Source organism: Mumia spirodelae, from assembly GCF_050632745.1.
Lineage (GTDB): Bacteria > Actinomycetota > Actinomycetes > Propionibacteriales > Nocardioidaceae > Mumia.
In genome coordinates this window covers 277,765-331,577 of record NZ_JBODSD010000005.1, presented here as the reverse complement: position 1 = coordinate 331,577, position 53,813 = coordinate 277,765, and the positions used below count along the sequence as shown (strand labels likewise).

Annotated in this window: 59 protein-coding genes (1 of these 59 running past the window's edge); 25 read left to right on the top strand and 34 right to left on the bottom strand. The window is 72.6% G+C overall.

Annotation, left to right across the window (positions count from 1 at the left end; all coding sequences use genetic code 11):
* Nucleotides 1-39: 39 nt before the first annotated feature.
* Together ACQSSQ_RS21715 and ACQSSQ_RS21710 are read right to left on the bottom strand one after the other, a co-directional pair.
* Nucleotides 40-1,023: a zinc-binding alcohol dehydrogenase family protein gene (locus ACQSSQ_RS21715; RefSeq protein WP_431329229.1), complete on the bottom strand. Its 984-nt coding sequence runs from the start codon at nt 1,021-1,023 to the stop codon at nt 40-42.
* Between the two features lie 11 nt (nt 1,024-1,034).
* Complete coding sequence (locus ACQSSQ_RS21710) at nt 1,035-1,853, bottom strand: alpha/beta fold hydrolase (protein ID WP_431329228.1); 819 nt, start codon at nt 1,851-1,853, stop codon at nt 1,035-1,037.
* A 59-nt stretch (nt 1,854-1,912) separates the two neighbouring features.
* On the opposite strand from ACQSSQ_RS21710, the gene ACQSSQ_RS21705 reads away from it, so the two are divergent.
* On the top strand, nt 1,913-3,499 hold the full coding sequence (locus tag ACQSSQ_RS21705; protein WP_431329227.1) for a Na+/H+ antiporter: 1,587 nt from the start codon (nt 1,913-1,915) through the stop codon (nt 3,497-3,499).
* Nucleotides 3,500-3,504: 5 nt separating this feature from the next.
* Nucleotides 3,505-5,157: an amidohydrolase gene (locus ACQSSQ_RS21700; RefSeq protein WP_431329226.1), complete on the top strand. Its 1,653-nt coding sequence runs from the start codon at nt 3,505-3,507 to the stop codon at nt 5,155-5,157.
* Between the two features lie 12 nt (nt 5,158-5,169).
* Here the strand turns inward: ACQSSQ_RS21700 and ACQSSQ_RS21695 are convergent, their stop codons facing one another.
* From ACQSSQ_RS21695 to ACQSSQ_RS21675, 5 genes are read right to left on the bottom strand one after another with little or no spacing between them, the layout of a single operon-like run.
* Complete coding sequence (locus tag ACQSSQ_RS21695) at nt 5,170-5,685, bottom strand: hypothetical protein (protein ID WP_431329225.1); 516 nt, start codon at nt 5,683-5,685, stop codon at nt 5,170-5,172.
* A gap of 36 nt (nt 5,686-5,721) precedes the next feature.
* A complete protein-coding gene (locus tag ACQSSQ_RS21690) occupies nt 5,722-6,120 on the bottom strand; it encodes a universal stress protein (protein WP_431329224.1) in 399 nt (132 codons plus the stop codon).
* Complete coding sequence (locus tag ACQSSQ_RS21685) at nt 6,117-7,790, bottom strand: tripartite tricarboxylate transporter permease (protein ID WP_431329223.1); 1,674 nt, start codon at nt 7,788-7,790, stop codon at nt 6,117-6,119. The genes ACQSSQ_RS21690 and ACQSSQ_RS21685 overlap by 4 nt, the downstream gene beginning before the upstream one ends.
* A 34-nt stretch (nt 7,791-7,824) precedes the next feature.
* A complete protein-coding gene (locus ACQSSQ_RS21680; protein WP_431329222.1) occupies nt 7,825-8,334 on the bottom strand; it encodes a tripartite tricarboxylate transporter TctB family protein in 510 nt (169 codons plus the stop codon).
* On the bottom strand, nt 8,331-9,338 hold the full coding sequence (locus ACQSSQ_RS21675) for a Bug family tripartite tricarboxylate transporter substrate binding protein (RefSeq protein ID WP_431329221.1): 1,008 nt from the start codon (nt 9,336-9,338) through the stop codon (nt 8,331-8,333). Before ACQSSQ_RS21675 ends, ACQSSQ_RS21680 begins: the two co-directional genes overlap by 4 nt.
* Before the next feature lie 138 nt (nt 9,339-9,476).
* On the opposite strand from ACQSSQ_RS21675, the gene ACQSSQ_RS21670 reads away from it, so the two are divergent.
* Both ACQSSQ_RS21670 and ACQSSQ_RS21665 read left to right on the top strand, forming a co-directional pair.
* Nucleotides 9,477-10,367 (top strand): LysR family transcriptional regulator, encoded by an 891-nt coding sequence (locus ACQSSQ_RS21670; RefSeq protein WP_431329220.1) that lies wholly within the window; start codon nt 9,477-9,479, stop codon nt 10,365-10,367.
* A 120-nt stretch (nt 10,368-10,487) separates the two neighbouring features.
* Nucleotides 10,488-11,861 (top strand): enolase C-terminal domain-like protein, encoded by a 1,374-nt coding sequence (locus ACQSSQ_RS21665; RefSeq protein ID WP_431329219.1) that lies wholly within the window; start codon nt 10,488-10,490, stop codon nt 11,859-11,861.
* A gap of 15 nt (nt 11,862-11,876) precedes the next feature.
* Here ACQSSQ_RS21665 and ACQSSQ_RS21660 read toward each other — a convergent pair whose 3' ends face one another.
* The 5 genes from ACQSSQ_RS21660 to kdgD are packed head-to-tail and all read right to left on the bottom strand — an operon-like array spanning nt 11,877 to nt 17,345.
* Entirely contained in the window at nt 11,877-12,641 is a 765-nt protein-coding gene (locus ACQSSQ_RS21660; protein WP_431329218.1) for a sulfite exporter TauE/SafE family protein, read from the bottom strand.
* The gene (locus tag ACQSSQ_RS21655) at nt 12,638-13,546 is read right to left on the bottom strand and encodes a 2-hydroxyacid dehydrogenase (protein ID WP_431329217.1); all 909 of its coding nucleotides are present in this window, start codon (nt 13,544-13,546) and stop codon (nt 12,638-12,640) included. The genes ACQSSQ_RS21660 and ACQSSQ_RS21655 overlap by 4 nt, the downstream gene beginning before the upstream one ends.
* A 29-nt stretch (nt 13,547-13,575) precedes the next feature.
* Nucleotides 13,576-14,784 carry an L-talarate/galactarate dehydratase gene (locus ACQSSQ_RS21650; protein WP_431329216.1) on the bottom strand — a complete coding sequence of 403 codons (1,209 nt, stop codon included), beginning with the start codon at nt 14,782-14,784 and terminating at the stop codon, nt 13,576-13,578.
* 38 nt (nt 14,785-14,822) lie between these two features.
* Entirely contained in the window at nt 14,823-16,430 is a 1,608-nt protein-coding gene (locus tag ACQSSQ_RS21645) for an aldehyde dehydrogenase (NADP(+)) (protein ID WP_431329215.1), read from the bottom strand.
* Nucleotides 16,431-17,345, bottom strand: coding sequence for a 5-dehydro-4-deoxyglucarate dehydratase (gene kdgD / locus ACQSSQ_RS21640; RefSeq protein ID WP_431329214.1), 915 nt, complete (start codon nt 17,343-17,345; stop codon nt 16,431-16,433).
* Between the two features lie 210 nt (nt 17,346-17,555).
* Between kdgD and ACQSSQ_RS21635 the strand changes: the two genes are divergently transcribed.
* The 4 genes from ACQSSQ_RS21635 to ACQSSQ_RS21620 all read left to right on the top strand — a co-directional run bounded on the left by ACQSSQ_RS21635 (nt 17,556) and on the right by ACQSSQ_RS21620 (nt 21,739).
* Entirely contained in the window at nt 17,556-18,980 is a 1,425-nt protein-coding gene (locus ACQSSQ_RS21635; protein WP_431329213.1) for an FAD-binding oxidoreductase, read from the top strand.
* A gap of 55 nt (nt 18,981-19,035) precedes the next feature.
* Nucleotides 19,036-20,205: an RtcB family protein gene (locus ACQSSQ_RS21630; RefSeq protein ID WP_431329212.1), complete on the top strand. Its 1,170-nt coding sequence runs from the start codon at nt 19,036-19,038 to the stop codon at nt 20,203-20,205.
* 84 nt (nt 20,206-20,289) lie between these two features.
* A complete protein-coding gene (locus ACQSSQ_RS21625; RefSeq protein ID WP_431329211.1) occupies nt 20,290-20,940 on the top strand; it encodes a hypothetical protein in 651 nt (216 codons plus the stop codon).
* 55 nt (nt 20,941-20,995) lie between these two features.
* Nucleotides 20,996-21,739, top strand: coding sequence for an N-acetyltransferase (locus ACQSSQ_RS21620; protein WP_431329210.1), 744 nt, complete (start codon nt 20,996-20,998; stop codon nt 21,737-21,739).
* Between the two features lie 10 nt (nt 21,740-21,749).
* Here ACQSSQ_RS21620 and ACQSSQ_RS21615 read toward each other — a convergent pair whose 3' ends face one another.
* Entirely contained in the window at nt 21,750-22,535 is a 786-nt protein-coding gene (locus ACQSSQ_RS21615; protein WP_431329209.1) for an isocitrate lyase/PEP mutase family protein, read from the bottom strand.
* Nucleotides 22,536-22,597: 62 nt separating this feature from the next.
* A complete protein-coding gene (locus tag ACQSSQ_RS21610; protein ID WP_431329208.1) occupies nt 22,598-23,182 on the bottom strand; it encodes a helix-turn-helix domain-containing protein in 585 nt (194 codons plus the stop codon).
* A 66-nt stretch (nt 23,183-23,248) separates the two neighbouring features.
* Here ACQSSQ_RS21610 and ACQSSQ_RS21605 point away from each other — a divergent pair, with 66 nt between their 5' ends.
* Nucleotides 23,249-23,839 (top strand): dienelactone hydrolase family protein, encoded by a 591-nt coding sequence (locus ACQSSQ_RS21605; protein WP_431329207.1) that lies wholly within the window; start codon nt 23,249-23,251, stop codon nt 23,837-23,839.
* Between the two features lie 4 nt (nt 23,840-23,843).
* On the opposite strand, the gene ACQSSQ_RS21600 is transcribed toward ACQSSQ_RS21605, so the two are convergent.
* A complete protein-coding gene (locus ACQSSQ_RS21600; protein ID WP_431329206.1) occupies nt 23,844-24,956 on the bottom strand; it encodes an epoxide hydrolase family protein in 1,113 nt (370 codons plus the stop codon).
* Nucleotides 24,957-25,223: 267 nt separating this feature from the next.
* Between ACQSSQ_RS21600 and ACQSSQ_RS21595 the strand changes: the two genes are divergently transcribed.
* The 3 genes from ACQSSQ_RS21595 (at nt 25,224) to ACQSSQ_RS21585 (ending at nt 26,747) form a co-directional block, all read left to right on the top strand.
* A complete protein-coding gene (locus tag ACQSSQ_RS21595; RefSeq protein ID WP_431329205.1) occupies nt 25,224-25,715 on the top strand; it encodes an FBP domain-containing protein in 492 nt (163 codons plus the stop codon).
* A 70-nt stretch (nt 25,716-25,785) separates the two neighbouring features.
* Nucleotides 25,786-26,232: a winged helix-turn-helix transcriptional regulator gene (locus tag ACQSSQ_RS21590; protein WP_431329204.1), complete on the top strand. Its 447-nt coding sequence runs from the start codon at nt 25,786-25,788 to the stop codon at nt 26,230-26,232.
* Nucleotides 26,229-26,747 carry a pyridoxamine 5'-phosphate oxidase family protein gene (locus tag ACQSSQ_RS21585; RefSeq protein ID WP_431329203.1) on the top strand — a complete coding sequence of 173 codons (519 nt, stop codon included), beginning with the start codon at nt 26,229-26,231 and terminating at the stop codon, nt 26,745-26,747. Before ACQSSQ_RS21590 ends, ACQSSQ_RS21585 begins: the two co-directional genes overlap by 4 nt.
* 3 nt (nt 26,748-26,750) lie before the next feature.
* Here the strand turns inward: ACQSSQ_RS21585 and ACQSSQ_RS21580 are convergent, their stop codons facing one another.
* The 3 genes from ACQSSQ_RS21580 to ACQSSQ_RS21570 all read right to left on the bottom strand — a co-directional run bounded on the left by ACQSSQ_RS21580 (nt 26,751) and on the right by ACQSSQ_RS21570 (nt 29,629).
* Nucleotides 26,751-27,356 carry an MBL fold metallo-hydrolase gene (locus ACQSSQ_RS21580; RefSeq protein WP_431329202.1) on the bottom strand — a complete coding sequence of 202 codons (606 nt, stop codon included), beginning with the start codon at nt 27,354-27,356 and terminating at the stop codon, nt 26,751-26,753.
* Complete coding sequence (locus ACQSSQ_RS21575) at nt 27,356-28,468, bottom strand: S-(hydroxymethyl)mycothiol dehydrogenase (RefSeq protein WP_431329201.1); 1,113 nt, start codon at nt 28,466-28,468, stop codon at nt 27,356-27,358. Before ACQSSQ_RS21575 ends, ACQSSQ_RS21580 begins: the two co-directional genes overlap by 1 nt.
* Before the next feature lie 63 nt (nt 28,469-28,531).
* Nucleotides 28,532-29,629: a GNAT family N-acetyltransferase gene (locus ACQSSQ_RS21570; protein ID WP_431329200.1), complete on the bottom strand. Its 1,098-nt coding sequence runs from the start codon at nt 29,627-29,629 to the stop codon at nt 28,532-28,534.
* A 56-nt stretch (nt 29,630-29,685) separates the two neighbouring features.
* On the opposite strand from ACQSSQ_RS21570, the gene ACQSSQ_RS21565 reads away from it, so the two are divergent.
* The 4 genes from ACQSSQ_RS21565 to ACQSSQ_RS21550 all read left to right on the top strand — a co-directional run bounded on the left by ACQSSQ_RS21565 (nt 29,686) and on the right by ACQSSQ_RS21550 (nt 32,062).
* On the top strand, nt 29,686-30,135 hold the full coding sequence (locus ACQSSQ_RS21565) for a MarR family winged helix-turn-helix transcriptional regulator (protein ID WP_431329199.1): 450 nt from the start codon (nt 29,686-29,688) through the stop codon (nt 30,133-30,135).
* 271 nt (nt 30,136-30,406) lie between these two features.
* On the top strand, nt 30,407-30,754 hold the full coding sequence (locus ACQSSQ_RS21560; protein WP_431329198.1) for an ArsR/SmtB family transcription factor: 348 nt from the start codon (nt 30,407-30,409) through the stop codon (nt 30,752-30,754).
* Nucleotides 30,751-31,221, top strand: a complete 471-nt coding sequence (locus tag ACQSSQ_RS21555; protein WP_431329197.1) for an SRPBCC domain-containing protein — start codon at nt 30,751-30,753, stop codon at nt 31,219-31,221. Before ACQSSQ_RS21560 ends, ACQSSQ_RS21555 begins: the two co-directional genes overlap by 4 nt.
* 70 nt (nt 31,222-31,291) lie before the next feature.
* Nucleotides 31,292-32,062 (top strand): SDR family NAD(P)-dependent oxidoreductase, encoded by a 771-nt coding sequence (locus ACQSSQ_RS21550; RefSeq protein WP_431329196.1) that lies wholly within the window; start codon nt 31,292-31,294, stop codon nt 32,060-32,062.
* Between the two features lie 30 nt (nt 32,063-32,092).
* Here ACQSSQ_RS21550 and ACQSSQ_RS21545 read toward each other — a convergent pair whose 3' ends face one another.
* The 6 genes from ACQSSQ_RS21545 to ACQSSQ_RS21520 form a co-directional block, all read right to left on the bottom strand.
* The gene (locus ACQSSQ_RS21545) at nt 32,093-32,662 is read right to left on the bottom strand and encodes a DivIVA domain-containing protein (RefSeq protein WP_431329195.1); all 570 of its coding nucleotides are present in this window, start codon (nt 32,660-32,662) and stop codon (nt 32,093-32,095) included.
* A gap of 7 nt (nt 32,663-32,669) precedes the next feature.
* The gene (locus ACQSSQ_RS21540; RefSeq protein ID WP_431329194.1) at nt 32,670-33,824 is read right to left on the bottom strand and encodes a globin domain-containing protein; all 1,155 of its coding nucleotides are present in this window, start codon (nt 33,822-33,824) and stop codon (nt 32,670-32,672) included.
* Between the two features lie 4 nt (nt 33,825-33,828).
* Nucleotides 33,829-34,218 carry a group I truncated hemoglobin gene (locus ACQSSQ_RS21535; RefSeq protein ID WP_431329193.1) on the bottom strand — a complete coding sequence of 130 codons (390 nt, stop codon included), beginning with the start codon at nt 34,216-34,218 and terminating at the stop codon, nt 33,829-33,831.
* Nucleotides 34,219-34,420: 202 nt separating this feature from the next.
* A complete protein-coding gene (locus ACQSSQ_RS21530; RefSeq protein WP_431329192.1) occupies nt 34,421-35,680 on the bottom strand; it encodes an RNA polymerase sigma factor in 1,260 nt (419 codons plus the stop codon).
* A 22-nt stretch (nt 35,681-35,702) separates the two neighbouring features.
* Entirely contained in the window at nt 35,703-36,122 is a 420-nt protein-coding gene (locus ACQSSQ_RS21525; RefSeq protein WP_431329191.1) for a YciI family protein, read from the bottom strand.
* Nucleotides 36,123-36,238: 116 nt separating this feature from the next.
* On the bottom strand, nt 36,239-36,841 hold the full coding sequence (locus tag ACQSSQ_RS21520; RefSeq protein WP_431329190.1) for a TetR/AcrR family transcriptional regulator: 603 nt from the start codon (nt 36,839-36,841) through the stop codon (nt 36,239-36,241).
* Between the two features lie 103 nt (nt 36,842-36,944).
* On the opposite strand from ACQSSQ_RS21520, the gene ACQSSQ_RS21515 reads away from it, so the two are divergent.
* The 4 genes from ACQSSQ_RS21515 (at nt 36,945) to ACQSSQ_RS21500 (ending at nt 40,317) form a co-directional block, all read left to right on the top strand.
* Nucleotides 36,945-37,385 carry a hypothetical protein gene (locus ACQSSQ_RS21515; protein WP_431329189.1) on the top strand — a complete coding sequence of 147 codons (441 nt, stop codon included), beginning with the start codon at nt 36,945-36,947 and terminating at the stop codon, nt 37,383-37,385.
* Nucleotides 37,386-37,487: 102 nt separating this feature from the next.
* Nucleotides 37,488-38,174, top strand: coding sequence for an ANTAR domain-containing protein (locus tag ACQSSQ_RS21510; RefSeq protein ID WP_431329188.1), 687 nt, complete (start codon nt 37,488-37,490; stop codon nt 38,172-38,174).
* 42 nt (nt 38,175-38,216) lie between these two features.
* Entirely contained in the window at nt 38,217-38,678 is a 462-nt protein-coding gene (locus ACQSSQ_RS21505; RefSeq protein ID WP_431329187.1) for an SRPBCC family protein, read from the top strand.
* Nucleotides 38,679-38,763: 85 nt separating this feature from the next.
* On the top strand, nt 38,764-40,317 hold the full coding sequence (locus tag ACQSSQ_RS21500) for a M48 family metalloprotease (RefSeq protein WP_431329186.1): 1,554 nt from the start codon (nt 38,764-38,766) through the stop codon (nt 40,315-40,317).
* A 6-nt stretch (nt 40,318-40,323) separates the two neighbouring features.
* Here the strand turns inward: ACQSSQ_RS21500 and ACQSSQ_RS21495 are convergent, their stop codons facing one another.
* Nucleotides 40,324-41,301 carry a sigma-70 family RNA polymerase sigma factor gene (locus tag ACQSSQ_RS21495; RefSeq protein ID WP_431329185.1) on the bottom strand — a complete coding sequence of 326 codons (978 nt, stop codon included), beginning with the start codon at nt 41,299-41,301 and terminating at the stop codon, nt 40,324-40,326.
* A 29-nt stretch (nt 41,302-41,330) separates the two neighbouring features.
* Here ACQSSQ_RS21495 and ACQSSQ_RS21490 point away from each other — a divergent pair, with 29 nt between their 5' ends.
* Genes ACQSSQ_RS21490 through ACQSSQ_RS21480 form a run of 3 tightly spaced genes read left to right on the top strand, consistent with a single transcriptional unit; the run spans nt 41,331 to nt 44,586 of the window.
* The gene (locus ACQSSQ_RS21490) at nt 41,331-41,768 is read left to right on the top strand and encodes a YybH family protein (protein WP_431329184.1); all 438 of its coding nucleotides are present in this window, start codon (nt 41,331-41,333) and stop codon (nt 41,766-41,768) included.
* Nucleotides 41,769-41,803: 35 nt separating this feature from the next.
* Nucleotides 41,804-42,850, top strand: coding sequence for a PIG-L deacetylase family protein (locus ACQSSQ_RS21485; protein WP_431329183.1), 1,047 nt, complete (start codon nt 41,804-41,806; stop codon nt 42,848-42,850).
* Nucleotides 42,847-44,586 (top strand): PAS domain-containing sensor histidine kinase, encoded by a 1,740-nt coding sequence (locus ACQSSQ_RS21480; RefSeq protein WP_431329182.1) that lies wholly within the window; start codon nt 42,847-42,849, stop codon nt 44,584-44,586. Before ACQSSQ_RS21485 ends, ACQSSQ_RS21480 begins: the two co-directional genes overlap by 4 nt.
* Here ACQSSQ_RS21480 and ACQSSQ_RS21475 read toward each other — a convergent pair.
* The 5 genes from ACQSSQ_RS21475 to ACQSSQ_RS21455 form a co-directional block, all read right to left on the bottom strand.
* The gene (locus ACQSSQ_RS21475; protein ID WP_431329181.1) at nt 44,543-45,811 is read right to left on the bottom strand and encodes a hypothetical protein; all 1,269 of its coding nucleotides are present in this window, start codon (nt 45,809-45,811) and stop codon (nt 44,543-44,545) included. The genes ACQSSQ_RS21480 and ACQSSQ_RS21475 overlap by 44 nt on opposite strands.
* On the bottom strand, nt 45,739-47,034 hold the full coding sequence (locus ACQSSQ_RS21470; RefSeq protein ID WP_431329180.1) for a glycosyltransferase family 2 protein: 1,296 nt from the start codon (nt 47,032-47,034) through the stop codon (nt 45,739-45,741). The genes ACQSSQ_RS21475 and ACQSSQ_RS21470 overlap by 73 nt, the downstream gene beginning before the upstream one ends.
* The gene (locus tag ACQSSQ_RS21465) at nt 47,013-47,924 is read right to left on the bottom strand and encodes an ATP-grasp domain-containing protein (RefSeq protein ID WP_431329179.1); all 912 of its coding nucleotides are present in this window, start codon (nt 47,922-47,924) and stop codon (nt 47,013-47,015) included. The genes ACQSSQ_RS21470 and ACQSSQ_RS21465 overlap by 22 nt, the downstream gene beginning before the upstream one ends.
* Nucleotides 47,925-47,980: 56 nt before the next feature.
* On the bottom strand, nt 47,981-48,334 hold the full coding sequence (locus ACQSSQ_RS21460; RefSeq protein WP_431329178.1) for a VOC family protein: 354 nt from the start codon (nt 48,332-48,334) through the stop codon (nt 47,981-47,983).
* A 98-nt stretch (nt 48,335-48,432) separates the two neighbouring features.
* Nucleotides 48,433-49,824 carry a lipase family protein gene (locus tag ACQSSQ_RS21455; protein ID WP_431329177.1) on the bottom strand — a complete coding sequence of 464 codons (1,392 nt, stop codon included), beginning with the start codon at nt 49,822-49,824 and terminating at the stop codon, nt 48,433-48,435.
* 325 nt (nt 49,825-50,149) lie between these two features.
* Here ACQSSQ_RS21455 and ACQSSQ_RS21450 point away from each other — a divergent pair, with 325 nt between their 5' ends.
* Nucleotides 50,150-50,797 (top strand): TetR/AcrR family transcriptional regulator, encoded by a 648-nt coding sequence (locus ACQSSQ_RS21450; protein WP_431329176.1) that lies wholly within the window; start codon nt 50,150-50,152, stop codon nt 50,795-50,797.
* A 3-nt stretch (nt 50,798-50,800) separates the two neighbouring features.
* Here the strand turns inward: ACQSSQ_RS21450 and ACQSSQ_RS21445 are convergent, their stop codons facing one another.
* Nucleotides 50,801-51,343 carry a flavodoxin domain-containing protein gene (locus tag ACQSSQ_RS21445; protein WP_431329175.1) on the bottom strand — a complete coding sequence of 181 codons (543 nt, stop codon included), beginning with the start codon at nt 51,341-51,343 and terminating at the stop codon, nt 50,801-50,803.
* A gap of 119 nt (nt 51,344-51,462) precedes the next feature.
* Complete coding sequence (locus ACQSSQ_RS21440; protein WP_431329174.1) at nt 51,463-51,759, bottom strand: ankyrin repeat domain-containing protein; 297 nt, start codon at nt 51,757-51,759, stop codon at nt 51,463-51,465.
* Nucleotides 51,760-51,901: 142 nt separating this feature from the next.
* Here ACQSSQ_RS21440 and ACQSSQ_RS21435 point away from each other — a divergent pair, with 142 nt between their 5' ends.
* Nucleotides 51,902-52,744 (top strand): CPBP family intramembrane glutamic endopeptidase, encoded by an 843-nt coding sequence (locus tag ACQSSQ_RS21435; RefSeq protein ID WP_431329173.1) that lies wholly within the window; start codon nt 51,902-51,904, stop codon nt 52,742-52,744.
* Between the two features lie 31 nt (nt 52,745-52,775).
* Here ACQSSQ_RS21435 and ACQSSQ_RS21430 read toward each other — a convergent pair whose 3' ends face one another.
* Together ACQSSQ_RS21430 and ACQSSQ_RS21425 are read right to left on the bottom strand one after the other, a co-directional pair.
* Complete coding sequence (locus tag ACQSSQ_RS21430; RefSeq protein WP_431329172.1) at nt 52,776-53,570, bottom strand: alpha/beta fold hydrolase; 795 nt, start codon at nt 53,568-53,570, stop codon at nt 52,776-52,778.
* Nucleotides 53,571-53,614: 44 nt separating this feature from the next.
* Nucleotides 53,615-53,813, bottom strand: the 3' end of a protein-coding gene (locus ACQSSQ_RS21425; RefSeq protein WP_431329171.1) for a DEAD/DEAH box helicase. 1,934 nt of this gene lie beyond the right edge of the window; only the last 199 of its 2,133 coding nucleotides appear in the window; its start codon lies beyond the right edge, outside the window; its stop codon occupies nt 53,615-53,617.

The following is a 53,813-nucleotide window of genomic DNA, read 5'->3' as shown; positions in this document are numbered from 1 at the left end:
CGGGACCCCGCACTGCGATGGCGGGTCTTCGTCCGACGCTCAGCCGAGCGCGACGACGAGCTTGCCGGTGGCCGTGCCCTGCTCCATCGCGGTGTGGGCCTCCACGATCGCGTCGAGACCGTAGACGCGATCGATCGGCACCGTCGCCGTACCCGCCGCGACCGCGTCGAGGAACTCCTGGAGCACGGCGGCGGGGAGATCGCTCGCCTCGCCGCCGTACGCGGTCAGCCGGACTCCGTTGGGCAGGTAGCCGATCGGGTAGAAGTCCTTCACGATCCACTCGTCGGAGAGCATCCCCGTGAAGCAGACGACACCGTGGACGCGGGTGGCCCGCAGCGTGTCGGGGAGCGTCGGCGTGCCGACCAGCTCGAGCGCGGTGTCGACCCCGTCGGGGAGGATCTCGCGCACCCGGGGCGCCACGGCACCGTCGTCGATCAGGACGTGGTCGACCCCGACGGCGTGGAGCGCGTCTGCCTTGGCCGGGTTGCGGGTGGTCGACAGGACGGTCATGCCGCGCTGCTGGGCGAGCACGGCGGTGGCCATCCCGACCGACGACGTCCCGCCGCGGACGAGGATGAACTGGCCGGGGCGTGCGTCGAGGCCCACCGAGAGCGAGCCGTAGGCGGTCTGGAGCATCTCCGGCACGGCGCCGAGCGTGCTCCAGGGAAGGTCGCTCGCGAACGCGAGGACCTGGGCGACGGGGACGCACGTGTACTCGGCGTAGCCGCCGTCGAAGGTCCGGCCCATCCCGCCCATCATCGTCATCACCTGCTGACCGGGCGCGAGCTCGCCGCCGGGGCACTCGGCGACCTCGCCCGTCGCCTCGATGCCGAGGACGCGGGGGAACGTGACGCCCTCGGCGAGCCCGAGCCGCGTGTGCAGCTCCGAACGGTTGAGGCCGAACGCGTGGACGCGGATGAGCACCTCGCCCGGTCGCGGCTGCGGGATCGGCAGGTCGCGCAGGGCGAGGCTGCTCGGCGGGCCGGGAGCGTCGAGGACGACGGCGCGCATCGTACGGGGCATGGGTCAGGAGGCTACGTCGCGGGGCTGACGCGTTCGGCCAGCGTGGCGACGAAGTCCGCCGGCCGCTCCATCGACGGCAGGTGCGCGACGTCGGGCCAGATGACGAGCGCGGCGTCCGCGATCCCCGCGACGAGCGTCTCGGCCGTGCGTGTGATCGCGTCGACGTCGAGCCCGCCGGCGACCACGAGGGTCGGCACCTCGACCGCGTCGAGACGCTCCAGCGCCGGAGGATCCGGCTCGGACTCCTCCACGTCGTCCCAGTCGGCGGTGATCTCGAACGCGCGCCGCTGCATCCGACGCACCTGCGCGACCAGGGCGGGGTCGATCTCGTCCAGCGCACGGTGCGGGCCGGCGAGCCACCACTCGAGGTTCGCCTCGACGGCCGCCGGCAGGTCGCCGCGGGACAGCGCGGCGCTCTCCGCCGCGACGAACGCGCGCAGCTCGTCCGTCGCCTCGGCGATGAGCGAGCCTCCCGGAGCGACGAGCGTCAACGAGGCGACGAGCGACGGGTGCGCGAGCGTGGTCTCGACCGCGACGCCCGCGCCGTACGAGGCTCCGACGAGGTGGAAGCGGGCGATGCCGAGTCCGGCGATCGTCGCGACGAGGTCGTCGACGGGGGACAGCAGGCCGTCGGGCCGCTGTACGGACTCGCCGAACCCGCGGAGGTCGACCCGGACGACGTCGTACGACGCGGTGAGCGCGGGCCACACCGGGTCCCACATGCGCCGGTCGGCGACGCCGGCGTGCACGAGGACCACCGGTGGCCCGCCGGTCCGCGGGCCCGCGCGGACGTACGCGAGCGGTGTCGGCTCTGCTCCTGCGGTCGGCACCCGCCCATCGTCGTACGACGTGCCCGGCGCCGGCGCACCGCCCCTGCGATCGTGGAGGCATGGGTGAGTTCGAGGTCCTCATCGTGGGACTCCTGGTCGCCGTCGCCGGGTTGGGGGCGCTCGCGCACCGGATCGCGGTGCCGTACCCGATCGTCCTCGTCGTCGGCGGCGCCCTGGTCGGCTTCGTGCCGGGGTTGCCGCCCGTGGAGCTCGAGCCGGAGGTCGTGCTGGTCGTCTTCCTGCCGCCGCTGCTCTACAAGTCCGCGATCTACGCCAACTTCGGCGACTTCCGGTCCAACGTCCGTGCGCTGACGTTCAGCACCGTCGCGCTCGTCCTGGTCACGATGTGCGCCGTGGCGTGGGTCGCGCACACGCTGGTGCCCGGGCTACCGTGGGGCGCCGCGTTCGTCCTGGGAGCGATCGTGTCCCCGACCGACCCCGTCGCGGCGGCCACGATCATGCGGCGGCTCGCGGTCCCGCGCCGGCTGGTCAGTGCGATCGAGGGCGAGGGCCTGTTCAACGACGCCACGGCGCTCGTCGCCTACCGGGTCGCGGTCGCGGCCGTCGTGGCCGGAACCTTCTCGCTCCTCGAGGCGGGGGTGGAGTTCGTGCTCGGCGCCGTCGGGGGCGTGCTCATCGGCCTGGCCGTCGGCTGGGCCGCCGCGCAGATCCGCGCCCGCCTCGCCGACCCGCAGGTGAGCATCACGATCTCGCTGCTCACCGGCTACGCGGCGTTCGTCCCTGCGGACGCGCTCGGCGCCTCGGGCGTCCTCGCGACCGTCACGGCGGGTCTGTTCATGGGGATCCGCGCTCCGCGGATCCTGCCGGAGTCGCGCACCCGGCTCCAGGGCTTCTTCGTCTGGGACCTGCTCGACTACCTCATCAACGCCGTCCTGTTCGTGCTGATCGGACTTCAGCTGCGGACGGTGGTCGAGGCGCTGTCGGGCTACTCGACCTCGGAGCTGGTCGGGTACGCGGTCGCGGTGGCGGGCGCGGTCGTCGGCGTGCGGCTGGTCTGGTTCTTCACCGTGCCCTACCTCATCCGGGCGCTCGACCGGCGGCCGTCGCAGCGCGAGCGCCGGGTCGACGCGCGCTCGCGCCTGGTGCTCGGCTGGAGCGGGATGCGCGGCGCGGTGTCGCTGGCGGTCGCGCTCGCGGTCCCGTTGACGACCGACGCGGGCGACGCCTTCCCTCAGCGCGACCTGATCGTGTTCCTCACGTTCGCGGTCATCTTCGTGACGCTGGTCGTGCAGGGGCTGACGCTGCCGGCGCTGATCCGTCGGCTGGGCATCACCGACGGCGGTGACGAGGAGGCAGAGGAGGTACGGGGTCGGCTGGTCGCGACGAAAGCGGCGCTGGCCGAGCTCGACCGGCTCGAGGGGGAGGACTGGGCCCGCCCGGACACGGTCGACCGGATGCGGGCGATGTACGAGTACCGCAAGGCGCGCTTCGCCGCCCGCGCCGGCAAGATCGAGGACATCGGGTACGAGGAACGGTCGTCGGCATACCAGCGGATGGTCCGCGCCGTCCTCGGCGCCCAGCGCGACGCGCTGCTGCGGCTGCGGCACGAGGGCGGGATCTCCAACGAGGTCGCCAACCGCATCCTCCAGGACCTCGATCTCGAGGAGTCGCGGCTCGAGAGCTGACCCCCATGCCCGATGATCGGACGATGGTGAACCCGAGGAACGCACGGTCGACGCTCTTCACCGGAGGGTCCGTCTTCGACGGCCACCGCCACGTCGGCGCCGCCGAGCTGCTGGTGCGGGAGGGCCGGGTCGTCGCCGTCGGGCGCGGGCTGGACCGTGACGGCGCGGAGATCGTGGACCTGGCCGGCGGCCTGGTCGCGCCCGGGTTCGTCGACGCCCACGTCCACGCCGTCCAGGGCGGTCTGGAGCGGATCCGCTGCGACCTGACCGATGGCGCGTCCCGCGACGACTACCTGCGGATCGTCGCCGCCTACGCCGAGGAGCACCCGGACCGCCCGTGGATCCTGGGCGGCGGGTGGGCGATGGCGGCGTTCCCGGGAGGGACGCCCACCGCTGCGGACCTGGACGCCGTGGTGCCGGACCGGCCGGTGTTCCTGCCCAACCGCGACCACCACGGCGCCTGGGTCAACAGCCGTGCGCTCGCTCTCGCCGGAGTCGACGCGTCCACGCCGGACCCGCCGCACGGGCGGTTCGAGCGCGACGCCGACGGACGCCCGACCGGCACGCTGCACGAGGGCGCGATGGAGGTGGTGGCACGGCTCGTGCCGCGGACCACCGAGGCCGAGTACGACGCGGCGCTGCTCGAGGGGCAGCGCCATCTCCACTCGCTGGGCGTCGTCGGCTGGCAGGACGCGATCGTCGGTGCCTACGCCGGGATGGACGACCCCGGCCCGGCGTACGTCCGCGCCGCCCAGCGCGGCGACCTGACCGCGCACGTGGTGGGCGCCCTGTGGTGGGACCGCGAGCGCGGGGAGGAGCAGGTCGCGTCCCTCGTCGAGCGGCGCGACGCCTTCACGGTCGGGCGGTTCCGCGCGACGAGCGTGAAGATCATGCAGGACGGCGTCGCCGAGAACTTCACCGCGGCGCTCAGCACGCCGTACCTGGATCGGTGCGGTCACGCGACGACGAACACCGGCCACTCGTTCGTCGAGGCCGACGCGCTCAGGCAGTACGTCGCGCGGCTCGACGCCGAGGGCTTCCAGGTGCACGTGCACGCGATCGGTGACCGCGGAGTGCGCGAGGCGCTGGACGCGTTCGCGGGCACCGGTCCGGCGCGGCGTCACCACCTCGCGCACCTGCAGCTGGTCCACCCCGAGGACGTCGCACGGTTCGCCGCCCTCGGCGTCGCCGCGAACCTGCAGATGCTGTGGGCGTGCCTCGACGACCAGATGGTCGAGCTGACCTTGCCGTTCCTCGGGCCGGAGCGGTCGCGCTGGCAGTACCCGTTCGGCGACCTGCTGCGGGCCGGCACCCGGCTCGTCGCCGGCAGCGACTGGCCGGTGAGCAGCCCGGACCCGCTCGAGGCGATCCACGTCGGCGTCAACCGCTGGGCGTACGGCGAGGCGGGCCCCGGCGGGCACGAGCCGTTCCTGCCCGACCAGGCCCTGCCGCTCGAGGCGGCGTTCGCGGCGTACACGTCGGGCTCGGCGTGGATCAACGGCCGTGACCGCGACGGCGGCGCCGGCGTGCTGCGCGAGGGAGCGGCGGCGGACCTGGTCGTGCTCGACCGCGACCCCTTCGAGGGGCCGCCGAGCGAGATCGCGGCGGGGACGGTCGTGTCGACCTGGGTCGACGGTGTCCCGGTCTTCAGCACCTGACGGGTCGTCGGCTCAGTGGCCGGCGAGCGCGTTCTTGACCACCGCGATCGCGAGCGCGACGACGAGCACGGCGACCGCGTAGACGGCCGCACGGAGGTACGACGCGCCGCCGCTGCGCGCGACCGCGAAGCCGGTCGCCGAGATGAAGACCGCCAGCACGGTCTCGACCGCCTCGAGCTCCCACGACTCCGGGAGCACCAGGACGGGGACCGAGGCGAGCAGGGCGACGAACGCGGCGCCGGTCAGCTGGGCGCCGCCCGACCGGACGTCGTGCCACCGGATCTGCCCGGCTCCGACCAGCCGCGCCGACAGCCGGAACGCGAACCAGTGGGCGAGGGCGAGGCCGACGCTCACGCCCCAGACGATCCCGAGGACGTGCGCGTGCGCCGCACCACCCTCGGGCAGCGCGATCAGGGCCGCGAGCAGGCAGAGCGCCACGTACAGCGCCATCGTCGCGGCTTCCTTGCGGTCCTCCGCGCCGTCCTCGGTCGCCCGGGAGACGGCCGGAGCCTCGGAAGGGTCCGCCATGGCGCCATCATGGCACCGAAGACCGGTCCGGCGAGGTCAGCGCCGGGGCGGCTTCACCGCGAGCACCGGGATGTCGATCTGCAGGAGGATCCGCTGAGCGGTGCTGCCGAGCAGGAGCTTGCCCACGGGGGAGCGTCGCTTGATCCCGATCACGAGCACGCTCGCGTCGACCGCCGCGGCGACCTCCTCCAGCACCGGGACGAGGTCCTCGTGGTGCGGTGTCTGCCGCAGCTCGAGGACGACGCCGGCCTCCTCGGCGCTGCGGCGGAGCGCGTCGCTGCGCGCGCCGTCGATCAGCGCCGCGTCGACCGGCGCGCCCGGATGGGGGGAGTTGACCACGACGAGGCGTGCCTTGCGGTGGGCGGCCTCCTCGAGCGCGGCGTCGAAGGCGGCGTTGCCCTCGGGGGTGTCGAGGTAGCCGAGGAGGACGGTCATGGGTGCTCCTTGTGGTGGGGATCGGCCGCGCGGTGGGAGTTGTTCACTCCCGTGAGCTCGGTACGAGGCTTCTCGGCGTCGGCGTCTGCGTCGGCGTCGGCGTCTGCGTCGGCGTCGGCGTGCTCCGCCGGGGCGGTCGGTGCGCCGGGCGCCGTCGGCTCCGGGTGTGTCAGGGCCGCGTCGGTGTCCCGGCGCCACCGGCGTGCGAGACCGACCAGCGGGAGGAGCAGGACGATGAGGAAGGCGGCGAGGAGCGTGCCGGAGATCGGCCGGGTCACGAAGCCGGTGACGTCGCCCTCGAAGACGATCAGGGACCGCCGCGCGTTGCTCTCCAGCAGCGAGCCGAGCACGAAGGCGAGCACCAGCGGCCCGGGCTCGAAGCCGAACTTCTTCATCAGGTAGCCGAGCAGGCCGAAGACGCAGACGAGGAAGATGTCGAACGTGCTGTTGGCGACGGTGTAGACGCCGATCAGCGTGATGAGGACCGTGATCGGCGCGAGGATCGACGAGCGGATCGTCAGGATCTTCACGAACAGGCCGACCAGCGGGATGCTCATGATCAGCAGCAGGATGTTGCCGATGTACATCGAGTTGACGACACCCCAGAACAGGTCGGGGTTGTCCTCGACGAGCTGCGGGCCCGGGGTGACGCCCTGGATGAGGAGAGCGCCGAAGATGACCGCGATGGTCGCGTTGGCCGGGATGCCGAGGGTCAGCAGCGGGATGAACGACGACGTCGCGGCGGCGTTGTTGGCCGTCTCGGGGGCGGCGACGCCCTCGACCGCGCCCTTCCCGAAGCGCGACGGGTCCTTGGCGCGCTTCTTCTCCACGCCGTACGCGGCCATGGACGACAGCACCGCGCCACCACCGGGCAGGATTCCGAGGACGAAGCCGATCACGGAGCCGCGCCCGATCGCACCGGAGGACTGACGCAGCTCGCTGCGCGACGGCCAGACGTTCTTGACCTTGGCGGGCGGCTTGCTCGCCGCGTCGCGCTGCTCGAGGTTGTAGAGGATCTCGCCGAGACCGAAGATGCCCATCGCGATCGGGACGAAGTCGATCCCGTCGGCCATCGACAGCGAGTCGAACGTGAACCGCTCGGCGCCGGTGAACCCGTCGCGACCGACGGTGGCCAGCAGCAGACCGACGCACGCCGCGATCACGGCCTTCAGACGTCCGCCGTTGCTCACCGTGGCGACGAGCATGATGCCGAGGAGGGCGAGGACCGTGTACTCCGGCGGGCCGAAGTCGAGCGCGAAACCGGCGATCAGCGGGGCCAGGAACGTGAGGGCGACGATCGAGACGGTGCCGCCGATGAACGAGCCGATCGCCGCGATGCCGAGCGCCGTGCCGGCCTTGCCCTGGCGCGCCAGCGCGTACCCGTCGAATACGGTCACCACCGACGACGCCTCGCCCGGCAGCCGCAGGAGCACCGACGTGATCGTGCCGCCGTACTGCGCCCCGTAGAAGATGCCCGCCAGCATGATGATGGCGGTCACCGGCTCGACGTTGAACGTCAGCGGCAGCAGGATCGCGATCGTGGCCGCCGGGCCGAGGCCGGGCAGGACGCCGACGAGCATGCCGACGAGGACGCCGATGAGGCAGTAGAGCAGGTTCTCCGGCTGGAGCACGACGCCGAAGCCGTCGATGACCGGGCTGATTGAGTCCATGGTGGTTCTCCGTGACCGTCAGGGACGGGCTGGGTCAGAAGAGGTGGGGGATCGAGACGCCGAGGGCGACGACGAAGATGGCGTAGAAGACCGCCACCATCGCGACGCTGCCCACGATCGAGACGCGCCAGCTCTCCCGGCCGAGGAAGCGCAGCCACACGAACGCCAGGAGGACGGCCGGGATCTCGAACCCGATGGTGCCGACGATCAGCGCGAACGGAACCATCGTCGCGAGCGCGGCGAGCACCGTCAGGCTCGAGCGGCTGAACTTCTCCGCGTCATGGGTGGAACGGGCCCGTGCGGCGAGGACGACGCCCAGCACCGTGAGCACGACGCTCACGGCGAGGGGCCAGGACCCCGCGGCGGGCTCGGACAGCGAGCCCACCCCGAGGTCGATCGAGAGGACGATCCCCACGACGCCGAGCGCCACCACGGCACCGGCGGCGACCAGGTTCGCGAGCGGGCCGGCCTCAGGGGGCTTGGCTGCCTCCCACTCCGCCGCCAGCTCCTCGGGCGTCGCTGCCTCGCGCACGGGCTCGGTCACGACGCGTCACCCATGTCGATGTCGTACTTCTCGACCAGCTCGGCGTACGAGTCGCGGGCCGCGGTCCACTCCTCGACGACCTCGTCACCGCTGATCTCGTGCGGCGTGAGGAGGTTCTTCTCGTTGAACTCCTGGTACGCCGGGTCGTCGAACCCGGCCTGGAAGGCCTCCTCGAGCCGGTCGATGGTCTCCTCCGGGGTGCCCTTCGGGGCCACGATCGCGCGGTACTGCGAGACGGGGACGTCGTAGCCGGACTCGATCGCGGTCGGCACGTCCTCGAGGTACTTGTTGCGCTCCTTGGAGAAGACGACGAGCGGCGTCAGCTTGCCGGCCTGGATCTGCGGGTAGGCCTCGCCGAGCTGGATGCTCGCGACGTCGACCTGCTTGCCGAGCACCGCGGTCATCGCGGGGGCGCCGCCGTCGAACGGGACGTCCTCGCCGGCGACCCCGGCCTGGTTGAACAGCAGCTGGGACGACAGCTGGCTGCCGGTGCCGACGCCGGTGGTGCCGAAGTTGACCTTCTTGCCGGACTTGATGAGGTCGTCGACCGTCTTCCAGCCCGAGGCCGGGTTCGCGACCAGCACGTAGTCGTCCTGCGAGATGCCGGTGACGACCTCGTAGTCCTCGATGTCGACGACCTCGTCCTCCGACACCGCCAGCGGGGTGATCGCGATCAGCGAGGCGTTGATGACCATGAGGTTCTGGCCGTCGGCCGGCTTGCCCTCGAGCTCCTTGGCCGCGACCGCACCGTTCGCGCCGGGACGGTTCACGACAGGCATCGACTCGTCGAGGTCCTTGGACGCGGGATCGGCCAGCGCACGACCGATGAGGTCGGTGCTGCCGCCCGGGTCCTGGCCGATCATCAGCGTCACGGCGCCGTCGGGGAAGTTGTCGGCCGACGCCTCGTCGTCTCCGCCGAGGTTGCCGCCGCAGCCGGCGACGGCCGAGGCGAGCAGGAACGCGCCTGCTGCGGCTGCGGTGCGGGTGAGAGTTCGACGGCGCATGTGGGTCTCCTTCGTGCGGGGAGTGCGGAGGTTGTGGCCTTGTGACTGCCATCACGCTGTGGCCTGTGTGGGAGCGTAGGAGCCGCTGTCATGCATGTCCAAGCCCGATCCTGCATCGAGTGATACCCTCCGGGCACCATGTACTCGTTCGAGCAGCTCCGAGGATTCGTCGCCGTCGCCGAGGAGCTCCACTTCGGTCGGGCGGCCGAGCGCCTCAACATGACGCAGCCGCCGCTGAGCCGGATGATCCAGAAGCTCGAGCGGGAGATCGGGGTCCGCCTCTTCGACCGCGACAACCGCGGAGTCGCCATCACGACCGCCGGGCAGGCCTTCCTCGTCGAGGCCAAACGGCTGCTCGCGCTCGCCGAGGCCGCGCCCGACCTCGCCCGACGGATCTCGCGCGGCTCGGTGGGCACGGTGCGGATCGGGTTCACGGCCGCTTCAGCGTACGGGGTGCTTCCCGGCCTGCTCGACCACCTGTCGCGGACGGTGCCCGACATCGACGTGGACCTGTACGAGATGGTCACCCGCGAGCAGATCGAAGGGCTGCTCACGCACGGCATCGACCTCGGCCTCGCGCGACCGCCGTTCGACCCCGACGAGTTCGGGAGCCGGCTGCTGCGGCGCGAGGAGATGATGGTCGCCGTCCCCGCCGGCCACCCGCTGACGGAGCTGAAGCGCCCGCTGCGGCCGGAGGACCTCCAGGCCGAGCCGTTGATCATGTACTCCACTACCCGCGCGCGCTACTTCTACGACCTCGTGGTCGGGATCGTCCCCGTCTTCCACGAGAACGTCGTCCACTCCGTGAGCCAGGTCCTGACGATGGTGTGGCTGGTCAGCGCCCGCAGCGGCGTCGCGTTCGTCCCGCGCTCGACGACCCTGCTCGGCATCGCGGGCGTCGAGTACCTGCCGCTCGTCACCACTCCGGCCCAGCCGGTCGAGCTGCACCTCCTGTGGCCGCGCGACTCCCAGAACCCGGCGCTGCACGCGGCGCTGCGCGCGTTGACCGACTTCCCGGTGGACGACTGACCGTCCTCCGGTGATATCGGCGGGGTATCACCTCATGTCCTGTTCGTCTTGGACAGCATCGCGCGCGCGTTCCTAAGGTTGAAGGCGGCCCTTCTCCCGACCTCGCGAAGGAACGCATCCGTGACCACGACCGCCCCTCCCGCCGGAGACCACCGCGACGCCCTCGGGGGTGCTGTCCCGACGGTCGCGAAGGTCGAGGCCGTCCCGGTCGCCGGGCACGACTCGATGCTGCTCAACCTCAGCGGCGCCCACGCGCCGTACTTCACCCGCAACGTGGTCGTCGTGACCGACAGCGACGGTCGTACGGGGCTCGGCGAGGTGCCGGGAGGCGAGGACATCCGGCGCACCCTCGAGGACGCCGGCCGGCTCCTTGTCGGCGCACCGGTCAGCCGGTATGCCTCCCTGCTGCGCGGCGTCCAGGCGACCTTCGCCGACCGCGACGCCGGCGGACGCGGGCTGCAGACCTTCGACCAGCGGGTGACCGTCCACGCCGTCACCGCGCTCGAGTCGGCGCTGCTCGACCTGCTCGGTCAGTACCTCGGGGTCCCGGTGGCCGAGCTCCTCGGCGAGGGACAGCAGCGCGACGCGGTGCCGATGCTGGGCTACCTCTTCTACGTCGGCGACGCGGCCGCGACGGACCTCCCGTACGTCGTCGAGCAGGACCCGGCCGACGCGTGGGAGCGGGTACGCCGCCGGCCGGCGCTCGATCCCGACGGCGTCGTCGCGCTGGCCGAGGCGGCGCAGGCGCGCTACGGCTTCCACGACTTCAAGCTCAAGGGCGGAGTGCTGCCGGGCGCGCAGGAGATGGACGCGGTCCGCGCGCTCGCCCGGCGCTTCCCCGACGCCCGCATCACGCTCGACCCGAACGGCGGCTGGCTCCTCGCGGACGCGGTCGCGCTGTGTCGCGACGCCGGCGACGTGCTGGCGTACGCCGAGGACCCGTGCGGCGCGGAGGGTGGCTTCTCCGGTCGCGAGACCATGGCGGAGTTCCGCCGGCAGACCGGCCTGCGCACGGCGACCAACATGATCGCGACCGACTGGCGGCAGCTCGCCCACGCGGTGCGCAGCCACGCGGTCGACATCCCGCTGGCCGACCCGCACTTCTGGACCATGCGGGGCTCGGTGCGGGTGGCGCAGCTGTGCCACGAGTTCGGGCTCACCTGGGGCTCGCACTCCAACAACCACTTCGACATCTCGCTCGCGATGTTCACCCACGTCGGCGCTGCGGCGCCGGGAGAGATCACCGCACTCGACACGCACTGGATCTGGCAGGACGGCCAGGCCCTGACCGAGGCGCCGCTGGAGATCCGCGACGGGGCCATCGCGGTGCCCGACCGCGCCGGGCTCGGCATCGACCTCGACCGGGACGCGCTCGCCGAGGCACACGCGCGCTACGTCGAGCACGGTCTCGGCGCCCGTGACGACGCGGTGGCGATGCAGTACCTCGTGCCCGGGTGGGAGTTCGACCCGAAGCGTCCCGCCCTCGTGCGCTGACCCGTCCCCGGGCGCTCAGCCCAGGGCGAGGTGCACCGCGAGCGCCAGACCGGCGACGCCGATCGCGTACCGCAGCGGACGCTCCGGTGCGATCCGGACCAGCGTGGGACCGATCACCCCGCCCACGGTCGCGCCGAGCCCGAGCGCGAGGACCGCGGGCCAGTCGACCGGGGCGAGGATGACGTACGCCAGGGCGGCGACGCCGTTGGCGGCTCCGGTGTAGACGTTCTTGGTCGCGTTCACGACGGCAAGCCGGTCGCGGTAGCGCACGGCGAGGACGGCGAGCGCGATCACGCCGACGCCCGCGCCGAAGTAGCCGCCGTACACGCCGACCAGGAGCAGGAGCAGGATCCACCCCGGCGACCACGGCCGGGCCCTTCGGGTGGAGCGGGCACGCCGGCGGTCGGTCCAGCGGACGATCCGGTCCCGGGCGAGGATGAGCACGGCGCCCAGGGCGACGAGCCACGGGACGACGCGCTCGAACGCCGACGGTGGCGCGGACAGCAGCAGCACGGCGCCGAGGAGCCCGCCGATCGCGGAGAGCGCGGCCAGACCGGCGACACGGCGCCCTTGACCCCGCAGCTCCGGCCGTGACCCGACCACGCTGCCGACGGTGAGTCCGAAGAGGGCGACGGTGTTGGTCACGTTGGCCTCGAGCGGGTCGAGCCCGACCGCGAGCAGCGCGGGATAGCTGGCGATCGACGCCAGCCCGGCCATCGATCCCACCACGCCGGCCACGACGCCGGCCGCCACCAGCAGGAGGACGACGTCGGGCGTCATGGCACCGCGGCGACCACGGGCGTACGGGCACGACCGTGGCGCAGCCAGTCCTCGACGTTGGCGACCAGGAGGTCGTCCATGGCAGCCCGCGTCTCCTGCGTCGCCGACCCCATGTGGGGGAGGAGCACGACGTCGTCGCGCCCGAGCAGCGCGGCGGGGACGTGCGGCTCGTCGGCGTACGTGTCCAGGGCCGCACCCGCGATCCGGCCCTCCTCGAGCGCCCGCACCAGCGCCGGCTCGTCGACGACCGACCCGCGGGCCACGTTGACGAGGAAGCCGTCCGGTCCCAGGGCGTCGAGCACGTCGGCGTCCACCATCGCGGAGGTCGCCCGACCTCCGGGCACGGTCACGACCAGCGAGTCCGCCCACGCCGCGAGCTCGCGCGCCGTGGCGGCGTACCGGTACGGCGAGCCGCTCACCGGGCGGCGGCTGTGGTAGCCGACCTCGCACCAGAAGCCGTCGAGGCGGCGGGCGACGGCGGTGCCGATCCGGCCCATGCCGAGGATCCCGACCCGGGTCCCGGCGAACCGCCGTCCCAGCGGGTACGGCTCGCCGGCGGACCACGCGCCCGCCCGGACGAAGCGGTCCGCGGCGCTCATCCGGCGGCGCACGTCGATCAGGGCCCCGACCGCGAGGTCGGCGACGCAGTCGTCGAGGACGCCCGGGGTGTTCGCGACGGTGACGCCGCGCTCGGTCGTCGCGGTCAGGTCGACGTGGTCCAGACCGACGCCGTAGCTGGCGACCAGCTCGAGCGCGGGGAGCGCGTCGAGGAGCGCCCGGTCGACGCGCACCTTGTTGGTGAGGACGGCGACGCGCGTGCGTGGACCGGCCTCACCGACGGCCGCGGCCTCGTGGGTGCGCAGCCGCTGCACCACGCCACGACGGAGCCGGCCGAGGAGGGCCACCTCGACCGGCTCGTGTGCGTCCGGACGGCTCAGGGCCGCTTCCCGAACTCGGCCGTCGCGACCGTCCAGGCTCGGGCCTGCTCGCTGAGCGTGAAGCCGAGGCCGGGGCGGTCGGAGACGTACATACGGCCGTCGCGGGTCTCCAGCTGCTCGTCGAACAGCGGGTCGAGCCAGTCGAAGTGCTCGACCCACGGCTCGATCGGGTACGCCGCCGCGAGGTGGAGGTGGATCTCCATGGCGAAGTGCGGCGCGAGCTCGAGCTGCTTGTGCTCGGCGTACGCCGCGAGCTTCTGGAACTGCGTGATGCCACCGATGCGGGGGGCGTCGGGCTGCACGACGTCGGACGCGCCGGCGTCGATGAGCCGGACGTGCTCGGCGACGCTCGCGAGCATCTCGCCGGTCGCGATCGGGGTGTCGAGCGCTCGGGCGAGGTTGGCGTGCCCCTCGGCGTCGTACGCGTCCAGCGGCTCCTCGATCCAGACCAGGCCGAACTCCTCGAAGATGCGGCCCATCCGCATCGCGGTCGCGCGGTCCCACTGCTGGTTGGCGTCGACCATCAGCGGCACGTCGGGGTCGAGGGCCTCGCGCACCGCGGTCACGCGCGCGACGTCCTGACGCCAGTCCGGCTGACCGACCTTGAGCTTGATCGCGCCGATGCCGGCCTCGAGGGACCGGCCGGCGTTCTCAATCACCTCGTCGATCGGCGTGTGGAGGAATCCGCCGGAGGTGTTGTAGGTCCGCACCGAGTCGCGGTGCGACCCGAGCAGCTTCGCCAGCGGCAGGCCGGCGCGCTTCGCCTTGAGGTCCCACAGGCTGACGTCGATCGCGGCGATCGCCTGGGTCGCCAGGCCGCTGCGTCCGACGGAGGCACCCGCCCAGGTGAGCTTGGTCCAGAGCTTGCCGACGTCGCTGGGGTCCTCGCCGATGAGCACCGGCGCGATCTCCTGGGCGTGGGCGAACTGCCCGGGGCCGCCGGCGCGCTTGGAGTAGGAGAAGCCGACCCCCTGGTAGCCCTGCTCGGTCGTGATCTCGGCGACGAGGAAGACGACCTCGGTCATCGGCTTCTGACGGCCGGTCAGCACCTTGGCGTCGCTGATCGGGACCTTCAGCGGGAGCACGACCGACGAGAGTCCGACGTGGGCGATCCGGTCGATCGTGGCGTCGGCCTGGGCGGCGGCGATGCGGGCGGCGTCGGGCGAGCTGAGCGCGCTGACGGGCCGGGCGTCGGTGGTGGGCACGGTTGCTCCTGGTCGTACGGGGCGGTGGTCGACGTCGGTCACTGCTCGGGCCGCCCGTCGATGCGCCGGAAGATGGCGAGGCTGTTGGCGTCGCGGAGCTCTGCGGGGAGCAGGTCGTCCGGGACGTCCTGGTAGGCGACGGGGCGGAGGAAGCGCTCGATCGCGCGCATCCCGACCGAGGTCGTGCTCGGTGCGGAGGTCGCGGGGTACGGGCCGCCGTGGACCATCGCGTGCCCCACCTCCACGCCCGTCGGCCAGCCGTTGACGATCAGACGTCCGGCGATGAGCTCGAGGTGCTCCAGGAGCTCGCCCGCCGTGCCGTGGTCGCCGTCGGTGAGGTGCACGGTGGCGGTCAGCTGGCCCTCGAGCGATGCGACGACGGAGAGGAGCTCACCAGCGTCGGCGACACGGACGACCAGGGACGCGGGACCGAACATCTCGTGCTGGAGCTGCGGCTGGGCGAGGAACTCGCCGCCGGTCACCTCGTAGAGCGTCGGCGTCCCGGTGCACGCGATCGACGCGTCCGCGGTGCCGGCACCGAGAGGGCGTACGCCGTCGCCGTCGGCGGTGGCGGCCGTGGCGTCGGCGAACGCCGTCGCGATGCCCTTGCTCAGCATCGGGACAGCGGCGACGTCGGCGACGGCGCCCGCCGCCGCGGCGGCGAGGTCGTCGGCGCCCGGGCCGTCGACGACGAAGAGCAGACCGGGCTTGGTGCACAGCTGCCCCGCGCTCCCGGTGACCGAGGTGACGAACGCGGAGCCGATCTCGGCGCCGCGCTCGGCGGCCGCGCCGGGCAGCACGAACACGGGGTTCACGGCCGACATCTCGGCGTACACGGGGATCGGGACCGGCCGACGCTGGGCCAGCTCGACGAGCGCGAGTCCACCCGCGCGCGACCCGGTGAACCCGACGGCGCGGATGCGCGGGTCGGTCACGAGGGCGCCGCCGAGCGCGTTGCTGGTCCCCTGGAGGAGCGAGAACGTCCCCTCGGGGAGACCGTGGCGGCGGACCGCGGCCCGGATCGCCCGGCCGACGATCTCGGACGTGCCGGGGTGCGACGGATGGGCCTTGACGACGACCGGGGCACCGGCCGCGAGCGCCGACGCGGTGTCGCCGCCCGCGACGGAGAAGGCGAGCGGGAAGTTGCTCGCGCCGAACACCGCGACCGGGCCCAGCGGCACTGAGCGCTGCCGGACGTCGGGCTTCGGGAGCGGGCCGCGGGACGGGTCGCCGGGATCGATCCGTGCCTGCAGCCAGCTCCCCTCGCGCAGGGTCGCCGCGAACATCCGCAGCTGCCCTGTGGTGCGCGCGGTCTCGCCCGCGACGCGACCGGCCGGGAGACCCGTCTCCGCGGTGACCCGCGACGCGAGCACCTCCGCGCGTGCCTCGATCTCGTCGGCGATCGACTCGAGGAAGGCGGCGCGCTCGTCGGGGGACGTGCGCCGGTACGTCGGGAACGCGTCCCACGCGAGCTCCGTGGCGCGGGCGACCTCGTCCGGGCCGCACTCGCCGAAGGCCGGATCGAGCGCCGCGCCGGTCGCGGGGTCGTACGCGTGGAACGTGCCGCCGGCCTGGCCGTCGACGTCGTCGGCGCCGATCAGCGAGCGGCCGGCCAGGGACGCGTCGGTCAGGGTCGCCTCGGTCATTCAGCCCACCTTCCTCGCGAGGGCGGCCAGCTCCTCGAGCTCGACGTCGTCGAGGTCGGTGAGCGGCGGGCGGACCGGGCCGGCGGGGCGGCCGATGACCTTCATGCCGGCCTTGATGATGCTCACCGCGTATCCGGGGGCGCGGTTGCGCAGGTCGCAGTAGGGGATGACGAAGTCGTTGAGCGCGTCCACGACGTGGGCCTGGTCGCCGCGGCGGACGGCATCGTAGAAGTCGACGGCGAACCGGGGGAGGAAGTTGAAGATCGCCGACGAGTAGGTCGTGAGGCCGAGGCTCAGGTACGGCAGCGCGAAGAGCTCCGCGGTGGGCAGGCCTCCGACGTAGAGGAGCCGGTCGCCGAGCGCTGCGTAGAGGCGGACCATCTGCTCGACGTTACCGACACCGTCCTTGAAGCCCACGAGGTTCGGGCACGCGTCCGCGAGCTTCTCGACGGTTCGCTCGTCGTACACGGCGTTGGCGCGGTTGTAGATGATGACGCCGAGGTCGGTGGCGTCGCATACCGCCTTGACGTGGGCAGTCAGACCCTCCTGGCCGGCCTCGGTGAGGTACGGCGGAAGGAGCAGGATGCCCGAGGCGCCGGCGCGCTCGGCGGCGACCGCGAGCTCGACCGCCGTGGCGGTGCCGTAGCCGGCGGGGGCGATGACGGGGAGGTCCTCGGGCGCCTCCTCGACCGCGGCGCGGACGGTCTGCTCGACCTCGGCCGGGGTGAGCGAGAAGAACTCGCCCGTCCCGCCGGCCGCGAAGAGTCCCGCGGCGCCGAACTCGGACAGCCAGCCGATGTGGTCCCGGTAGGCCTTCTCGTCCAGCGTCAGCTCCTCGGTGAGGTGCGTGACGGGGAACGACAGCAGGCCGGACCCGAGCCGGGCGGCGACATCGGTGGGGGTGAGCTGCGACACGGGTTGCTCCTCGGACGGGGACAGGACGTGTCTCGACCCTAGGAAGCCGGAGTGATTCTGGTCTAACACTATCTGTGGATTGTTCGATACCCCGTCGGCATCGTTTGGGCGTTCACCTCGGTGGATACCCAGCGCCTCTCGCACGATGCCTCGACGATCTTGGCGCACGGTCGGCCTGCGCTCGTACGGTGCGTCTCGGAGAGGAGCCCGATGAACGCCACCCCCACGCTCACTGCCCTCGCCGATCGCCTCCGCGCCACCCTTGGAGAGCGGGCGGTGCTGACCGGCCGCGACACCGACGGGTACGCCGCGGACTGGCGCGGGGCGTACCGCGGCGAGGCCCTCGCGGTCGTGCGCCCGGCGTCGACCGCCGAGGTCGCGGCCGTCGTGACGCTCTGCCGGGAGGCCGGGGCGAGCATCGTGCCGCAGGGCGGCAACACCGGCATGTGCGGCGGCGGCGTGCCCGACGCGTCCGGGACGCAGGTCGTGCTCTCGCTCGACCGGATGCGGGCGGTCCGCGCGGTGGATGCGGCGAACGACGCCCTCGCCGTCGACGCCGGCGTCACGCTCGACGCCGTGCAGGAGGCGGCGCGGGCGAACGGGCGGCTCTTCCCGCTCACCCTCGGCTCGCAGGGCAGCTGCACGATCGGCGGCAACGTCGCCACGAACGCCGGCGGTGCCGGTGTCCTCCGCTACGGCATGATGCGCGACCTGGTCCTCGGACTCGAGGTCGTCCTGCCCGACGGGCAGGTCTGGGACGGCATGCGCGCGCTGCGCAAGGACAACACGGGGTACGACCTCAAGCAGCTCTTCATCGGCTCGGAGGGGACGCTCGGCGTGGTGACCGGTGCTGTGCTGCGGGTCTTCCCGGCGGTCGCGGCGCGGGCAACCGTCTGGGTCGCGCTGTCGAGCGTCGAGGCCGGCGTGGCGCTGCTCGCGCTGCTGCGGCGGCGAGCTGGCGCGCGGCTGGCGGCGTACGAGCTGGTGGCCCGGACCGCGCTCGACCTCGTCCTCGCGCACGGGACGGGTGCGCGCGACCCGTTCGGAGAGGCTCACCCCTGGTACGGGCTGGTGGAGCTCGAGGACGCCGACGGCGAGGCCGCGCTCGAGAGCATCGTCGAGTCCGCGGTCGGGGAGGCGTTCGAGCGCGACCTCGTCGCCGACGCCGTGGTTGCGGGGAACGCGGCGCAGCGCGCGGCGCTCTGGGGCCTGCGCGAGGGAGTCTCCGAGGCCCAGAACGCCGTCGGCCCCAGCCTCAAGCACGACGTGTCGGTGCCGATCAGCAGCCTCGCGGCGTTCGCCGCCGACGCGGACCGTGCCGTCGAGCAGGTCGTGCCCGGCGTCCGACGGGTCACGTACGGCCACGTGGGCGACGGCAACCTGCACTACAACCTCAGCAAGCCCTACGGGGCCGACGACGCCGCGATCCTCGCCGCAGCCGACGCCCTGACGGCAGCGGTGTACGACGCCGTCGCGCGGCACGGCGGGAGCATCAGCGCCGAGCACGGCCTCGGGCGTACGAAGGCCGCCGCCGCCGCGGCGTACAAGGATCCCGTCGAGCTGGCGCTGATGCGGAGGCTGAAGTCCGCGCTCGACCCCGACGGGCTGATGAACCCCGGCGTGCTCCTGTCCTGACCGCGGGCCGAAAACCCGGGCGACGCCGGTAGGCTCCGCGCCGTACCGTCCCGCCATGCACAGGATCAGCAAGCGACTCTTCTCCTGGGCGTCGCTCATCGAGGACGACACCCTGGCTCAGGCCGAGCGCACGGCGTCGATGCCGTTCGTCTTCCCGCACCTCGCGCTGATGCCGGACGCCCACCTCGGCAAGGGCGCGACGGTCGGGTCGGTGATCCCGACCGAGCGCGCCATCATCCCGGCGGCGGTCGGCGTCGACATCGGCTGCGGCATGATCGCGGTGCGGACCCAGCTCACGCTCGACGACCTCGTCGGGCGGGACCTGTCGGTGCTGCGCGAGAGCATCGAGGCCGCGGTGCCGCTGTCCGCGGGCCGCTACAACGCGGGCCTCACGGCGAGCGCGGCGGAGCGCATCGCCGAGCTCGAGACGCTGGCGGCGGCAAAGGGGCTCGACCCCGCGACGTACGCCCACAACTGGCGGCTGCAGCTGGGGACGCTCGGTTCCGGCAACCACTTCATCGAGGTCACGCGCGACGAGCAGGACCGCGTGTGGCTGTTCCTCCACTCCGGCTCGCGAGGCGTCGGCAACAAGATCGCCCAGCACCACATCCGCGTGGCGCGCGACCTCGCCGCGAAGTGGTGGATCGACCTGCCGGACCCCGACCTCGCCTACCTCGTGGAGGACACCGACGAGTTCCGGGCGTACGTCGACGGGCTCGACTGGGCGCAGGAGTTCGCGCGGCTCAACCGCGAGGAGATGATGGATCGCGTCGTCGCGTGCCTCGGGCACTTCCTCGACACCGACGTGGAGCGCGCGGAGGTGGTGAACTGCCACCACAACTTCACCCAGCGGGAGCACCACTGGGGACGCGACGTGTGGGTCTCCCGCAAGGGGGCGATCGAGGCGCGTGAGGGCCAGGCCGGCCTGATCCCAGGCTCGATGGGTGACGCCTCGTACGTCGTCGCGGGCTCGGGCAACAGGGTGTCTCTCCGCTCCGCCCCGCACGGAGCGGGCCGCCACCACTCGCGCTCGGCCGCGCGGAGGCGGTTCACCCAGGACGACCTGCGCAAGGCGATGGTCGGCATCGAGTACCGCGACACCGACGCGTTCGTCGACGAGATCCCGGCGGCGTACAAGCCGATCGACGTCGTCATGGCCGACGCCGCCGACCTCGTCGAGGTCCGGCACACGCTGCGTCAGGTCGTGAACGTGAAGGGAGACTGACGCGATCTCGTGTCGACGGGCCGCGGCGCGTGCTAGGAAGTCTCGAGCGCGCGCCGCGGTGGCGTGCCGTCCCCGAGGAGCGGCGTGTCCGAGCCCACGATCCCCTGGTACGCCCTGTTCGGTCTGATGACCGTCGGACGTGGTCCCCTCCCGACGCTGCGGGGGGTCGTCCGCGTTGTGTCGTACGACCCGGAGGACGACGAGGAGCCGGTCGAGACGGTGACTCGCGTGTGGGTGAGCGGAGAGCTCGTACGACGGGAGACGCTCGAGGGTCGGCTGATCGCGATCGACGGCGAGGACGACCAGTGGGTGTGGGACGGTCCGGACGAGCCGCCGGTGTGCGACTGGCACTCCCACACCGCGTTCGTGGAGGACGGCGGACTGCTGACGCGGCGCGGCCTCGAGCACTGGGACGAGGAGGAGCCGGAACCAGCCGTCGAGCCGATCGTGTCGACCACCTACCTCGGGCGTCCGGCCTGGGACGCCCGCTGGGACGGAGCGGACCCGCGTCGGATGGTCGTCGACGACGAGACCGGGCTGGTCCTCCGGCAGATGCGCCCGGGAGGCTATCTGCTCACGGCCGAGTGGACCGAGCTCACGCTCGGGGAGGACCTGGACGACGCGTTGTTCCGGTGGGAGGGTCCGACGCGGCCCGGTGAGGACGACGAGGAGGACCGGGACTGGGAGGACGACGACTGGGACGACCGTCGCGCGCTCCCCGGTCGCGACGGCTGACGGCGCTGCGGAAGTCGGTCGCGCGGCCACGGCACCGCCGGTTAGCGTCGCCCGCATGGATATCGACGTCGTGACGCTCGCCGACCGGCCCGAGCTCGAGCCGCTGCTCAGCCGGTTCGACGGGGCGTGGCCGGAGTTCATGCGGTGGGACCCGGTCGGGCCGGTCTACTACGCCGTGGTCGAGGAGTGCTACCCCGAGTTCGTGCAGATCGCGCTCGACCCGGCGGTGCCGGACCGCGCGGTCGCCGCGGCCTACAGCGTCCCCGTCGCCTGGGGTGACGACCCGCTGCCGCCCGGGGGATGGGAGCGGATGATCCAGCGGTCGGCGATCAACCGGATGCTCGGCACGCCGACGACGATGGTGTCCGCCCTCGAGATCTGCGTGCAGCCGGACCGGCGCGGGCGTGGCCTGTCGTCGGTCATGCTGGCCGCGATGCGCGCGAACGCCCAGCGGCTCGGCTACTCGACGCTGGTGGCCCCCGTCCGCCCCAGCGCGAAGCACGAGCGCCCCGACGAGCCGATGAGCGAGTACGCCCGCCGCGTCCGTCCCGACGGCCTCCCCGAGGACCCGTGGCTGCGCACGCACGTCCGCGCGGGCGGCGTCATCGAGGCGGTCGCCCCACGCTCGATGATGGTGCCCGGGACGCTTGAGGAGTGGCGGCGCTGGACCGGTCTCGCGTTCGACACGAGTGGTCCGGTCCACGTCCCCGGTGCGCTCGCGCCGGTGCACTGCGACGTGGACCAGGACCACGCGGTGTACGTCGAGGCGAACGTGTGGGTGCGTCACACGATCGCGTGAGCCGAGCAGGTCAGCCGAGCAGCGCGTTCATGCGGCCGTAGTCGACGCCGCCGGCGAGCGCGTCGAACGTGCCCTCGCTGAGCACCGCGCGCGCCAGGCGCTCGGTGAGCGCGTACGCGGCCTCGGGGAGCGCCGTACCGGTGCTGATCCGGCGGACGCCGGCCTCGGCCAGCTCGCGGACGGTCGGTGAGCCCGGACCGGCCAGCGCGTTGACCGGAGCGTCGACCGCCTTCGCCACGGTGGCGAGGGCCTCGAGGTCCCCCAGGCCAGGGACGAACACGCCGTCGGCGCCGGCCTCGGCGTACGCGCGGGCCCGTGCGACGGTGTCGTCGAGGTCGTCGACGCCCAGCAGGTAGACGTCGGTCCTGGCGTTGACGAACAGCGCCAGGCCCGCGGCGTCGGCGGCCCTCCGCGCCTCGCGGATGCGGCCGGCCATCGCCTCGGTCGCGATCAGCGCGCCGGACTCGGAGTCCTCGAGGTTGATGCCGACCGCTCCGGCCTCGATCACGCCCGTCACCGTGGCGGTGACGTCGCCGAAGCCGGCCTCCACATCCGCCGAGACGGGCACGTCGACCGCGGCCACGACGCGGCGCACGGCGTCGAAGAGCGCAACGGGCGCAAGGCCCTGTCCATCGGAGGCGCCGAGCGACCAGGCGACTCCGCCGCTCGTCGTGGCGATCGCGCGGGCACCTGCCTCCTGGACGAGGCGTGCAGATGCGGCGTCCCACGCGTTGGGCAGGACGAGGAGGTCGTCGTGGAGAGCACGGAAGGACGCGGCGAGGTCGTGGGAGGTCATGGCGTCAGTCTGGCGGGCCGCTCCGACAGGTTCCGGCGGGAATCGGACGCGGCCGTCGGCGTTCAGCCGGGCGAGTCTCCCGCCCCTTCCGGCAGGGTCGGGGCGTCGGTCGGGTAGAGGCCGGCGACGAACCCGTAGACCTGGTCCCCGCTGCGCGGGATCTGCGCGAACCGGCGGGCCACCTCCTGCACCTCGGCCCAGAAGCTGCGCACCTCCTCGATCGGGATCCGGGCGTGCACGAGCGTGCAGCGCAGGTCGTCGGCCGCGTTGGCGGGCGCGGCCTCGGCGGCGGCCTGCGCGAGACCGTTGAGGGAGGCGACGACCTGCTTGTCCTCGGCGCGGTGGAGCGCACCGACGTAGATCGTGCGCGCGACCCGGCCGAAGTAGCGCTCCTCGATCGCCCGCACGCGCCGCGTCCGCACCACGCGGGCGAGCCCGACCTCGACCAGCAGGTTGACGTGGTAGTCGACCGTGCTCTTCGGTCGGTCGACGGCGCGCGCCATCTCGGTGATCGTGGCGGCGCGCTCGAGCAGGAGCTCGAGGAGCGTGCCGCGCAGCGGGTCCGCGAGCGCACGCAGCTGCTCCGGTGCGGTGACCACGACCATCTCGTCGAGCTCGTAGTCGGGGATCTGCTCATTGACCGACATATCTGGACCGTTCTATCGTGATGGATCAATCGAACTCTATCGTCCGAAGGCGAGAGGAACCGCACCATGGCCGAGGTCGTTCTCTTCCACCACCTGCGAGGACTCACCGACGGTGTGAAGGCCTTCGCGGACGGGCTCGCCGGCGGGGCGCACACGGTGCACACCCCCGACCTCTTCGAGGGCGAGCTGCCCGCCAGCCTCGAGGACGGCTTCGCGCTCTCGCGCGAGATCGGCGACGAGGCGATCGCCGCGCGGGTCGACGCGGCGCTCGACGGCCTGCCGGCAGGTCTCGTCTACGCCGGCATCTCGTTCGGCGTGATGACGGCACAGCGCCTCGCGCAGACCCGTCCGGGGGCGCGCGGCGCGCTGCTCTACGAGGCCTGCCTGCCGATCACGGGGGAGTGGGCCTTCGGTCCGTGGCCCGACGGGGTCCCGGTGCAGATCCACGGCAAGGACGACGACGAGTTCTTCGCCCACGAGGGAGACATCGATGCCGCGCGGGAGATCGTCGCGGCGGTCGGGCCGGACCTGGGCGAGCTGTTCGTGTACGAGGGCGCCGAGCACCTGTTCTTCGACAGCGCGCTCCCGACCTACGTCCCGGAGGACGCGGCGCTGGTCGTGCAGCGCTCGCGGGCGTTCCTCGACCGGCTCGGCTGAGAGCTCACCGCACGAGGTCGAAGAACGCGCAGACCTCCGTCACGAAGGACTCCGGCTGCTCCCACGCCGGGAAGTGGCCGCCGCGCTCGGGCTCGCGCCACGAGCGGATGTCGGTGAACCGCTGCGCGGCCGCGCCCCGGGTCGGCTGCTGGAGCTCGTAGGGGTAGAGGCAGCACCCGGTCGGCACGTGCACGCGGTCGCGGGGGAGGAGCGGACCGCCGAGCCATCGCGACACGTCGGCCAGGCTCTCCCAGTAGAGCCGGGCCGCGGAGGCGCCGGTGGCGGGGAGCCAGTAGTGCATGAGGTTGTCCAGCACCGCATCACGGCCGAGCGTGCTGCGCGGGTCGGTCCACGCGTCGAGCTTCTCGAGGATCCAGGCGGCCAGGCCGGCGGGGGAGTCGGTGAGGGAGTAGCCGATGGTCTGCGGGCGCGTCCGCTGCTCGAGCGAGTAGCCCGAGGCGTCGTCCGGGTCTGTGAGCTCGCCGGTCGCGCCGTCGCCGGTCCCGCCGTCCCCGGTCGCTTGCGGGCCGGGCAGCGGCGGTGCGAGCGGCGGCATCAGGAGGATCCCGGCGATGTGCGCCGCGTCCTGCTGCCCGAGGCTCGCCGTCACGCTCGTGCCCCAGTCCGTCCCCTGCGCTCCGTAGCGGTCGTACCCGAGCCGGGCCATCAGGTGCGCCCACGCACGGGCGATGCGCTCGACACCCCAGCCCGGCTCGGTCGGCTTGTCGCTCCAGCCGTAGCCCGGCAACGACGGCACGACGCAGTGGAACCCCGCCTCGGTGAGCGGGCCGAGCACGTCGAGGTACTCCACGACGGATCCGGGCCACCCGTGCGTCAGGAGGATCGGGAAGGCGCCGGGATCCTCCGACCGGGCGTGCAGGAAGTCGATGCCGAGGCCGTCGACCGTGGCCCGGAACCGGCCGATCCCGTCGAGCCGTGACTCGCACCGCCGCCAGTCGTAGCCGTCGGCCCAGTAGGCGCACAGGTCCTGCAGCGTGCCCAGGTCGATGCCCTGACGCGGGTCGGTCGCGGGCTCGGGCCACCGCGTCGCCCGCAGCCGCTCGCGGAGCGTGTCCAACGCGTGGTCGGGCACGACCGGGGAGGAGCGCTCGATCATGGAACCCATGATCGTCGGGTGGTGCGACAGATCCGTCCCGAAACCGGTTTGATCCGAGCCGCCCGTCGAGAGAGGATCGTTGCCGGCCACAACCGGCCAACGATTCGTACGGAACGGAGCGCGGGATGCAGCACCCGGGAAGCGAGGCGGCCCTTCTGGCCTGCTCAGGCTTCGGGCACGCTGCCTCGACCACCGCCTGACTCCCTCGGGCGCGGGATCGAGGCTCTCGACCCGACCCCTTCTCCTGCTCTCGAGAGCGAGTCTCCGATGCATGCCCTGACCGAGTCCCAGATCCGCGCGTCCTTCGTCAACGCCTCCCGTCGCGAGGCGTCGCAGGCACCCCTTCCCCCACGCTTCCCCGACCTCGGCTGGGACGAACTCGACCTCCTCGGATGGGTCGATCCCAAGGCGCCGCGCCGCGCGTACGCCGTCGTCCCGACCGCGGACGGCGCCGTCGGGCTGCTGCTCCGGACGACTCAGCCGACGTCGCAGCGTCCGGCGGTCTGCACGTGGTGCGAGGACGTGGAGGCCACCGAGGACGTCGTCCTGTACGTCGCCAAGCGTGCCGGCGCCTCCGGCCGCAACGGCAACACCGTCGGCGCCCTCGTCCACGCCGACCTCTCCTGCTCGGCGCACGCCCGCCGGCGTCCCACACGGGCCGAGGGGGCGCTCGATCCCGTCGCCTTCGTCGAACGCCGGGTCGCGGGGCTGCGCGAGCGGACCGCACGGTTCGCCGAGCGCGTGATCACCGCGTCCTAGGCCGACGGTGGGTTCCCTCAGGGAACTTACTGCGTTACGGTGAACCATGCAGCGCACGCGGTTCGGTGACATGAGGTGCTCCATCGCGCGCACCTGGGACGTCGTGGGGGAGCCGTGGTCGCCGCTGATCCTCCGCGACGTCTTCGTCGGCATCACGCGGTTCGACCAGATCCAGGACGATCTCGGCATCTCCCGCAAGGTCCTCGCCGAACGGCTCGCGTGGCTCGTCGACCACGAGGTGCTCGAGCGGAGGGCGTACTCGACACGGCCGCTGCGCCACGAGTACGCCCTCACGCCGCGCGGCGCCGAGCTGTGCGACCTGCTGATGCTGATGGCTGCGTGGGGGGACCGCTGGCTCGCGGGCGAGGCGGGACCGCCCGTCCTCTACCGGCACCACGGCTGCGGCGAGATCACCTCCGCGGAGACGCGCTGCGCGCACTGCCGCGAGCCGATGCACGCCACCGACGTGGACGTGCTCCCCGGCCCCGGCGCAGGACCGACCGAGGAGGCACCATGACCGAGTCGCTCCGAGCGACGCTTCTCGTCCCGGACACCGACGCGGACGCGTCGCCGATCCCGTGGGAGGAGGTACGCCGCCGCGTGTCCGAGGCGTCCGGCTACTGGTTCGCGACCACCTCCGCGGCGGGCCGTCCGCACGTCCGACCCGTGCTCGCCGTGTGGGTCGACGGCGCGGCCCACCTCGCCACCGCCCCGGCCGCGGCGAAGACGGCGCACCTCGCGGGCGACCGCCGGTGCTCGCTCACCTGCCGTGCGGACGACGCGGACCTGGTCGTCGAAGGAACCGCCACCCGGGTGACGGGGTCGGACGACGTGGAGCGCGTCGCCGCGGCGTACGCGTCCAAGTACGGATGGGCACCGTCCGTGCGCGACGATCTCCTCGTCGGCACGGACGGTGCTCCCACCGCCGGGTCGCCGCCGTACGAGGTGTACCGGATCGACCTCGACCGGGCGTACGCCTTCGGCACCGACGGCGATCTCGGTCCTCGGTCGACCCGGTGGCAGCGGGGATAGCCGCTAGGAGAGCGTGGCCTTCTCGGCCCCGATCGTGGTGTCGTCGCCGTGGCCGGTGTGGACCACGGTGTCCTCCGGCAGCGCGAAGAGCACCGACCGGATGGACCGGCGGATCAGGTCGGCGTCCGAGAAGGACCGGCCGGTGGCACCGGGGCCGCCCTGGAAGAGCGTGTCGCCGGTGAAGACGCACCCGAGCTCCTCGGCGTACAGGCAGACCGCACCGGGAGCGTGGCCCGGCGTGTGCAGCACGCGCAGCTGCGTGCCACCGACCTCGATCGCGGCGCCGTCCTCGAGGTCGGCGTCCCAGGCGACGTCGGCGTGGGTCAGCTCCCACAGCGGCCGCTCGTCCGGGTGCAGCAGGATCGGGGCTCCGACCCGGTCGCGCAGCGCAGGCGCGACCCGGACGTGGTCGTCGTGGGCGTGGGTGCACACGATCGCGACGACGCGACGGTCGCCGACCACGGCGAGGATGTCGTCGACGGAGTGCGGGGCGTCGATCACGACGCACTCGGTGTCGTCCCCGACGACCCAGATGTTGTTGTCCACGTCGAACGTCTCGCCGTCCAGGCTGAACGTCCCCGAGGAGACGGCGTGGTCCACGCGGGCCATCAGAAGACCACCACCGAGCGCAGCACCTCGCCGCCGTGCATGCGGTCGAACGCGGCCTCGACGTCGCCGATGCCGATCTCCTCGGTGACGAACGCGTCGAGGTCGAGGCGCCCCTGCTGGTAGAGGTCGACGAGCATCGGGAAGTCGCGCGACGGCAGGCAGTCGCCGTACCAGCTGGACTTGAGGGCGCCGCCGCGGCTGAACAGGTCGATGAGCGGGACGTCCGGGAGGGCCATGTCCGGTGTCGGGACGCCGACGAGGACGACGGTGCCGGCCAGGTCGCGGGCGTAGAAGGCCTGCTTCCAGGTCTCCGGCCGGCCGACCGCCTCGATCACGACGTCGGCCCCCTCCGCCCCGTCGTAGACGGCGCCCACGATCTCCCGGATCGCGGCGACCGGGTCGGTGCTCGAGGAGTCGACCGTGTGCGTAGCGCCGAGCCGGGTCGCCGCCTCGAGCTTCTTGGCGTCGATGTCGACGGCGATGATCGGGGACGCTCCGGCCAGCGCGGCGCCGGCGACGGCCGCGACGCCGACACCACCGCACCCGATCACTGCGACGGACTTCCCGCGGGTGGCGCCGCCGGTGTTGATCGCCGCGCCGATGCCGGCCATCACGCCGCAGCCGAGGAGGCCGACGGCGGCGGGGCGGGCCGACGGGTCCACCTTGGTGCACTGCCCGGCGGCGACCAGCGTCTTCTCCGCGAACGCGCCGATGCCCAGCGCCGGGCTCAGCTCCGTCCCGGCGTCGGGCCCCTCGGCGAGCGTCATCCTCTGCGTCGCGTTGAAGGTGTTGAAGCAGTACTGGAGGTCACCGCGCTTGCAGGCGCGGCACTCGCCGCACACGGCCCGCCAGTTGAGGACGACGAAGTCGCCGGGCGCCACGTCGGTCACGTCGGGACCGACGGCCTCGACGACACCCGCTGCCTCGTGCCCGAGCAGGAACGGGAACTCGTCGTTGATCCCGCCCTCGCGGTAGTGGAGATCGGTGTGGCAGACGCCGCAGGCCTGGATCGCGACCACCGCCTCACCCGGTCCGGGGTCCGGCACGTTGATCGTCGTGATCTCGACCGGCGCGCCCTTCGCGCGCGCGACGACTGCCTTCACCTGCTGCATCTGCTCGTCCTCCGTGGCTCGGGATCTGTCCCCTCGAACCTCTCACGAGCCTGATGGCCGCCGTCAGGCGAGGGTCCCCGCCACCGTCTTGGTGAGAAGCACCGCGTCGTCGGGCGTGGTCGAGGCGGCGGTGAGCTGGAACCCCGCGCGCTCGTAGAGGGCGATGTTGCGCCGGCTCTGCTTCCCGGTGAACAGCTCGACGGTCGTGGTCCCTTCTGGCGCGTGCTGCTCCGCGATGCCCAGCAACCACGAGCCGATGCCGTTGCCGGCCTGGTCGGGTGCCACCATCAGCCGGCCGATCTCCCACGTCGACCCGACCGCGCGCGCACGGACGGCGCCGACCAGCCGTCCCTGGCGTCGTACGGTCCACACCGTCCAGGTCTTCACCCACGCCTGGACGTCCGCGAGCGTCTCGTGCAGGGGTGCGAGGGCGAGGGTGTCGTTGGCGTGCGCCTCGTCCACCCAGCAGCAGCGCTGCAGCACGAGCAGCTCGGCGACGTCGTCGCCTTCGCCGAGCCGGGAGAGGCTGAGCCCGTCGACCGGTCCTGCTGTCTCGCCGTCGCTCGGTCGCTCCCGGTGCAGCGGCAGCAGCGCACGCGCCACCGAGGCCAGCTCGGCGACGACCTGGCGTGCGGTGCGGTCCAGCGCCGGGCGTTCGCCGACGCGCCCGTCCTCGATGCTGTCGCCGATGCGCAGGGCCACGGTGGCGCCGATCGGCATCATCCGCAGCGTCGTGGCCACCTGCTTGGTCATCTGGACCGAGCGTGTCCCGGCCGAGGTGTTGCCGTAGCTCACGAAGGCGACGGGCTTCCACGCCCACTCCTCGTACAGGAAGTCCAGCGCGTTCTTCAGCACCGCGGGCATGCCGTAGTTGTACTCCGGCGTGACGACGACGAAGGCGTCCGCCTCGGCCACGCGGCGGCTCCACGCGCGGGTGTGCTCGTGGAGGTAGACACCGGTGGACGGGTGCTCGGGCTCGTCGAGGAACGGGAGCGCCAGGGCGCCGAGGTCGACGACGTCGACGACCATGCGCTCACGCTCGGCCTCGTGGCGGGTGGTCTCGAGGAACCACTCCGCGACGGCGGGGGCGAGGCGGCCGGGGCGCGTGCTGGCCACGATGACGAGGACGCGGAGGGGGCTGTTAGGCGAATTCGATGACATGTCATCAACGTAGCGACAAGATCTATGACGTGTCAACGATCCGATAGGGTGACGTTGTGGACACAGACTGGTTGACCCCGGACGAGGAGCAGGCGTGGCGCGCGTTCCGGCGGATGTTCACCGCGCTGCCGGCGCGGCTCGGGCGCGACCTCGCGACGGACTCGGGCCTCTCGTCGGCCGACTACGAGGTCCTGAGCACGCTCTCGGAGAAGCCGGACCGTCGCTGGGCGCTCAAGGACCTGGCGAGCAAGGCGGAGTGGTCGCGCAGCAGGCTCTCCCACCACGCGAGCCGGATGCAGAGCCGCGGGCTCGTCGACAAGGAGCCGGATCCCCACGACGCGCGCGGCTGCATCCTGCGCCTGACGGACCGAGGGCTCGCGGTGCTCGAGGAGGCTGCGCCGCGGCACGTGGCCTCGGTACGACGACGGTTCCTCGACCACCTGACGCCCGAGGAGCTCGCCGTGCTGGGACGCCTCTCGGCACGGGTCGCCGACCTCCCGGAGTGAGGGACTGCCTCGCGGGTGGTCCTGCACCCTGCACCGCACGCCGGCGCTGACGGAGAGGGCGCGGTGCTGCTCCTGCTCTCCGGTCAGGCGAACGCGCACCCATGGTGGTCGCGCACACGCCCGGCGCTCGAGGCGCTCGGCGTCGCGTCGTGCGCGGTGTACGGCACGTCGATGGGCGGGCGCGGCGGCGAACGCGGCGATCCTCGCCGAACGGATCCCGGACGCCGACGACCCTTGACATGTGACTATTTGGTCACATAACGTCGAAGGCGTGACACACGACGGCGATGCTCAGGACGCGGTGTTCCGTGCTCTGGCCGACGCATCCCGGCGGCGCCTGCTCGACCTGCTCTTCGAGCGGGACGGGCGCACGCTGACCGAGCTCGAGGAGGAGTTCGCGATGACCAGGTTCGGGGTGATGAAGCACCTCAAGGTGCTCGTCGACGCGGGCCTCGTCGTCACCCGCAAGGACGGACGCTCGACCCTGCACTTCCTCAACGCCGTCCCGATCCGGCTCGTCCACGACCGCTGGATCGACAAGTTCACCGAGCCGAGGGTCGCCGCGCTGGCCGACCTGAAGTCGGTGCTGGAGGACCGACGCCCCGAGGAGGGCGCATGAGCACCACCGCACGCACCCAGCAGACCGCTGTCACGACCGAGCAGGTCTACCAGATCGTCATCAAGACCACGCCTGAGACGCTGTGGGAGGCGATCACCTCGCCGAGCTTCACCGCGCAGTACTTCCACGGCGCACGCATCACGGTGACGCCCGACGCCTACGAGTCGCGCTCGCCGGAGGGTGCCGACTGGGGTGACGGCGAGGTTTTCACGTTCGACCCGCCGCGGCGGCTCGTGCACGCGTGGAACTCGCGGTACGACTCGGAGACGGCGAGCGAGCCACCGAGCCGTGTCTCGTGGGAGATCGAGCCCCGCGAGGACGGCCTGTGCCTGCTCACCGTCGTCCACGACCACCTCGAGCACTCGCCGCGCACGGCGCAGAGCGTGACGGGCGAGGGCTGGACCACGGTCCTGTCCGGGCTCAAGACGCTGCTCGAGACGGGCGCGCCGCTGCGGTCGTACGCCTGATCGTCCGTCGCCCGGACAACCGTCCTCCGAGCGGTTGCCGCGAGCGCCTCGGCGCGGGAAGGTTCTCCTCGTGAGCAACGCGATCGTGACAGGTGCAGCAAGTGACATCGGGCAGGCCATCGCGCGGGCGCTCGTGGCCGAGGGCAGCCACGTCGTGCTGGCCGACCGCGACCTCGACACGGTGGAGGCGGTGGCGCGCGACCTTCCGGGCACGGAAGCGGTCGCGCTCGACCTGAGGTCGGCCGACGCCGTGCGCGAGGTGGCCGCCGACCTCGTGGACCGGCTGGGCCCGCCCGACCACGTCGTCAACGGGGCCGCGGTCTGCAACGGCGGGCCGTTCGAGTCCGTGGACGAGGCGATCTGGTCGCAGGACCTCGATGTCGTCCTGGGCGGCACCATCCGCCTGTCGCAGGCCCTGCTCCCCGCCATGCGCGAGGCGGGTCGCGGCTCGGTGGTCAACATCGCCTCGGTGAACGGGCACGCCTACTTCGGCAGCGACGTGTACAGCGCGGCCAAGGCCGGGGTGCTCAACCTGACCCGCACGCTCGCCGTGCAGTACGGACCGTTCGGCATCCGCGTCAACTCCGTGTCGCCCGGGACGGTCATCAACGCGCCGCGTCGGCGTCAGCTGGCGGAGGACCCGCACGCGCTCGACCGCGCCACCGAGTGGTATCCCCTCGGTCGGGTCGGCGTCCCGCAGGACGTCGCCGATGCCGTCGTCTTCCTCCTCTCCGACCGTGCGAGCTGGATCACCGGCACCGACCTGCGGGTCGACGGCGGTCTGCTCGCGGGCACGCGGGGGCTCGCCGAGGCCCTCGACACCAGCCCGGACCGGGGCTGAGGGCCTCGGCCCCGGCCGAGGAGCGCTCTCTCAGGGCCGGCTGGGCGGCTCGAGGCTGTCGCGGCCGCGGTCGAGGTTGGGCATCTCGCCCAGCGCGTCGACCTGCTCGGTGAGTGCCTCGAGGACCGAGCGCAGCTGGATCTGCGCCACCTTGGCGAAGGTCCGCACGTACTCGATCTCGGGGACCGGGTGGTCGTAACGGCCGACCTCGTCGGTCCGCGCGGGAGGACCGACCTTGCGGGCCGCCTCGGTCGCCGCCTCGTGCGCGTCACGGACGATGTCGCGCTGCTGGGCACGCGCCGACATCATCAGGTCGCGGGCGTGGGTCACGGCCTCGTCGATGAGGCTGTCGGCCACCTTCTGCGCCTCGGCGAACATGATCACCGCCTGGGCGCTGATCGGCTCGCTGCCCTTCTCCTCCTCCTTGGCGCGCAGCTCGGCACGCAACCGGGCGTTGTCCTCCTCGAGGCGCTGGACGGCGGTGGCGAGCTGGCTCAGGTAGTCGCCGACCTCCTCCTCGTCCAGCCCGCGGCGCCGGACCGTGAAGGTCGCCTGACGGATCTCCGACGAGATCCTGCTGAGGTCAGTGGGGGTCGTCATGGCTCGTTCACCCGTCCTTTGCCGTGTCGCTGCGCGGTCGGTAGCCGCCTTCGCCGAAGTCCTCGTAGCGGATGTCGTCGTGAGGGATCCCGGCGGCGACGAGCTGGGGGACGGTCGCGTCGATCATGGCGCGCGAGCCGCACACCATCGCGCGGTAGCCCCTCCAGCCACCACGCGCCGCCGCGACCTGCCCGACCGTCCCGCGCTGGCCGGGGTAGGTGGAGTCGTCGGAGACGGCGGCGTCGTACGTGAACCAGGAGCGCTGCGCCATGCGTCGCATCGCCTCGTCGTCGTAGAGGTTCCACGGCATCCGGGCACCGTGGAAGAGGTGGACCCGGGGACCGCGGCCCGTGTCCCGCCAGTAGCGGTCGACCTCCTCGATGACCGCCTTCATCGGGGCCAGCCCCGTCCCGCCGGCGACCATGAGCAGGTCGCGCGTCGGGTCCTCCAGCGTGAGCGCGGTGCCGATCGGCGCACTCAGCCGGACCGTGTTGCCGGGCTGGAGCTCCTTGACGATCGCGCTGCTCACCTGGCCGCCGTCGACGATCTGGACGTGGAGCTCGATCGTGCCGTCGTCGCGCGAGACGTTGGCCGGGCTGTAGTAGCGCCACAGCCGGGGGCGCTGCGGGACCTCGACGGCGACCGACTGACCCGGGCGGTACGGGAGGAGCTGCTCGGGCCGCATCTGGATGACGGCGACGTCGAGCGTGCGCCGCTCGACGGAGACGACCTCCGCGTCCCACCACGACGGCGTCGTCTTGGCCGACTCCTCGGCGCCCTGGACCATCGTCTTGGCGATGACGCCGTACGCGGCCGCCCAGTCACCGGCGAGCTCGTCGGTCCACTGGTCGCCGAGGAAGTGCTTCAGCGTCGCGAGGAGCGAGCCGCCGACGGCGTTGTACTGGTCCGGCGACACGCGGAACCGCCGGTGGTCGCTGCCGAGCTGACCCAGGACCGGTGCCACCTTGTCGAACTGGTCGACGTTGCTGACGACCGTCCCGAGCGCGGTCACGAGCTTGTCGCGCTGCGCCGACATCGAGACCGGGAACATCGACCGGACCTCGGGATGGGACAGGAAGAGGTGCGAGTAGAAGAAGAGCGGGACGTCGTCGCCGTTCTTGGCGACGTACGCCCAGCTCTCCTTGAGTGCTGCTGGATCCACGCCGTCAGCTCTCCCGGCTGACGATGTCGGGCTCCACCGCGACGAGGGTCCCGCCCAGCGACGCGATGATGTCGTCGGGGACCCCTGCCTCGGTCAGCGCCGCGACCAGGTGCTGGGTCACGAGCGCGTAGTCGCCGGAGCTGATGTCGAGCCCGGCGTGCGCGTCGCGCAGCTCCCGGCCGGAGTACTCGACCGGTCCGCCGAGGAGGTGCGAGATCAGCTGCACCTGGTGGCGCTTGAGGTTCGCCATCTCGGTGCTGTCGAAGTAGGGCGCGAGCTGAGGGTCGGCGAGGACGAGCTGGTAGAAGCGGTCGACGACCACGCTGACCGCCTTCCCTCCACCGACGCGCGCGTAGGGCGTCTGCTCGTCCTGAGCTGTGTCGACCTCGGTCATGCGAAGCTCCCTTCTGCGCGGCCGACTCCCGTTGCGACGCGCGCGGTGTCGGCCGCCTGTATAGCAGTCATTTCATCGCCCGGTAAAGCGCCAATCCGTCCCCGACGAGGTCGACGGCGGCACGGCAGCGCGCTGACCTGCGGTGTTGCCGTCAGGAGCGAATATGAACAGTCGCCCAGGAATGGCGTGAGGCGGCTCCGTCTCACGTGCCGGGCGCTGCGTCGAGCGCCTCGACCTTGCGTCGCAGCACGTGCTGCTCCGAGACGCTCGCGCACCGTTCGAGCGCGCGAGCGTACTCCGCGCGCGCCTCTGCGCGGCGCCCCAGGCGCGCGAGGAGCTCGGCTCGCACCGCCGGGAGCAGGTGGGAGCCGGCGAGCTCGCCACGCTCGGCGATCGCGTCGACCAGCGTCAGGCCGGCGGCCGGGCCGGAGGCCATCGCGACCGCGACCGCCGCGTTGAGCTCCACCACCGGCGACGGCGCGACCTGGCGGAGCGCTGCGTACAGCACGACGACGCGCTCCCAGCCGGTCTCGGCCACCGAGGGGGCGACCGCATGGCACTCGGCGATCGCGGCCTGCAGGCCGTACGGCCCGAGTCCCCGGCCCGCCGCGCCCGCCAGGGCGAGCGCGGCCCGTCCGCGCCGGATCGCGGCGCGGTCCCACCGGCGCCGGTCCTGGTCCTCCAGGAGGACCGGCCGCCCGGCCTCGTCGATCCTCGCCGGGAACCGGGCGGCGGTCAGCTCGAGCAGCGCGAGCAGACCGTACGCCTCCGGCTCGGGCTCCAGCCGGACCAGCACGCGGGCGAGGCGCACCGCCTCCTCGGCGAGGTCGGTGCGGATCCACGTCTCGCCGGACGCCGACGAGCCCTCGGTGAACACCAGGTAGACGACGCTCAGCACCGACCCGAGTCGCAGGGCGCGCTCCTCGGGCTCGGGGACCGCGAACGGCACCCGCGCGGCGGCGAGCGCCTTCTTGGCGCGGGTGATGCGTGCCTGGACGGTCGCGACCGGCACCAGGAACGCCCGCGCGATCTCGTCGGTGGTCAGGCCCGCGACCACCCGGAGGGTGAGGGCGACGCGGGCCTCCTTCGGCAGGACCGGGTGGCAGGCGGTGAAGATCAGGGCCAGGACGTCGTCGTCGATCGCGTCGGGGTCGAAGAGCTGGTCGACGCCCGGGACGTCGCCGAGGTCGCGGGCGAGCGCGGCGTACCGCTCGTCCCTGCCCGCCCGGCGCCGGAACGCGTCGATCGCGCGTCGCCGCCCGACCGTGAGGAGCCAGCTCGCCGGTGCGTCGGGGACGCCGCGGGTCGACCAGGAGACGAGCGCTTCCGCGAGCGCCTCCTGGGCGACGTCCTCGGCCAGCGGAAGGTCGCCGGTGTAGCGGGCGAGCGCGCCGACGATGCGTGCGGACTCCATCCGCCACACCGCCTCGACGGCGCGCCTCGCCTCCTGCCCGTCGATCACGAGCGTGCGTCCTCGTCCTGCGTCACAGCTGCCCGGTGCGCTCGCGCCAGGCGCGCTCCTTCTGGACCCACTCGTTGTCCTGCGGGAACTCGTCGATCGTCGGCACGCGGCGGATCTCGACCTTCGTCCCGTGCGCGTACGGCAGGCGCTTGGCCCACTCGACCGCTTCCTGCTTCGACGCGACGTCCAGGAGGTAGTAGCCGCCGAACAGCTCCTTGGTCTCGCCGTACGGTCCGTCGGTCACGACCGGCGTCTCGTGGGAGAAGTCCACGACCACGGTGTCGGCCGGGTCGTCGAACCCTTCCGCGGCCAGCAGCACGCCGGTCCGCATCAGCTCGTCGTTGAACCGGCCCATCGTCTCGAGGATCTCGTCGAGCTCGAGGCCGGCGAGCCGCTCCATCCCCTCGTCGGTCGTCCGCATGATCAGCATGTACTTGGCCATCGTCGCTCCTCGTCCTCGCCGGGTCGCCCTTCGACCCGGGTCGCCCAGAGGTCGAACGAGGAGGGTGTGGATCGACAACCGGGCAGGACCAGGTTCTCGCCTTTCTCCGACGCCGTCTATCGGACGTCGTCGGAGCCGGCGGCGAGGGCGGCCAGGGCGGTGGTCGCCACGAGCCCGGGCGCCTGGTCCGCGGTGAGCGTGCCCTGGTGCACGGACGTGGCGGCCGCGTGCAGGAGGCTCTGGAGCGTGGTGATCTGCCAGTCGAGCGGCAGGTCGCGCCGGAACGCGCCCTCGCGGCGCCCGCGCTCGAGGAGCTCCTTCGCGCGTCGGATCTGCTGCGTGTGCGCCTCGTGGACCCGCTCCGGCGAGAGGGTCTGCTCGGCTGCCTGCACCAGACCCCCGAAGCGGTAGGTGACCCGCAGGGAGGCCCCGAGCAGCCGCTCCATGGCCTCGCTCGGGTCGCCGCTGACGTCGACCGCCTCGAGCTCGTCCTCGGCCTCTCGCAGGGCACGGTCGACCACCTCGGCGACGAGAGCGGACCGCGACTCGAAGTGGCCGTAGAGCGTCATCCGGCCCACCCCCGCCTCGCGGGCGATCTCGTTGAGGCTGACGTCGGGGTTGCGGGCGAGGCAGCGCGTCGCCGCCTCGAGGATCGCCTCGATGCTGCGGCGCGCATCCGCGCGGCGGGGCTGGTCGGGGCGGCGTACGTCCTGGGTCACGAAATAAATCGTACCGCCTGGTACGAGTTGGTGTTACGGTGATCTCGTACATGACAGTACGAGTTAGGGGTGGGCGCCGATGTCGCTCGAGAACCATGGGGCCGTGATGGCTCCCCGCCGCGAGGGCGCTTGGTGGCGCCGCCCGTTCTGGACCTTCACGCGCCACTACGTCGAGATGATCGTCGCGATGCTCGTCGGGATGGCGCTCTTCTACCCGCTGTGGGTGCGCGCGACCGAGGGGGCGGCTGCCTCGAGCTGGGTCCACCGCACCGACGTCGAGTCGCTCGTGATGGCGACGGCGATGACCCTCCCGATGGTCGCCTGGATGCGCATCCATGGCTGCCGCCCGCGGCTGCTCGTGGAGATGAGCGTGGCGATGTACGCGGGCTTCGTGGTCCTCTTCCCGCTGCTGTGGGCCGGAGTGCTCGGCGAGATGGGCCTGATGATGGCCGGCCACGTCCTCATGCCGCTGTTCATGCTCGGCGCGATGCTGCTGCGGCGCGAGGAGTACGCGAGGGGCCACACGGCGCACCATCGCCCCTGATCCGGCGCCAGGCGCGAGCTCGGCAGGTGATAGACATGTGCCTGCTGCTTAGACCGCCAGGCAGCTCCCCAGGCAGAAGTCTGTTGAGGAGTGCCCAGCGCCGTGGAAGAACAACGCCTCGACCAGCACGAGCTGGTCTCGATCGTCGAGGAGCTGCACTCCGCCGACTCCCTCCAGGAGACGGCGGACCAGGTCGTGTCGTACCTGCGCGACGCGCTCGAGATGGACGCGGCCGGGGTCACCCTGCTCCGTTCGGCGGGCCGGCTGGAGACGGTGGCGGCGACCAGCGACGTCATCACCCGGATCGACGCGATCCAGGACGACCTGCGAGAAGGTCCGTGGCTCAGCCCGGAGTGGGACCAGACGCTGCGGGTCGGCGACCTCGCGAGGGAGCTGCGGTGGCCGCGGTGGACCTCCACGGTGTCGGCGCTCGGCTTCGCGGGCCTGCTCGCGGTCGACCTGCCCGTCCAGGGACGCCGGATCGGTGTCGTCTCCCTCTACTCGCGCGCTCCCCGGTCCTTCGACGAGGACGACGCCGCCCTGGCCCACCTCTTCGCACGGCACGCCGCGGTCGCCCTCGCGCGGGCCGACCGCGAGGCGCACCTCCAGCTGGCACTCGACTCGCGCAAGCTCATCGGCCAGGCGCAGGGCATCCTCATGGAGCGGTTCGGCCTCGACGAGGCGCGGGCCTTCGAGGTGCTCAAGCGCTACTCCCAGCACCACAACCTGCGCCTCCGCACGCTGGCGGAGCTGCTCGTGCAGACGCGGACGCTGCCCCCGATCGGATGAGCAGGCACGGCGCCGCGTTGACGTGGTCCCTAGACTCCTGCCATGGGACGCACCGACGCAGCCTCGCGGGTGGTCGCGGCCGCGCCCGGGGTCGTGTACGACGCACTGGTCGACCCGCAGGCCCTCACGGTCTGGCTCCCGCCGGAGGGGATGACCGGACGCTTCGAGCGGTACGACGCCCGGCCGGGCGGGTCGTACCGGCTCGTGCTCACCTACACCGACGCCTCGGGTGCTCCGGGCAAGGCGACGGCGGACTCCGACGTGGTCGAGGCGCGCTTCGTCGAGGTCGTGCCGGGCGACCGCGTCGTCCAGGCCGTCGACTTCGTGTCGGACGACCCGGCGTTCGCAGGCACGATGACGATGACCTGGTCGGTGACACCCGACGACGCCGGGACCCGCGTGGACCTCCGGGCCGACGACGTACCACCGGGCATCTCTGCGGAGGACCACGCGGAGGGGCTCACGTCCTCGCTGGCGAACCTCGCCGCGTACGTCGAACGCTAGGCACGCGGCGGCAAAACCTGGCCGCTCGCGACCCCTTCGCTGCGTAGCCTCGGAGACGTCCCCTGCCGACCTGCGGGGGTGCACCATGAGCCCGACCCACCCGACCTGGACCGCTTCGACGCAGCAACGCGCTCCCTCGCTCGACGTGCGCGCCTTGCGCCACCCCACCGAGGCGTCGCGCTTCGCCCTCGCCCTCGTCTCCACGGCGGCCGGCACCGCGCTGGTCCTCTACCTCCTTCTGGCGCTGCTCACGTCGTCGCAGGTGCTGTGGCAGGTCGCCGTGCTGCTCGGCGTGGTGGCGCTGACCTGGATCGCCGTCCAGCTCTGGAGGGTGCGGATGCTCGCCGACGCGGTGAAGGTCGACGACGAGACCCTCCCGGAGCTCAGCCGGATCGTGGCTGACGTGCGGCACCGTCTCGCGTTCGACCGCCGCGTGGACGTCTTCGTCGTCGACAAGCTCGGGCGCGTCCTGCCGGGGGAGACGCGCACGACCACGGTCACGACCTTCTTCGGGATCCGCGTGATCGTGCTCGAGGGCAGCCTGATCGGGGACCTGACCCGGGAGGAGGACCGCCGTCGGTGCACGTTCCTGGTCGCGACGCTGATCGGTGCCCTGAAGGCCCGCCATGCGCAGTGGGGTGCTGTCCTCGAGGTGCTCCACACGCTCAAGCTCACCCTCGTGGTGGCGCCGTTGGTGACGCCCTGGCTGCGCGCGACCGTGTACACCGGCGACCGGCTCGCCTACGCCTGCTGCGACGACCTGGACGTGAGCCTGCGCGCGGCGTACCGGTCGCTCGTCGGCGGCGACGTGGCGTCGGAGCTGCGGGCGACCGGGCTCGTGCAGCAGGCTCTCGCCGTCCGGCGCAGTCGGATCCTCCGTGTGGCCCAGCTGCTGAGGGGCACTCCGCACGTCCCCAACCGCTACCTCGAGCTCCTCGCGTTCGCGGGAAGCCGGCAGCCCGCCGACTACGCGCGCTTCCGGCAGGGTCTGGAGGCGCACACCGCCGACCTGGACCGGCTCGTCGCCCGCCACCAGCGGAGGGGCAGCCAGGAAGCGCTCGTCCCGCTCGCGTTCGTCGCCGCCGGTGGTCTCGTCCTGGCCGCGGTCGTGGCCGCCGCGACGACCGGCGATGGGGGCAGCGTGGGCCCCTCGGCGCCGCCGCCGTCGTCCACGGTCGTGGCACCTTCCGTCGACGTGCCCACCACGACGCCCCCGGCGGTTGTCGAGGTGTCCGACGCGCTGCTCGCGCAGGTGCCGGAAGCCGTCCAGGGCTCGTGCTCGGCCACGGACCCGACGCAGGCTGCCGCGCTGGCGGTCGTCTCGCTCACCTGCCCCACCCAGGAGGGTGTGCAGCTCGGCTACGTCGGGTTCGACAGCGCGTTCGCGGTGCAGCAGGCGTTCGAGACCAGCACGGCGCAGCTCACCACCGTCGGTGACTGCCTCCAGGGGATCGAAGGGACGTCGAGCTGGTCCACGTCGGCCGGGCTGTACGCCGGTCAGCTCGCGTGCGTCGACGGCTCGGGCGGGGCCGTGGTCGTCTGGACCGACGAGGAGAACCTCGTGGTGGGCAGTGCGGCCGCTCCGGGCTGGAGCGTCGCCGAGCTGACCGGGTGGTGGCAGGACGTGGTGGCGAGGTAGTCCGCCTCACGCCGGGAGCGACGTCGGGAGGCCGAACGCCGCGAAGTCCGCCTCGAGGAACGCGACGACCTCGGTCACCTTCCCGTCCGCGGTGCTCAGGACGTCCAGTCCGCCCGGCCGGTAGTCGCCACGCTCGTCGTCGAGCAGGTACGTCGCGAAGGCGAGCTGCCCGTTCGCGGTCGTGCGGACGAACCGCCACGACTCCTGCAGCGGACCGGACCGCAGGAACCCGGTGACCTCGGCCAGCCCGGCGTACCACCGGGGGAGCGGCGGCATCGAGTAGCGGACGTCGTCGCTGAGCAGCGCGACGATCCCCTCCACGTCCCCCGACTCCCATGCGCTGACGTAGCGGTCGGCGAGGGCGTCGAGCGCGTCGCCCGGACCGGTGGGCGAGGGCGCGAGACCGTCCGCGACCGCGGCACGGGCGCGCTGGAGGAGGCTGTTCACCGACGCGACCGACAGACCGAGGATCTCGGCGACCTCGGCCGCCCGGAACGCCAGCACCTCGCGCAGCAGCAGGACCGCACGCTGCGTCGCGGGCAGGTGCTGCAGCGCGGCGACGAACGCCAGCCGGACCGTGTCGCGCTGCACGACACGCTCCTCCGGTGTCCCCTCCCACCAGCTGCCCGGCAGCGGCTCGAGCCAGGGGACGTCGGTCGCGCCGTCCTCGAGTGCGACGGGGACCTCGCGACGGCCGCGGCGCTCGACGAGGGTCAGGCACCGGTTGGTCGCGATCCGGTAGAGCCAGGCGCGCAGGTGCCGGCCGTCGAAGCGCCCGAGTCCCTGCCACGCGCGCACCAGCGTCTCCTGCTCCGCGTCCGCGGCGTCCGCGGTCGACCCGAGCATGCGGTAGCAGTGCAGCCGGAGCTCGCGACGGTACGGCGTGACGAGACGTGCGAAGGCGTCCTCGTCGCCCGTCCGGGCGCTCGCGAGGTCGTCGTCGTCCGCGCGATGAGTTCCGTCGGTCCGCGGGGTTCCTTCCACGTCAGCACACTCTCAGACCGGAGGCTCCCATGGACCACGTATCCGACGTCCGCTCGCTCGTCACACGCTGGATCGACGCCGTCGACCGCGGCACAGACCTCGACGCGGTGCTCGCCGACCACACCGACGACATCGTGATGTACGACGTCCCTCCGCCGTACCAGGGCAACCGCGGAATGCAGGAGTACCGGGACTCGTGGCCCGACTTCCTCGCGTGGCAGCGGGCCGACGGCCAGTTCGTCCTCGAGTCCTTGGACGTGGTCGCCGGCGACGACGTCGCGTTCGCCCACGGGCTGGTCGTCTGCCGCTCCCGGGACGGGGACGACGACCACCCTGACCAGCGGCTCCGGCTGACGATCGGCCTGCGCCGCGACGACGGTCGGTGGCGCATCGCGCACGAGCACCACTCCTTCTCGGACGACCGACCCCGTGTCGTCCGTCTCGCCGGTCCCCCCGGGCAGGGATAGGTTGCTGCCAACCGAGTCCGTACAGGGGGAGTTGAGTGGAGGAGCAGAGCCGGCTCCGGGCGTTGGTGATCGAGGACGACCCCGATGCGGCCGAGTTCGCCAGGATCGCGCTCGAGCGGTTCGCGGGGATGGAGGTCGTCGTCACCTTCACCGCGGAGCAGGCGCTGGACGTGCTCACGGGTCAGCGGTTCGACGCGATCGTCAGCGACATCGAGCTCCCGGGCAGGTCGGGCCTCGACATCCTCCCTCAGGTGCGGGAGCTGGCACCGGGGGTGCCCGTCATCATCCTCACCGCGCACGGCGTGGTCTCGTACGCCGTCGAGGCCCTGCGCCGGGACGCGGACGAGTTCCTGGTGAAGCCCGTCGCGCCCACCGACCTGGCGCGGCGGGTCGAGGAGCTCGCCGAGGCGGCCCGGCGGAGGCGCGCCCGTGGCCGCTCGGTCGTGCTCGCGGTCGGCGCTCATCCTGACGACGTCGAGATCGGGATCGGTGCCACCCTCGCCGCGCACGCGGCAGCCGGCGACCGGGTCGTGATCCTCACGCTGTCCCGGGGAGCGGTCGGGGGCGAGGTCGCTGCGCGTCACGAGGAGGCGCTCGCGGCCGCGGCGGTGATCGGCGCCCGGCTCGTGCACCTCGACTTCGCGGACACGGTCCTCGACCCGGCGGCTGGCGTCATCACGGCGATCGAGGAGGTCGTCGGTGAGGTGCGACCTGACCGCGTCTACACCCACAGTGCGCACGACCGGCACCAGGACCACCGTGCCGTGCACGAGGCGGTGCAGGTCGCGGCTCGTTCGGTCGCGGGGCTCTGGTGCTTCCAGAGCCCGTCGTGCACGGTCGAGTTCCGGCCGAACCGCTTCATCGACGTCGGGGGCTTCGTCGAGACCAAGCTGCGGATGCTCGCGGCGTACGCGTCTCAGCAGCACCGCGACTACATGCAGCCGGACCTCGTGCGCGCGACCGCACGCTACTGGTCGCGCTTCAGCCCGGCGCGCGAGGTGGAGCCCCTCGAGACCATCCGCGCCGCCGAGCTCGTCGGCGTGCCCGAGCCGATGCTCGAGGTCGCGGAGGAGCACGCGTGACGGCGCCGCCGACGACGGTCCGAGCGCGGCTCGGACGGTTCTTCGGCAGCCAGTTCGACCCCGAGGCCGTCGGCCTGCGCGAGCTGCCGTTCACGTTCGTGTTCGTCATGGTCCTGGTGCTGGAGCTCGCCCAGGAGCCCGTCGAGCACCCTGACGCGGCGGTCCTCTCCGTGAGCATCACCGTCGTCGTCCAGCTGGTGGCCGTCCTCGGTGACTGGGACCGCTGGCCCCGGCGGTGGCAGTACGCGCTCCCGCTCGCGCAGATCGTCGCGGTCGGCGCGTTCTCGTACGGGTTCGGCCACAACACGAGCTTCTTCTCCAGCATGCTGTTCCTCCCGGTGGTCAACCTCGCGCTGCATCCGGGCTACCTGGGCGTCGCCCTCGGCACGATCGGGTCCGGCGTCGTGACGCTCATCCCGGTCGTGGTGCCCGCCCGGACCGTCGGTGCGCCGACGCCGGAGGTCCGTGCGCTCGTGGTCACCGTGTGCGCGTTCCTCGTCGGGGCCGGTACCTCCGCCGTCACACGCCGGCTGCGTGACCAGACCGCCGCCCTCGAGAGGCTCTCCGGACGCGTCGAGCAGTCGCGCGACCTGCTGGCGAGCGTGATCGACGCCGCGACCGAGCAGCTCGTCCTGGCGACCGACGAGCACGGGCGGATCGTGGTCCACAGCCCCGGGACCCGGACGCTCCTGGGCTGCAGCGGCGCGACGGTGGACGGGACGCTCGTCACCAGCTTCGTCGACGCCGAGGAGCTGCGGCGCGCGGCCGCGGCCCGCGGTCCGGCGAGCGGCCCGGACGACCTGCTCCGGGCCTTCGTCGGTGAGGCTGCCTCCGGCCTGCCGGACCGCCACGAGTGGACGCTCGTGCGCCCGGACGGCACGACGATGCCGGCCGACGTCACCGTCACGCGCCGGTCCCGGCTCGAGGACGACGCGTCGAGCGGCTACCTCGTGGTCGCGACGGACCTGACGCAGCAGCGGGAGGCCGAGCGGCTCCAAGACGAGTTCGTGGGGCTCGTGAGCCACGAGCTGCGGACCCCGCTCGCCTCGATCATGGGCTACGTCGAGCTGCTGCGCTCCGACGAGGGCGCGCTCACGCCGGAGCAGACGCGCTCGCTCGACGTGGTCGAGCGCAACGGCCGACGGCTGCTGCGCCTGGTCGAGGACCTGCTGCTCAGCGTGCAGGTGGCGGCGGGGACGTTCACGCTCGACGCGCGTCCGCTCGACGCCGCGGAGACCGTCCGCCGCTCGGTCGCGAACCTGGCCCCCACCGCTGCGGCAGCCGGGGTGACCGTGTCGGTCGAGGCGGCGGAGCCGGTCCCGCTGGTGTCGGACGCCGAGCGCCTGGGCCAGGTCGTCGAGAACCTCACCGCGAACGCGGTGAAGTTCTCCTCACGCGGCGGATCGGTCCGCGTCTCGGTGCGCCCCACGGCGACGGGAGAGCGGCGCGGCGCGGCGCTCGTGGTCGCCGACGACGGTGTCGGGATGACCGACGACGAGCTGGCACGGGTCACCCAGCGGTTCTTCCGCTCTCGCACCGCGCAGCGTCAGCGGGTCCGCGGCCTCGGACTCGGCCTGTCGATCGTCGACGCGATCGTGACCGCGCACGGCGGCACGCTGCGGATGCGCAGCGCCCCGGGCGAGGGCACCACGGTCACGGTGGAGCTCCCCGACGTGGAGCCGCCGGGCGACGTCAGTCCGAGGCCGGGGGAGACTCCGCAGGAGACGTCGAGGTAGGCGCGGCGTCGGACCACGCGGTCCGCAGGACTTCCCAGTGGGCGTCGGTCATCAACGAGTACGGCGTGACGTTGACGTCGGTGATCCCGTTCGTCGCGGCGCTGCGCACCGCGCCGTCGAGGGCGGCCGGCGAGATCGTGCCCGCGTCGTCGGCCGGGCCGTCGCCCCACAGGCCGACCGAGATCACGAACCGCGCCATGTCGTACCCGGCGTCGCGCAGGGCGGCGGTCAGCCGCTCGACGTCGGTGGCGGGGCGTACCGGTCGCCCGACGTAGGCCCACAGCTGCAGACGCAGGTCGCGGACGGAGTCGAGCAGGACCTGGTAGTCCTGACCGCTCCCCGGCTGCCCGGCGGCGGGATCCTCCCAGTCCACCCGCACGTCCAGGACCAGCCCGATCTCGCCGCCGTCGCCGTCCACCCCGTCGAGGGCGGCGCGCATGCGGTTCAGGAGCCCCGCCACCACCTCCGACCGCCACTGCCCGATCTCGGGTGCTGTGGTGTCGATGGCGCCGGTGCTCGTCCGCGGCCAGTCGTCCGCGCCGGTCATCTCCCGGAAGAGCGCGAGGTCGTCGTCCCCGAAGCTGTAGTCGTTGAGGAACAGCTCGGTGACCTCGATGGCCGTCGGGTCGTAGCGTTCGCCGAGGGCTTCGACGTACGCGACCAGGCGGTCGCCGACCTCGCCCTCGGCGAGCTGGGTGGCCGACGCGGTGTACTCCGAGCGCGTCCCGTCCGCGGCGACCCCCGCGATCGAGGGGTCCTCCTCGATCCAGCGGGGGACGAACGCGTCGACGATGAGGTTCACCTGGCGAGGGTCTCCGTCCGGCGACTCGTGCAGGGTCCGCACGGCTGCGGCCAGGTGGTCCACGCCCTCGTCCGCGGCCGCCTCAGGGTGTTCGGGCCAGTCGAACGCGGTGAACTCCACCCGCCCCGCGTTCAGGTTCACCGTCGTCGCGTGCGCGGCGGCGAGGTTCCGGGAGACGGCGCCCCAGTCGGTCTCGGGGTCGGTGACGATGCCGAAGTCGATGCTGAGCGAGCGGACCTGGTCGGGCGAGGTGCCCGGGCGCAGCGACGGCAACGGTTCGTCGTCGTCCGACCACGGGCGTACGACGAACAGCGCGACGCCGACGACCGTGCCGATCACGAGCAGCGTCGTCAGGACGACGTCCCACGACCGTCGACGAGGCCGTCCACCGACACCGTCCCGGTGCGGTCCAGCTTGTTCCATCGGTTCTCTGCTCCCTTCAGCTCCAGCCAGACGGCGCGCACCATCACCAGGCTCATCAGTGCCGAGTACACCGGCCATGCGGGCAGCGTCCAGCCGTACCGGAGGTCGCGAGGCGCCCGGTCCAGTGCGACCGCGACGAGGAGCAGCAGGACCGAGACCGGGACCCCGAGCAGGACCAGGAGCGTCCACAGGTCACGGGGGATCGCCGGGACGTCGCCGAGCACCGCCAGCGCGGCGATCACAACCACCGCGGCCACCTGGAGGAACGGGACCAGGATCTGGGTCACCGTGTTGAACACGAGGAACGCCCCGAAGGTCCCGTACCGAAGGTTGCCGACCATGCGCCGGTGTCGCCGCGTCACCTGGAGGAGCCCGCGCGCCCACCGCACCCGCTGCCGCCAGAGTGCACGCGGGGTCGACGGAGACTCGGCGTAGAGCAGCGCGTGGGGGGCGAACGCGACCCGGTAGCCGGCCCCGTACACCCGCCACGTGAGCTCGAGGTCCTCGCCGACCGTGTCCTCGCGCACCGGTCCGACCGCGTCGAGCACGTTCCGGCGGAACGCCCCGATGTTGCCCGAGACGATCGGCAGGCACCGCAGCTCGTGCATGGCGCGGCGCATGAGCCCGGTCCCGAGGTGGCTGATCAGCGCGAGGAACTTCGTCTGGGTGCGGTCGAGGTTCACCGGTCGGTCGTTGCCGCAGACCGCCCCGATGTCGTCGTCTCGGAACGCGTGCAGCATGCGGGTGATCGTGTGCGGCTGGAAGAGCCCGTCGGCATCGACGAGCAGCAGCACCGAGCCGCGCGCGTGCGCGATCCCGGTGTTGAGGGCGGCACCTTTGCCGCTGTTCGGCTGGGTGAGCGCGGTGACCTGCGCGAGCTCGTCGGCGACCGACCGTGCGATCGCGTAGGTGTCGTCGGTCGACCCGTCGTCGACGCAGATCACCTCGTACCGGTCGTACGCGCTGTTCGCGATCGAGCGCAGGCAGTTCGCGATCACGACGCCCTCGTTGTAGGCGGGCACGATCACGCTCACGAACGGCGGCTCGGTGAAGACGGTGCCGACGTCGACCGGTCGCGCGTCGTCGGGCCGGTGGTGGCGCGCCTCGAACACGAGCGAGAACGGCACGAAGATGAGCCGGACGAGCCCGGCGACGAGCACGGTGATGCTCACGACCGTCGCGAGCGCTCCGAGCAGGGCGATCACGGCGACGGGGGGAGCCACTCGTCGAGGACGAGGTCGAGCAGCTCGGGGGCGTGGGCGGACAGCGCGCCGAAGCGACCGTTCACCTCGAGCACGTACGGCGCGCCGCTCGCGTCACGACGGACGTCCATGTCCACCGGCCCGACGAGGTCGAGGGCCTCGACCGTCGCGGCCGCGACCGCTCGGACGTCGGGGACGGCGTCGTCGGGGAGTCGTACGGCGTCGGCGGCGTTGCCGACCCGTCCTTCCTTGAGCGCGGTCTTCTCCAGCACGACGACCGTCGTACGACCGGTCCGGGGTGAGCGGTAGACCTGGGGCGCGTACTCCGGGCCGTCGACGAACCCCTGGACGATCCACGAGGCGTCGGTCCCGGTCCAGTCGAGGTCCTCGGGCTTCTCGACGACCGTCACCCCGCGTCCGCCGCGGGACACGCGCGGCTTGACCACCACGGGACCGCCGGCCCAGGCGAGCGCCCCGGCCGCGTCGGGGAGGTCCGAGGCCGCCACGTGCACCGGCACCGGCACGCCGGCGCCGGCGAGCGTCCACATCGTGAGGAGCTTGTCGGCCGCGAGACCGCTGGCGTGCGCACCGGCGACCACGACCGACGCGCCGGGGGCGGCCGACGCCGCGAGCACGTCGACCAGGACCGCGGCCTGAGGCAGCTCGTCCTGGACGGTCGGGATCACGAGGTCCGGCCGGAACGCCTCGACGACCGAACGCATCGCAGGGGCGTACGCAGGGTCGGCGGCCGCGGCGACGGTGGTGGTGTGCGTGAACGGTGCGCCGGCGAGCACGTCCAGGTCGACACCGACCGTCACCACCGGGCGACCCTGGAGCGTACGGCCCACGAGCTGGCGACCGAGCGACGCACCGGCAGGACCACCGGCGCCGGTGACGAGGACGGTGGTCATGGCGCGAGTCTGCCACCGCAGCGGCGCCCCCGCGCGGTGGCGGCACGAGGAGGACGTCAGAAGTACTGCGCGAGGCAGAACTCGTTGCCCTCGGGGTCCCGCATGACGACCACGACGCCCTCGTCGTACGCGTGCTGCTCGCCGGTGCTCGAGCCGCCGAGCGCGAGGACCTTAGCGATGCCCGCCTCGATGTCGTCGACCGTCACGTCGAGATGGATGCGGGTCTTGCCGCGCTTGGGCTCGGGGACGGGCTGGAAGACCAGACGGGGGACGGTGTCGCCGCGACGGCCGAGGTAGACCCAGCCGGGCTCGGTCGGACCCTCCTCACGTCCGAGGAGCGCGCTCCAGAACCGCGCGAGACGCTGCGGGTCGAGGCAGTCGACGGTGACACCGGACCACGTGGCGGACATCGCAGGCTCCTTCGACGGGGACGACCGCCGGGCCGCGACACCGGGGCGCGTCCCTGTGCGCCAAGGGGGTTCGCACACAGGGACGCAGCCTCGGCGGGTCACGGCAGGATCGGCAGCTTCCAGCAGTTGGAGTATGCCCGGCTTCCCTCGAGACGGTCGGTCAGCCACGCGAGCGCGGATCCCTGGTCGGTGATCAGCGGGAGGAAGTGGTTCGTGAGCACGATCTTGTCGCCCAGGTTCGGGAGGTAGACCGGCTCGTACGTGACGTTGGCGCCCTTGGCGCACCAGTCGACCGCCAGCTGCCGGGCCTGACCGTGCGGGACGGTGTCGTCGGCCACGCCGGTCGCCACGCGGACCGGGGTCGCCGGCCTCGACCTGCCGATGCGCTGCGCGTCGACGGCGGCCTTCACCGCGGGTTCACGAGCGACGACCTCGCCGAGCGAGATGCCCTGCTTGGTCCAGCTCTTGGTCTTCGCGAAGGGGTAGCCGAGGATGCCGTCGCCCACGCACATCGTGGACACGTCGGCCAGCGCGGCCCGGCCGGCGTCGTTGACGTAGCTGTCGATGATCGGCTGCAGCGACGGCACCGCCTGCGCGAGCCCGTTGACCGTCCACCCGGCCGCGGCCGCGAGCGCGCTGCCGTCGATGCCGGGGAGGACCTTGACGAGGTCGGCCGGCGGTGCGCCCGCGTAGACCCCGGCGAGGGTCACGTCCGGCGCGTACGACGGCTGGAGCTCGGCGGCCGACGCCGTGGCGCCGCCACCCTGGCTGTAGCCGTAGAGGCCGACGCGAGAGGAGCTGGTGAGCGACGTGCCAGGCAGCGTACGGGCCGCCCGGACGGCGTCGAGCACGGCGTGGCCCTCGTCGACCCGGTTCACGTAGGTGTGCAGCCGGTCCGTGGCGCCGAGGCCCACGTAGTCGGTGACTGCCACCGCGACGCCCTTGGCGAGGAGGCGGTAGATCGCGAGGTTCTCGTAGCCGACCGAGACGGTGCCCTCGGTGAGGTTGAGCGCGAGCGGGTTCTCCAGGGCGAGCGACGCCGCGCACTGGTCGCCCTGGCCCATCGTCCCCGGGGCGAGCACGACGAGCGGCCGCGCCCCGCCGCCGTTCCACCGCGCCGACGGCTCGATGTAGGCGCCGGTCACTGCGACCGGCGATCCCTGAGAGTCGGTCGACCGGTACATCATGCGGGTGGCCGTGCCGGGGAGCGGACCGTCGAGCCCGGGCAGGCTCAGACCGAGCTTCAGCGGCTCGGAGCGGATGACGGCGCCGTTCGTGGCGGGCAGCGTCGCGGGCGGGTTGTAGAAGGTCGGGATCGTGATCCCGCGGGAGACCACGGGGTCGCCGTCGGCCGCCGAGGCGGGGGCCTGGACGCCGAGACAGGCGAGCGCGGATGCGGCCGCGAGCAGGAGCCCGCGGCGTACCCCCGTCCGCAGGGTCGGTGCCGTCGTAGCGACGAGTCGGGGTCTCGGTGTGCGCAACCGCTTCATGTGAGTCACTCCTGCTGTCGTGGATGCAAGGGCGCCCGGACTGCCTCGTCCACCGGGACACCGGTGCGCGAGAAGGGAGTGGCGGTCGTGGACGTACTACCGGCGGCCGCCTGCGGTGCTCGCGGTGGCGAGGTGCGGCGCAGCGGCCTGGCGGTGCCCGCGGAAGGATCCCCCGGTGCGGGCGCAACGTCCGTCGCAGCAGTGGTGCGAGAACATTACTGGCTGGTAACGAACACTAGGACTTACTGTCGCTCAGTGACAAGATCTCGGGCGGAACTTTGTCGCGATGATGGGTCCACGCACGAGCGAAGGGCGAGGTCGTCGGGTGTCAGGATCGGCAGGGGCGGTGCAGCCCGGCGGTGAGCGCAGCCGGACGGGGCGTCCTCCGCTGTCGGAGCGGCAGAAACGTGAGCTGAGGGCCAAGGTCGCCCGTGCGGCGGTCCGGCTCTTCGCCGAACGCGGCGTCTCCGGGACGACGGGCGACGCGATCGCCCGGGCGGTCGGGATCTCCTCGCGCACGCTGTGGCGGCACTTCCCGACCAAGGAGAGCTGCGTCCGGCCCTTCCTCGACGACTCGCTCGAGGGGGTCACCGCGCTGCTGCGCAGCTGGCCCGCAGACGTCCGCCTCGTCGACTTCCTCCGCGGCTGCTACGCGGCGGGGCTGGTCGCCGCGCCGGACGAGGACGTCCTCACCGTGCTCGCGCTCGTGCACACCGAGCCGTCGCTGCGCGCGGTCTGGCTCGACGTGCACGAGGACGCGCTGCCCGTCTTCGCCGAGATCCTCGCGCGTCGCTGCGGCAGGAGCGTCGACAGCCTCGAGGTGAAGGTGCACGCGGCGACGGTCAACGGTGCGCTGCGGGCAGCGGTCGAGCACTACGAGCGGACGACCGCGCCCGGCGCGCACTCGGTCGAGCGCCTGTTCGGCTGCCTCGACGCCGCCCTCGACGCCGCTGCTCGCGGGCTGCCGTACTGAGCGTCAGGCGAGCTCGGTGGTGAGCGCGAGCACGACGTCGTCGGCGAACCGCTCCACGGCCGCCCAGTCGGTGTACTCGTAGTCGCGCGAGATGTCCGTGCCGAGGCCGCCCGGCTTGTCCAGCGCGATCCTCTTCATCATGTGGCGCTTCAGGATCCCGTAGCGGGTGTAGCGCAGCGCGCCGGCGAAGCGTGCCACCACGGCGGGGCGCCAGCCGGTCCGCCGCTCCAGCTCCTCGACGTACCGCTCGGCCGTGCCCTCGTCGCCGTGCGCGGCGAGGCTCACGGAGAAGAACGCCGACGGGACGTGCTCGAGCGCCTCGCGGTGACGGGTCACGAAGTCGACCACGCGGTGGTCGTGCTTGCCCATGTGGATCGACGCTCCGACGACGACGGCGTCGTACGGGTCGAGCCGTAGGCGGCGGGATCGCTTGACGTCGGCGACGTCGACGTCGTGGCCGTGACCCCGGACCACGTCGGCGACGTGCTCCGCGATCGTGGCGGTCTGTCCTTCGGTGGACCCGTACAGGATCAAGATCCGTGACATGGTCGCCATCTCCTCGGTGAGGCGCGGGCCGCGGGTGCCGCCCGCACCTCGATCCTTCGCCCCGCACGCCCCGCCGTCATGAGGCGAAGGGCCCCGTGCGGGCAGGACCAAGGGCCCGGCTATCGGCTCGTCGCCGCGCGCAGCCTCGCCTCGAGGCCGGGAAGCCGCGCCTGTCGTGCCGCCTGCACCGGTGTCGCCTCGTCGAGCTCCGACAGGAGGCCGGGGTCGGCACCGTGGTCCAGGAGGAGGTGCGCGACCTCCTCCTGACCGGCGAGGATGCAGGCGACCAGCGCGGTGGACTGGTACTCCGGGTGGGCGTAGTCGACGTCGACGCCCTGGTCGAGGTGGTAGCGGACCAGCTCGACGTCACCGGCGCAGGCCGCGCCGAACATGTCCTTCCAGTCGCCTCCCGACATCAGTGGACCGCCGTTTCCGGCGATGCTGGAACGCGTGCTTCAGGAGAGAGCATGAGGGTCCTGTCGTCGGTTGCGGTGTGACTTCACCGTAGGGGTGCGAGACGACGCTGCCACGGGGAGGGAGCGCCCCTAGACTCTGGCCATGTCCGACAGCACTGCCCGCGCGGACGGGTTCTGGGACCGCGCGACCACGGCGAAGGCCGTCCTGATCGTCGTCGCCTACCTCGTGTACTACGTGCTCGTGGGGCAGATCGTCGGGTGGCTCTTCGGCGACGCGATCGGCGACGACCCGCTCGACAGCGCGACCGGCATCCTCCTCGCGCTCGTCGTGCCGATCGCGATCGGTGCGGTGACGCTCGTCGTCTTCGCCGCCCGGCTCGGGTGGCTGCGGCAGATCTTCGGTCGCCAGCCCGTTGCGGGGCGGGGCTGGATGTGGATCGGACCGGCGCTCGTCGTCGCGGCGATCGTCGGCCACGTCGGGTCCGCGGACTGGGACGCCTGGGGCGTCGACCAGATCGTCACCCTCGCGCTCGCGGGCGTGTGCATCGGCGTCGCCGAGGAGCTCGTCACGCGCGGCCTCGCCGTCAAGGTGCTCCGCGATGCCGGCCACTCCGAGCGCTACGTCGTGATCGTGTCCTCGTTGCTGTTCGCCCTCATGCACACCGCCAACCTCATCTCGGGCATGGAGGTGGCGACCGTGCTGTTCACGCTCGTCTACACGTTCGCGTTCGGCACCTGCATGTATCTCGCGATGCGGGTCACCGGCACGATCTGGGCGGCGATCGTGCTCCACGCGTGCACCGACCCGACGACCATCCTGTCGGTCGGCGGGATCGACGAAGGCGTCGGTGGCCAGGACGGAGCCTTCGCCGGGCTCGCGCTCGCGGCGACCGTGGGCCTGATCGTGTTCGGGTTCATCGCGGTCCTCTTCGTCAAGGGGCGGGCCGGCGTGGCCCCGGCGGCGGAGCCCGCCCCGCAGCCCTGAGGGGGCGTACGGCGCACCCGCCCCTCGACGCTCAGCCGAGCAGGAACCCCAGCGCGATCGCGGCGGGGACCTTGGAGCCTGCGACGTACATGTGGGACTTGCCGGGCAGGACGACCGCCCGCCCCCGGGGGATGCCGGCGGCCGTGCGCCGGAAGAGGTCCTCGCTGTAGAACGGGTCCGCCGACCCGCCGAGGACGAGCGTGGGCGCCTGGATCCGGCCCAGGTCGGCCTCGACGTCGAAGGTGTCCTCGGCCGTGATCGTCGCCATCATGTCGGACCGGTCGCCCTTCGCGAACCCGCCGCCGGCGAGCCAGCCGACGCCGCGGAGGGGATAGCTCAGCGGCCCGGACGCGAGTCCCTCCATGAGCGCCGCGGTCGCTCGCCGGCCGTCGCCCTCCCGCGTCAGGCGCAGGACCTCGGCCTGGACGTGGCGGCCGTGGGGTCCGAGCCGGCATGCCGCAGCAGCCACGACGAGGCGTTCGACGAGCTCCGGTGCGTCGATCGCGAGCTGGAGCACGACGGAACCCCCGGTCGAGGTCCCGTGCACGAGTGCGCGCCCGCCGAGGTCGTGCTCGATCGCGTGGGCGTAGTCGGCGGCGATGTCGGACATCGAGGTGCCGTCCGGCAGCCCTGGGCGACGGTTGGTCAGGTAGACGGTGAAGTGCTCGGCGAACGGTGCCGCCCAGGACAGCGACATCCGCCGCCACATCCCGGTCGGGTTGGCGTTCTCGGGAGTCAGCCCCGACGCCACGACGAGCGGCGGGCCGTCACCCAGCCTGAGGTAGGGCAGCCCGGTGGAGAACTGGCCCTCGATCACCGTCCCCATAGCGGCAACCTACGTCGGATCGGCGGCGTCGGCACCGCCGCGGCTCAGCCTTCGCGCTCCTCGAGCGCGTCGGTGAGCAGCGCGACCAGGGCCTCGAGCTGGACGTCCGCCGAGGCCTGCGCGTCGGCGATCTCGCCGTCGAGCGCCGCGGCGGCGAGCGCCGCCTTGGAGTCGATCAGCTCGGCCACCTTCGCATCGATCGTCTGCGCGCCGATGATCCGCCAGGCGGTGACGGGCTCGGCC

What these genes read in the sequence shown, in the direction of transcription:
- ACQSSQ_RS21715 (WP_431329229.1), bottom strand. Translation starts at nt 1,023, where the DNA reads ATGCCCCGTACGATGCGCGCCGTCGTCCTCGACGCTCCCGGCCCGCCG.
- ACQSSQ_RS21705 (WP_431329227.1), top strand. Translation starts at nt 1,913, where the DNA reads ATGGGTGAGTTCGAGGTCCTCATCGTGGGACTCCTGGTCGCCGTCGCC.
- ACQSSQ_RS21700 (WP_431329226.1), top strand. Translation starts at nt 3,505, where the DNA reads ATGCCCGATGATCGGACGATGGTGAACCCGAGGAACGCACGGTCGACG.
- ACQSSQ_RS21695 (WP_431329225.1), bottom strand. Translation starts at nt 5,685, where the DNA reads ATGGCGGACCCTTCCGAGGCTCCGGCCGTCTCCCGGGCGACCGAGGAC.
- ACQSSQ_RS21690 (WP_431329224.1), bottom strand. Translation starts at nt 6,120, where the DNA reads ATGACCGTCCTCCTCGGCTACCTCGACACCCCCGAGGGCAACGCCGCC.
- ACQSSQ_RS21685 (WP_431329223.1), bottom strand. Translation starts at nt 7,790, where the DNA reads ATGGACTCAATCAGCCCGGTCATCGACGGCTTCGGCGTCGTGCTCCAG.
- ACQSSQ_RS21675 (WP_431329221.1), bottom strand. Translation starts at nt 9,338, where the DNA reads ATGCGCCGTCGAACTCTCACCCGCACCGCAGCCGCAGCAGGCGCGTTC.
- ACQSSQ_RS21670 (WP_431329220.1), top strand. Translation starts at nt 9,477, where the DNA reads ATGTACTCGTTCGAGCAGCTCCGAGGATTCGTCGCCGTCGCCGAGGAG.
- ACQSSQ_RS21660 (WP_431329218.1), bottom strand. Translation starts at nt 12,641, where the DNA reads ATGACGCCCGACGTCGTCCTCCTGCTGGTGGCGGCCGGCGTCGTGGCC.
- ACQSSQ_RS21645 (WP_431329215.1), bottom strand. Translation starts at nt 16,430, where the DNA reads ATGACCGAGGCGACCCTGACCGACGCGTCCCTGGCCGGCCGCTCGCTG.
- ACQSSQ_RS21635 (WP_431329213.1), top strand. Translation starts at nt 17,556, where the DNA reads ATGAACGCCACCCCCACGCTCACTGCCCTCGCCGATCGCCTCCGCGCC.
- ACQSSQ_RS21630 (WP_431329212.1), top strand. Translation starts at nt 19,036, where the DNA reads ATGCACAGGATCAGCAAGCGACTCTTCTCCTGGGCGTCGCTCATCGAG.
- ACQSSQ_RS21620 (WP_431329210.1), top strand. Translation starts at nt 20,996, where the DNA reads ATGGATATCGACGTCGTGACGCTCGCCGACCGGCCCGAGCTCGAGCCG.
- ACQSSQ_RS21615 (WP_431329209.1), bottom strand. Translation starts at nt 22,535, where the DNA reads ATGACCTCCCACGACCTCGCCGCGTCCTTCCGTGCTCTCCACGACGAC.
- ACQSSQ_RS21610 (WP_431329208.1), bottom strand. Translation starts at nt 23,182, where the DNA reads ATGTCGGTCAATGAGCAGATCCCCGACTACGAGCTCGACGAGATGGTC.
- ACQSSQ_RS21605 (WP_431329207.1), top strand. Translation starts at nt 23,249, where the DNA reads ATGGCCGAGGTCGTTCTCTTCCACCACCTGCGAGGACTCACCGACGGT.
- ACQSSQ_RS21600 (WP_431329206.1), bottom strand. Translation starts at nt 24,956, where the DNA reads ATGATCGAGCGCTCCTCCCCGGTCGTGCCCGACCACGCGTTGGACACG.
- ACQSSQ_RS21595 (WP_431329205.1), top strand. Translation starts at nt 25,224, where the DNA reads ATGCATGCCCTGACCGAGTCCCAGATCCGCGCGTCCTTCGTCAACGCC.
- ACQSSQ_RS21590 (WP_431329204.1), top strand. Translation starts at nt 25,786, where the DNA reads ATGAGGTGCTCCATCGCGCGCACCTGGGACGTCGTGGGGGAGCCGTGG.
- ACQSSQ_RS21585 (WP_431329203.1), top strand. Translation starts at nt 26,229, where the DNA reads ATGACCGAGTCGCTCCGAGCGACGCTTCTCGTCCCGGACACCGACGCG.
- ACQSSQ_RS21580 (WP_431329202.1), bottom strand. Translation starts at nt 27,356, where the DNA reads ATGGCCCGCGTGGACCACGCCGTCTCCTCGGGGACGTTCAGCCTGGAC.
- ACQSSQ_RS21575 (WP_431329201.1), bottom strand. Translation starts at nt 28,468, where the DNA reads ATGCAGCAGGTGAAGGCAGTCGTCGCGCGCGCGAAGGGCGCGCCGGTC.
- ACQSSQ_RS21570 (WP_431329200.1), bottom strand. Translation starts at nt 29,629, where the DNA reads ATGTCATCGAATTCGCCTAACAGCCCCCTCCGCGTCCTCGTCATCGTG.
- ACQSSQ_RS21555 (WP_431329197.1), top strand. Translation starts at nt 30,751, where the DNA reads ATGAGCACCACCGCACGCACCCAGCAGACCGCTGTCACGACCGAGCAG.
- ACQSSQ_RS21545 (WP_431329195.1), bottom strand. Translation starts at nt 32,662, where the DNA reads ATGACGACCCCCACTGACCTCAGCAGGATCTCGTCGGAGATCCGTCAG.
- ACQSSQ_RS21535 (WP_431329193.1), bottom strand. Translation starts at nt 34,218, where the DNA reads ATGACCGAGGTCGACACAGCTCAGGACGAGCAGACGCCCTACGCGCGC.
- ACQSSQ_RS21525 (WP_431329191.1), bottom strand. Translation starts at nt 36,122, where the DNA reads ATGGCCAAGTACATGCTGATCATGCGGACGACCGACGAGGGGATGGAG.
- ACQSSQ_RS21505 (WP_431329187.1), top strand. Translation starts at nt 38,217, where the DNA reads ATGGGACGCACCGACGCAGCCTCGCGGGTGGTCGCGGCCGCGCCCGGG.
- ACQSSQ_RS21500 (WP_431329186.1), top strand. Translation starts at nt 38,764, where the DNA reads ATGAGCCCGACCCACCCGACCTGGACCGCTTCGACGCAGCAACGCGCT.
- ACQSSQ_RS21490 (WP_431329184.1), top strand. Translation starts at nt 41,331, where the DNA reads ATGGACCACGTATCCGACGTCCGCTCGCTCGTCACACGCTGGATCGAC.
- ACQSSQ_RS21475 (WP_431329181.1), bottom strand. Translation starts at nt 45,811, where the DNA reads ATGGAACAAGCTGGACCGCACCGGGACGGTGTCGGTGGACGGCCTCGT.
- ACQSSQ_RS21465 (WP_431329179.1), bottom strand. Translation starts at nt 47,924, where the DNA reads ATGACCACCGTCCTCGTCACCGGCGCCGGTGGTCCTGCCGGTGCGTCG.
- ACQSSQ_RS21460 (WP_431329178.1), bottom strand. Translation starts at nt 48,334, where the DNA reads ATGTCCGCCACGTGGTCCGGTGTCACCGTCGACTGCCTCGACCCGCAG.
- ACQSSQ_RS21455 (WP_431329177.1), bottom strand. Translation starts at nt 49,824, where the DNA reads ATGAAGCGGTTGCGCACACCGAGACCCCGACTCGTCGCTACGACGGCA.
- ACQSSQ_RS21445 (WP_431329175.1), bottom strand. Translation starts at nt 51,343, where the DNA reads ATGTCACGGATCTTGATCCTGTACGGGTCCACCGAAGGACAGACCGCC.
- ACQSSQ_RS21440 (WP_431329174.1), bottom strand. Translation starts at nt 51,759, where the DNA reads ATGTCGGGAGGCGACTGGAAGGACATGTTCGGCGCGGCCTGCGCCGGT.
- ACQSSQ_RS21435 (WP_431329173.1), top strand. Translation starts at nt 51,902, where the DNA reads ATGTCCGACAGCACTGCCCGCGCGGACGGGTTCTGGGACCGCGCGACC.
- ACQSSQ_RS21430 (WP_431329172.1), bottom strand. Translation starts at nt 53,570, where the DNA reads ATGGGGACGGTGATCGAGGGCCAGTTCTCCACCGGGCTGCCCTACCTC.